Origin of the sequence: Asaia sp. SF2.1 (assembly GCF_000505765.1) — a bacterium.
Classification (GTDB): Bacteria; Pseudomonadota; Alphaproteobacteria; order Acetobacterales; family Acetobacteraceae; genus Asaia; species Asaia bogorensis.
In genome coordinates this window covers 1-57,671 of sequence record NZ_AYXS01000002.1, presented here as the reverse complement: position 1 = coordinate 57,671, position 57,671 = coordinate 1, and the positions used below count along the sequence as shown (strand labels likewise).

54 protein-coding genes, 1 other RNA gene and 2 pseudogenes (1 of these 57 running past the window's edge) are annotated in these 57,671 nt (G+C 59.3%); 27 read left to right on the top strand and 30 right to left on the bottom strand.

The features are described 5' to 3' along the window. The 4 genes from carA to P792_RS23100 all read left to right on the top strand — a co-directional run. Nucleotides 1-363 carry the final stretch of a glutamine-hydrolyzing carbamoyl-phosphate synthase small subunit gene (carA, locus tag P792_RS23115; RefSeq protein ID WP_023977637.1) on the top strand. It extends 990 nt beyond the left edge of the window, so the window shows 363 of its 1,353 coding nt (coding positions 991-1,353); the start codon falls outside the window, past its left edge; the stop codon is at nt 361-363. 3 nt (nt 364-366) lie between these two features. Further along, on the top strand, nt 367-3,621 hold the full coding sequence (gene carB / locus P792_RS23110; RefSeq protein ID WP_023977636.1) for a carbamoyl-phosphate synthase large subunit: 3,255 nt from the start codon (nt 367-369) through the stop codon (nt 3,619-3,621). A gap of 400 nt (nt 3,622-4,021) precedes the next feature. Beyond that, the gene (gene greA / locus P792_RS23105) at nt 4,022-4,495 is read left to right on the top strand and encodes a transcription elongation factor GreA (protein ID WP_031240013.1); all 474 of its coding nucleotides are present in this window, start codon (nt 4,022-4,024) and stop codon (nt 4,493-4,495) included. A gap of 72 nt (nt 4,496-4,567) precedes the next feature. Further along, nucleotides 4,568-5,779 (top strand): threonine ammonia-lyase, encoded by a 1,212-nt coding sequence (locus P792_RS23100; protein ID WP_023977634.1) that lies wholly within the window; start codon nt 4,568-4,570, stop codon nt 5,777-5,779. Between the two features lie 13 nt (nt 5,780-5,792). Here P792_RS23100 and P792_RS23095 read toward each other — a convergent pair whose 3' ends face one another. The 7 genes from P792_RS23095 to aroA all read right to left on the bottom strand — a co-directional run bounded on the left by P792_RS23095 (nt 5,793) and on the right by aroA (nt 18,656). Beyond that, complete coding sequence (locus P792_RS23095) at nt 5,793-6,695, bottom strand: hypothetical protein (protein WP_023977633.1); 903 nt, start codon at nt 6,693-6,695, stop codon at nt 5,793-5,795. A gap of 185 nt (nt 6,696-6,880) precedes the next feature. Beyond that, complete coding sequence (locus P792_RS23090; RefSeq protein ID WP_031240011.1) at nt 6,881-7,894, bottom strand: glycosyltransferase; 1,014 nt, start codon at nt 7,892-7,894, stop codon at nt 6,881-6,883. Between the two features lie 69 nt (nt 7,895-7,963). Then, entirely contained in the window at nt 7,964-10,915 is a 2,952-nt protein-coding gene (locus tag P792_RS23085; protein ID WP_023977631.1) for a glycosyltransferase, read from the bottom strand. A 20-nt stretch (nt 10,916-10,935) separates the two neighbouring features. After that, complete coding sequence (locus tag P792_RS23080; protein ID WP_023977630.1) at nt 10,936-14,292, bottom strand: glycosyltransferase; 3,357 nt, start codon at nt 14,290-14,292, stop codon at nt 10,936-10,938. 197 nt (nt 14,293-14,489) lie between these two features. Beyond that, nucleotides 14,490-16,184 (bottom strand): 30S ribosomal protein S1, encoded by a 1,695-nt coding sequence (rpsA, locus tag P792_RS23075; protein ID WP_023977629.1) that lies wholly within the window; start codon nt 16,182-16,184, stop codon nt 14,490-14,492. Between the two features lie 463 nt (nt 16,185-16,647). Next, nucleotides 16,648-17,313: a (d)CMP kinase gene (cmk, locus tag P792_RS23070; protein WP_023977628.1), complete on the bottom strand. Its 666-nt coding sequence runs from the start codon at nt 17,311-17,313 to the stop codon at nt 16,648-16,650. Beyond that, complete coding sequence (gene aroA / locus P792_RS23065) at nt 17,313-18,656, bottom strand: 3-phosphoshikimate 1-carboxyvinyltransferase (protein WP_023977627.1); 1,344 nt, start codon at nt 18,654-18,656, stop codon at nt 17,313-17,315. The genes cmk and aroA overlap by 1 nt, the downstream gene beginning before the upstream one ends. Nucleotides 18,657-18,838: 182 nt before the next feature. On the opposite strand from aroA, the gene P792_RS0117780 reads away from it, so the two are divergent. Together P792_RS0117780 and P792_RS0117775 are read left to right on the top strand one after the other, a co-directional pair. Continuing rightward, nucleotides 18,839-19,165, top strand: coding sequence for an FYDLN acid domain-containing protein (locus tag P792_RS0117780; RefSeq protein WP_031240006.1), 327 nt, complete (start codon nt 18,839-18,841; stop codon nt 19,163-19,165). Beyond that, a complete protein-coding gene (locus P792_RS0117775) occupies nt 19,162-19,740 on the top strand; it encodes a hypothetical protein (RefSeq protein WP_023977624.1) in 579 nt (192 codons plus the stop codon). The genes P792_RS0117780 and P792_RS0117775 overlap by 4 nt, the downstream gene beginning before the upstream one ends. 35 nt (nt 19,741-19,775) lie before the next feature. Here P792_RS0117775 and P792_RS23060 read toward each other — a convergent pair whose 3' ends face one another. From P792_RS23060 to P792_RS23025, 9 genes are all read right to left on the bottom strand, one after another. Then, nucleotides 19,776-21,665 carry a glycosyltransferase family 2 protein gene (locus P792_RS23060; RefSeq protein ID WP_084331023.1) on the bottom strand — a complete coding sequence of 630 codons (1,890 nt, stop codon included), beginning with the start codon at nt 21,663-21,665 and terminating at the stop codon, nt 19,776-19,778. Between the two features lie 30 nt (nt 21,666-21,695). Continuing rightward, a complete protein-coding gene (locus tag P792_RS23055; protein ID WP_081866685.1) occupies nt 21,696-22,454 on the bottom strand; it encodes an SDR family oxidoreductase in 759 nt (252 codons plus the stop codon). Further along, nucleotides 22,451-23,047 carry a recombination mediator RecR gene (gene recR / locus P792_RS23050; RefSeq protein WP_031240002.1) on the bottom strand — a complete coding sequence of 199 codons (597 nt, stop codon included), beginning with the start codon at nt 23,045-23,047 and terminating at the stop codon, nt 22,451-22,453. The genes P792_RS23055 and recR overlap by 4 nt, the downstream gene beginning before the upstream one ends. A 57-nt stretch (nt 23,048-23,104) precedes the next feature. Continuing rightward, nucleotides 23,105-23,428 carry a YbaB/EbfC family nucleoid-associated protein gene (locus P792_RS23045; protein WP_023977620.1) on the bottom strand — a complete coding sequence of 108 codons (324 nt, stop codon included), beginning with the start codon at nt 23,426-23,428 and terminating at the stop codon, nt 23,105-23,107. Between the two features lie 18 nt (nt 23,429-23,446). Continuing rightward, complete coding sequence (locus P792_RS23040) at nt 23,447-25,558, bottom strand: DNA polymerase III subunit gamma/tau (RefSeq protein WP_023977619.1); 2,112 nt, start codon at nt 25,556-25,558, stop codon at nt 23,447-23,449. 32 nt (nt 25,559-25,590) lie between these two features. After that, nucleotides 25,591-25,687, bottom strand: an RNA gene (ffs, locus tag P792_RS36375) — signal recognition particle sRNA small type. Nucleotides 25,688-25,744: 57 nt separating this feature from the next. Beyond that, the gene (gene ggt / locus P792_RS23035) at nt 25,745-27,559 is read right to left on the bottom strand and encodes a gamma-glutamyltransferase (protein WP_023977618.1); all 1,815 of its coding nucleotides are present in this window, start codon (nt 27,557-27,559) and stop codon (nt 25,745-25,747) included. Nucleotides 27,560-27,598: 39 nt separating this feature from the next. Next, nucleotides 27,599-28,390, bottom strand: coding sequence for a type I methionyl aminopeptidase (gene map, locus P792_RS23030; protein ID WP_031239998.1), 792 nt, complete (start codon nt 28,388-28,390; stop codon nt 27,599-27,601). Nucleotides 28,391-28,511: 121 nt separating this feature from the next. Then, a complete protein-coding gene (locus P792_RS23025) occupies nt 28,512-29,630 on the bottom strand; it encodes a D-alanyl-D-alanine carboxypeptidase family protein (RefSeq protein WP_023977616.1) in 1,119 nt (372 codons plus the stop codon). A gap of 256 nt (nt 29,631-29,886) precedes the next feature. Between P792_RS23025 and clpS the strand changes: the two genes are divergently transcribed. Both clpS and clpA read left to right on the top strand, forming a co-directional pair. Beyond that, nucleotides 29,887-30,315, top strand: coding sequence for an ATP-dependent Clp protease adapter ClpS (gene clpS, locus P792_RS23020; RefSeq protein ID WP_235075383.1), 429 nt, complete (start codon nt 29,887-29,889; stop codon nt 30,313-30,315). Nucleotides 30,316-30,430: 115 nt separating this feature from the next. Further along, entirely contained in the window at nt 30,431-32,767 is a 2,337-nt protein-coding gene (gene clpA, locus P792_RS23015; RefSeq protein ID WP_031239993.1) for an ATP-dependent Clp protease ATP-binding subunit ClpA, read from the top strand. Nucleotides 32,768-32,869: 102 nt separating this feature from the next. Here the strand turns inward: clpA and P792_RS39740 are convergent, their stop codons facing one another. The 5 genes from P792_RS39740 to P792_RS38190 form a co-directional block, all read right to left on the bottom strand. Then, the gene (locus P792_RS39740; protein WP_031239991.1) at nt 32,870-33,337 is read right to left on the bottom strand and encodes a DUF3465 domain-containing protein; all 468 of its coding nucleotides are present in this window, start codon (nt 33,335-33,337) and stop codon (nt 32,870-32,872) included. Nucleotides 33,338-33,342: 5 nt separating this feature from the next. Continuing rightward, nucleotides 33,343-33,555, bottom strand: coding sequence for a DUF2945 domain-containing protein (locus P792_RS23005; RefSeq protein ID WP_023977611.1), 213 nt, complete (start codon nt 33,553-33,555; stop codon nt 33,343-33,345). A 161-nt stretch (nt 33,556-33,716) separates the two neighbouring features. Beyond that, complete coding sequence (locus P792_RS23000; RefSeq protein WP_023977610.1) at nt 33,717-34,457, bottom strand: HAD family phosphatase; 741 nt, start codon at nt 34,455-34,457, stop codon at nt 33,717-33,719. Nucleotides 34,458-34,980: 523 nt separating this feature from the next. After that, a complete protein-coding gene (locus P792_RS22995; protein WP_023977609.1) occupies nt 34,981-35,685 on the bottom strand; it encodes an HAD family phosphatase in 705 nt (234 codons plus the stop codon). A gap of 307 nt (nt 35,686-35,992) precedes the next feature. Continuing rightward, complete coding sequence (locus P792_RS38190) at nt 35,993-36,262, bottom strand: DUF333 domain-containing protein (RefSeq protein WP_081866686.1); 270 nt, start codon at nt 36,260-36,262, stop codon at nt 35,993-35,995. Between the two features lie 1,054 nt (nt 36,263-37,316). Between P792_RS38190 and P792_RS22990 the strand changes: the two genes are divergently transcribed. Both P792_RS22990 and P792_RS22985 read left to right on the top strand, forming a co-directional pair. Then, the gene (locus tag P792_RS22990; RefSeq protein WP_023977607.1) at nt 37,317-38,108 is read left to right on the top strand and encodes an SDR family NAD(P)-dependent oxidoreductase; all 792 of its coding nucleotides are present in this window, start codon (nt 37,317-37,319) and stop codon (nt 38,106-38,108) included. A gap of 137 nt (nt 38,109-38,245) precedes the next feature. After that, nucleotides 38,246-39,046, top strand: coding sequence for an SDR family NAD(P)-dependent oxidoreductase (locus P792_RS22985; protein WP_023977606.1), 801 nt, complete (start codon nt 38,246-38,248; stop codon nt 39,044-39,046). Nucleotides 39,047-39,114: 68 nt separating this feature from the next. Here the strand turns inward: P792_RS22985 and P792_RS22980 are convergent, their stop codons facing one another. Beyond that, nucleotides 39,115-39,552, bottom strand: a complete 438-nt coding sequence (locus P792_RS22980; RefSeq protein ID WP_200863450.1) for a response regulator — start codon at nt 39,550-39,552, stop codon at nt 39,115-39,117. Between the two features lie 11 nt (nt 39,553-39,563). Continuing rightward, nucleotides 39,564-40,667 (bottom strand): histidine kinase dimerization/phosphoacceptor domain -containing protein, encoded by a 1,104-nt coding sequence (locus P792_RS22975; RefSeq protein ID WP_035439324.1) that lies wholly within the window; start codon nt 40,665-40,667, stop codon nt 39,564-39,566. Nucleotides 40,668-41,324: 657 nt separating this feature from the next. Here P792_RS22975 and P792_RS22970 point away from each other — a divergent pair. The 3 genes from P792_RS22970 (at nt 41,325) to P792_RS36895 (ending at nt 44,272) form a co-directional block, all read left to right on the top strand. After that, the gene (locus tag P792_RS22970) at nt 41,325-41,819 is read left to right on the top strand and encodes a lysozyme (RefSeq protein ID WP_023977603.1); all 495 of its coding nucleotides are present in this window, start codon (nt 41,325-41,327) and stop codon (nt 41,817-41,819) included. Nucleotides 41,820-42,799: 980 nt separating this feature from the next. Continuing rightward, nucleotides 42,800-43,201, top strand: a complete 402-nt coding sequence (locus P792_RS22965) for a type II toxin-antitoxin system HicB family antitoxin (RefSeq protein ID WP_023977601.1) — start codon at nt 42,800-42,802, stop codon at nt 43,199-43,201. Nucleotides 43,202-43,558: 357 nt separating this feature from the next. After that, a complete protein-coding gene (locus tag P792_RS36895) occupies nt 43,559-44,272 on the top strand; it encodes a hypothetical protein (RefSeq protein ID WP_152530122.1) in 714 nt (237 codons plus the stop codon). A 39-nt stretch (nt 44,273-44,311) separates the two neighbouring features. Here the strand turns inward: P792_RS36895 and P792_RS37285 are convergent, their stop codons facing one another. From P792_RS37285 to P792_RS36370, 7 genes and pseudogenes are all read right to left on the bottom strand, one after another. Next, nucleotides 44,312-45,343 (bottom strand): site-specific integrase, encoded by a 1,032-nt coding sequence (locus tag P792_RS37285; RefSeq protein WP_023977599.1) that lies wholly within the window; start codon nt 45,341-45,343, stop codon nt 44,312-44,314. Nucleotides 45,344-45,366: 23 nt separating this feature from the next. Next, nucleotides 45,367-45,492: pseudogene (locus P792_RS39580) on the bottom strand (helix-turn-helix domain-containing protein); the annotation flags it as partial. 70 nt (nt 45,493-45,562) lie between these two features. Then, nucleotides 45,563-46,084: a hypothetical protein gene (locus P792_RS22945; protein ID WP_152530121.1), complete on the bottom strand. Its 522-nt coding sequence runs from the start codon at nt 46,082-46,084 to the stop codon at nt 45,563-45,565. After that, nucleotides 46,081-46,299 (bottom strand): hypothetical protein, encoded by a 219-nt coding sequence (locus P792_RS22940; RefSeq protein WP_023977597.1) that lies wholly within the window; start codon nt 46,297-46,299, stop codon nt 46,081-46,083. The genes P792_RS22945 and P792_RS22940 overlap by 4 nt, the downstream gene beginning before the upstream one ends. After that, nucleotides 46,296-46,544 (bottom strand): hypothetical protein, encoded by a 249-nt coding sequence (locus P792_RS22935; RefSeq protein ID WP_023977596.1) that lies wholly within the window; start codon nt 46,542-46,544, stop codon nt 46,296-46,298. Before P792_RS22935 ends, P792_RS22940 begins: the two co-directional genes overlap by 4 nt. Then, a complete protein-coding gene (locus tag P792_RS22930) occupies nt 46,541-46,876 on the bottom strand; it encodes a hypothetical protein (RefSeq protein ID WP_023977595.1) in 336 nt (111 codons plus the stop codon). Before P792_RS22930 ends, P792_RS22935 begins: the two co-directional genes overlap by 4 nt. Nucleotides 46,877-47,132: 256 nt before the next feature. Further along, complete coding sequence (locus P792_RS36370; protein WP_161630800.1) at nt 47,133-47,510, bottom strand: helix-turn-helix transcriptional regulator; 378 nt, start codon at nt 47,508-47,510, stop codon at nt 47,133-47,135. A gap of 63 nt (nt 47,511-47,573) precedes the next feature. Between P792_RS36370 and P792_RS39575 the strand changes: the two genes are divergently transcribed. The 14 genes and pseudogenes from P792_RS39575 to P792_RS22865 all read left to right on the top strand — a co-directional run. Continuing rightward, nucleotides 47,574-47,921, top strand: a complete 348-nt coding sequence (locus P792_RS39575) for a helix-turn-helix transcriptional regulator (RefSeq protein ID WP_035439313.1) — start codon at nt 47,574-47,576, stop codon at nt 47,919-47,921. Next, nucleotides 47,918-48,073 carry a hypothetical protein gene (locus P792_RS37275; protein WP_155996799.1) on the top strand — a complete coding sequence of 52 codons (156 nt, stop codon included), beginning with the start codon at nt 47,918-47,920 and terminating at the stop codon, nt 48,071-48,073. Before P792_RS39575 ends, P792_RS37275 begins: the two co-directional genes overlap by 4 nt. Next, a complete protein-coding gene (locus tag P792_RS22920) occupies nt 48,070-48,519 on the top strand; it encodes a hypothetical protein (RefSeq protein ID WP_023977592.1) in 450 nt (149 codons plus the stop codon). Before P792_RS37275 ends, P792_RS22920 begins: the two co-directional genes overlap by 4 nt. A gap of 3 nt (nt 48,520-48,522) precedes the next feature. Further along, a complete protein-coding gene (locus P792_RS36890; RefSeq protein WP_152530120.1) occupies nt 48,523-48,852 on the top strand; it encodes a hypothetical protein in 330 nt (109 codons plus the stop codon). Beyond that, the gene (locus P792_RS22915; RefSeq protein WP_161630799.1) at nt 48,852-49,022 is read left to right on the top strand and encodes a helix-turn-helix domain-containing protein; all 171 of its coding nucleotides are present in this window, start codon (nt 48,852-48,854) and stop codon (nt 49,020-49,022) included. The genes P792_RS36890 and P792_RS22915 overlap by 1 nt, the downstream gene beginning before the upstream one ends. Before the next feature lies 1 nt (nt 49,023). Further along, entirely contained in the window at nt 49,024-50,049 is a 1,026-nt protein-coding gene (locus tag P792_RS22910) for a toprim domain-containing protein (RefSeq protein WP_023977590.1), read from the top strand. Beyond that, entirely contained in the window at nt 50,036-51,886 is a 1,851-nt protein-coding gene (locus tag P792_RS22905; protein ID WP_023977589.1) for a hypothetical protein, read from the top strand. The genes P792_RS22910 and P792_RS22905 overlap by 14 nt, the downstream gene beginning before the upstream one ends. A gap of 295 nt (nt 51,887-52,181) precedes the next feature. Next, on the top strand, nt 52,182-52,625 hold the full coding sequence (locus tag P792_RS22895) for a DUF6362 family protein (protein ID WP_023977587.1): 444 nt from the start codon (nt 52,182-52,184) through the stop codon (nt 52,623-52,625). A gap of 273 nt (nt 52,626-52,898) precedes the next feature. Beyond that, the gene (locus tag P792_RS22885; protein ID WP_152530119.1) at nt 52,899-53,435 is read left to right on the top strand and encodes a hypothetical protein; all 537 of its coding nucleotides are present in this window, start codon (nt 52,899-52,901) and stop codon (nt 53,433-53,435) included. Nucleotides 53,436-53,458: 23 nt separating this feature from the next. Continuing rightward, nucleotides 53,459-53,695, top strand: a pseudogene (locus tag P792_RS38185) (hypothetical protein); the annotation flags it as partial. Nucleotides 53,696-53,909: 214 nt separating this feature from the next. Next, nucleotides 53,910-54,260, top strand: coding sequence for a hypothetical protein (locus P792_RS38180; RefSeq protein ID WP_023977583.1), 351 nt, complete (start codon nt 53,910-53,912; stop codon nt 54,258-54,260). Nucleotide 54,261: 1 nt separating this feature from the next. Beyond that, nucleotides 54,262-55,962 carry a terminase large subunit gene (locus P792_RS22875; protein WP_023977582.1) on the top strand — a complete coding sequence of 567 codons (1,701 nt, stop codon included), beginning with the start codon at nt 54,262-54,264 and terminating at the stop codon, nt 55,960-55,962. Further along, nucleotides 55,959-57,284, top strand: a complete 1,326-nt coding sequence (locus P792_RS22870; RefSeq protein ID WP_023977581.1) for a phage portal protein — start codon at nt 55,959-55,961, stop codon at nt 57,282-57,284. The genes P792_RS22875 and P792_RS22870 overlap by 4 nt, the downstream gene beginning before the upstream one ends. After that, nucleotides 57,277-57,671 (top strand): HK97 family phage prohead protease (locus P792_RS22865; protein ID WP_023977580.1); only part of this gene is annotated, 395 nt, incomplete at its 3' end. The genes P792_RS22870 and P792_RS22865, both read left to right, overlap by 8 nt.

Below are 57,671 nucleotides of genomic sequence, written 5' to 3'. Positions count from 1 at the left end.
GATGCCAATATCCCGATCTTTGGCATCTGCCTCGGTCACCAGCTTCTGGCGCAGGCACTTGGAGCGAAGACCTTCAAGCTGGAGCGCGGCCATCGCGGCGCGAACCAGCCGGTCAAGGACCTTGCGTCGGGCCGCGTGGAGATCACGAGCCAGAATCACGGCTTTGCGGTGGATGACAAATCCCTGCCCGAGGACGTGATCATCACCCATACTAGCCTGTTCGATGGCTCGAATGAGGGTATCCGCAGCACGAAGCTCGATGCCTTCTCGGTTCAGTATCACCCCGAGGCCAGCCCCGGCCCGTCGGATTCATTCTATCTCTTCGAGCGTTTCGTCGCGCTCATGGACAAGAAGGCAGCCTGATCCATGCCGAAACGTACAGATATCTCGTCGATCCTCATTATCGGCGCTGGCCCTATCGTGATCGGTCAGGCCTGTGAATTCGATTACTCCGGCACGCAGGCCTGCAAGGCGCTGAAAGAGGAAGGCTATCGCGTCATCCTCATCAACTCCAACCCGGCCACCATCATGACCGATCCGGGTCTGGCCGATGCCACCTATGTCGAGCCGATCACCCCGGAATTCGTCGAGCGCATCATCCTCAAGGAAAAGCCTGACGCCGTTCTGCCGACAATGGGTGGTCAGACGGCGCTCAACGCCGCCATGGCGCTCGACAAGTCGGGCTTCCTTAAGAAGCATAATGTTGAGCTGATCGGCGCCAATGCTGAAGTCATCGACCGCGCCGAGGACCGTCAGAAATTCCGCGAGGCCATGGACGAAATCGGCGTAGAATCCCCGCGCAGCACCATCGCCCACACGCTCGAAGAAGCCCGCGCGGCGCTGGAATCAGTGGGCCTGCCCGCCATTATCCGCCCTTCCTTCACCATGGGCGGCGCCGGTGGCGGCATTGCCTATAACCGTGAGGAATTCGACCAGATCGTGGCTGGCGGTCTCGATGCCTCCCCCACAACCGAGGTTCTAATCGAGGAATCCGTGCTGGGCTGGAAGGAATTCGAGATGGAGGTCGTCCGCGACAAGGCAGATAACTGCATCATCGTCTGCTCCATCGAAAACATCGACCCGATGGGCGTGCATACGGGTGACTCCATCACCGTTGCCCCGGCCCTAACCCTGACCGACAAGGAATATCAGAAGCTCCGCGATATCTCGATCGCCTGTCTGCGCAAGATCGGTGTCGAAACCGGCGGGTCGAACGTGCAGTTCGGTATCAACCCCGATGATGGCCGTATTGTCGTCATCGAAATGAATCCGCGCGTGTCACGCTCCTCGGCGCTGGCCTCCAAGGCGACGGGTTTCCCCATTGCCAAGATCGCGGCGAAGCTGGCCGTGGGCTATACGCTGGACGAACTCGCCAACGATATTACCGGCACGACGCCTGCCAGCTTCGAGCCGACCATCGACTACGTTGTTGTGAAGATACCCCGCTTCACCTTCGAGAAATTCCCTGGTGCCCCCGCCCTGCTCTCGACCTCGATGAAGTCGGTGGGTGAAGCCATGTCGGTTGGCCGTTCCTTCGCCGAGGCCCTGCAGAAGGGTCTACGCTCGATGGAAACGGGGCTGACGGGACTCGATCCTGTCGAAGCACCGGGCGATGGCTCGCTTGATGCCTATCGCGCTGCACTTTCCGAGCCGCGCCCCGAGCGTATTCTCATGGCAGCACAGGCCATGCGCGCCGGACTTTCGCTTGAGGACATCAACGCCGCCTGCCGTTTCGAGCCGTGGTTCCTGCGCCAGCTTCATGACATCGTGGTGTCGGAAAACGAGATCGCCGCCAATGGCCTGCCGCAGGATGCCCGCAATCTGCGCCGCATCAAAGCGCAGGGCTTCTCCGACCGCCAGCTTGCCCGCCTGACGGGACAGAGCGTCGAGGAAGTGACGGCATTCCGCCTCCGGCTCGCTGTGACGCCCGCCTATAAGCGCATTGATACCTGCGCGGGCGAGTTCGCTTCTGACACGCCTTATCTCTACTCGACCTATGAAGGCGGGTTCGGTGTACCGGAATGCGAAAGCCGTCCGACAGACCGCAAGAAGATCGTCATCCTCGGTGGCGGTCCCAACCGCATCGGTCAGGGTATCGAATTCGATTATTGCTGCGTTCATGCCGCCTATGCGCTGCGTGAGGCCGGGTTCGAGACCATCATGGTCAACTGCAACCCCGAGACCGTCTCGACCGATTACGACACCTCGGATCGTCTCTATTTCGAGCCGCTGACCGATGAGGATGTGATCTCTCTCATCCGCACCGAGCAGGCTGGTGGCGAGATTCTGGGCTGCATCGTGCAATATGGTGGCCAGACCCCGCTGAAGCTGTCCCGTGCGCTGGAAGCCGCCGGCATCCCGTTGCTCGGCACCCCGGCTGACGCCATTGACCGTGCGGAGGACCGCGAGCGCTTCCAGGCCCTGCTGCGCAAGCTTGGCCTGCGCCAGCCCGAGAACGGCATCGCACGCACCCCGGGTGAGGCCGAGGCCGTGGCTGAAAAGGTTGGTTACCCTGTCGTGGTTCGTCCGTCCTATGTGCTGGGCGGCCGCGCGATGGAGATCGTTTACGACCCGGCGGGGCTGCAGCGTTACCTGCGCTCCACCCTTCTTCTGGCGGGTGCCGAAGTCGCCAATGGCCCGATCCTGCTCGATCGCTATCTGAACGACGCCATCGAAGCCGATGTGGACTGCATCTGCGACGGTCAGGATGTCTATGTTGCAGGCGTGATGGAGCATATCGAGGAAGCCGGGATCCATTCCGGTGACTCTGCCTGCTCGCTGCCGCCTTATACCCTCTCACCGGCTATCGTGACCGAGCTGAAAGCCCAGACCGAAGCCATGGCCCGTGAGCTTGGCATTGTGGGCCTGATGAACGTGCAATACGCCATCAAGGATCAGGAAGTCTTCGTGCTCGAGGTGAACCCTCGCGCCTCGCGTACGGTGCCCTTCGTTGCCAAGGCGACCGGCGTGCCGGTGGCCAAGATCGGGGCCTGCGTGATGGCAGGGGCCAAACTCTCGAGCTTCAAGCTCGATGGCGACGCCATCTCTCCGCACGTGGCTGTCAAGGAAGCTGTCTTCCCGTTCCATCGCTTTGCCGATACCGACACCATTCTTGGTCCGGAAATGCGCTCCACGGGTGAGGTTATCGGTCTCGACAGCAGCTTCGAGCGCGCTTTTGCGAAGTCGCAGCTTGGCGCCGGTGTGGTGCTGCCCCAGTCCGGTGCGGTGCTTCTTTCGGTGCGCGACGGTCACAAGACGCAGGTTCAGGCCCTTGGACGCAAGCTGATCGAAATGGGTTTCAGCATTCTCGCCACACGCGGCACGGCAGCCCGCCTTGAAGAGGCCGGTATTCCCGTCAAACGCGTGAACAAGGTGCTGGAAGGCCGCCCGAACTGCGTGGACGCCATCCGCTCGGGTGACGTGCAGCTGGTCATTAACACGGCGCAGGGCGCCCAGGCCGTGCGCGACAGCTTCGATATCCGTCGCTCCTCGCTGCTTGGCGGTGTGCCGCATTTCACCACCCTCGCCGGGGCGCGTGCGGCGATCTATGCCATTTCGGCCATCAAGGATGGCGGGCTGGATGTGGCGCCCCTTCAATCCTACTTCAAACGCGCTTTTTGAGACCACGAGGCTTTGTCCTTTTCCCCTACCCGGCTGTTTCAAGCCGGGTAGGGTGACGTGGCTCTGCCTCGCGCTGCGGAAAGGGGCTTGCCCCTTTCATCCCCGCTTTGAGGCCTTCGAGGCGGGATGCGACATCCTCAAGTCGCGGATTTTCGGAGGGCGGCCGCCTTTTGGCGCATTTCAGGGCAGAGCCCTGCTGCCTCCCCGAGATGATCAACTCTGTGCAAAACAGGCCCTCATTTCGAGGCTCGCCTTGAATTTACCCCCCGGAAGACCTAATTTATCTGATCAAATTGCGGGCGGGGATTGTCTCATGCCCATCCATGCCCCGTGCAGGGCCCTGGAACACTGTTGTTCCTAGGCGCTACGCGAGGGCTGAACTCGTTTTGGGGAATGCGCTGTGCAGAAGATTCCGATGACCGGTGAAGGTTTGACCCGTCTAGAAGATGAACTGCGTCGGCTGAAAAGCGAAGATCGTCCGGCCGTCATCCGCGCCATTGCCGAAGCACGCGCTCATGGCGATCTCTCGGAAAACGCCGAATATCATGCTGCACGCGATCGTCAGTCCTTCATCGAGGGGCGCGTTCTCGAACTCGAGGAACTGATTTCGACGGCTGAAGTCATCGACCCCTCGCAGCTCTCGGGTGACACCGTGAAATTCGGTGCTCATATCGAACTGGTCGATGAGGAAACGGACAAGGAGAGCAGCTATCAGATCGTGGGTGTCCACGAGGCTGATATCAAGCTGGGCCGCCTTTCTGTCTCCTCGCCGCTCGCCAAGGCGCTTATCGGCAAGTCGGTAGGTGACAGTGTGACCGTACCGACCCCGGGTGGCGACAAGAGCTACGAGATTCTGGCCGTCACTTTCAAATAAACGGATCAGCATCAGCACGGGCTGGCGTCTGGCGGTTTCGGACGGCCGGCCCCAAAGCAAGAAAAGAAGACCGTGTCCGAAAGCCTCACCCTCACCTTCGCCGATATCCTTGCCGCTCATGAGCGGATTGCCCCTCATATTGTGCGCACGCCCAGCATTCGCTGCGCGGCCCTGTGCAAGATGACGGGTGCCGATATCTGGCTGAAGCTCGAGAATCTGCAGGCTGTCGCCTCGTTCAAGGAGCGCGGTGCCGCCAACAAGCTGGCGCTGCTGAGCGACGAGGAGAAGAAACGCGGCGTGATTGCGGTCTCGGCAGGCAATCATTCTCAGGGCGTGGCCCGTCATGCCAGCCTGCTTGGCATTGACGCCACCATCGTCATGCCGCGCCATACGCCCTCGGCCAAGGTCGAGCGCACACGTGGCTGGGGCGCGCATGTCGTGACCGAGGGTGAGGATTTTGCCGAAGCCTCGATGGTGGCTGAGGCAATCCGCAAGGAGAACGGCCTCGTTCTGGTTCACCCGTTCAATGATGTAGCCATCATGGCGGGTCAGGGCACCTTCGCCATCGAATTGATCGAGGATAGCCCTGAGCTCGATTATCTGGTCCTGCCGATTGGCGGTGGCGGGTTGATCAGTGGTTCGGCCATCGCCTCGGCAGCGCTAAGCCCCAACACGAAGATCATCGGCGTGCAGGTCGAAAGTCATGCCTCACTCTCCGCCTTCCCCGAAGCGGCCGTACAGGCACGTGGTGGCTCCACCATTGCCGAAGGTATTGCGGTCATGCAGATCGGCAATACCTGCCTCGAGACGGTCAGCCCGCTTCTCGATCGTGTTCTGGTCGTCACTGAGCTTCAGGTGGAATCGGCCATTGCCCATCTGGCCGAACAGGCCAAGCAGGTCTCCGAGGGTGCTGGCGCGGCAGCTCTGGCGGCAGTGATGGCCTATCCCGAGCTCTTTAAGGACAAGCGGGTGGCCTTGCCGATTACGGGTGGCAATATTGGCACACGCATTTTCGCCAATACGCTACTCCGCGCCCTGCGCCGTGATGGCCGCCTGCTGTCGCTTACCCTTCAGATCCCTGATCGTCCCGGTGTGCTGGCTGATATCTCCACGCGCATCGGCAATGCTGGCGGCAATATCATCGAGGTCTCGCATCAGCGCCTCTTCGCCGCTCCTTCTGTGCAGACGGCGGAGCTGGAGATCATGATCGAAGCGCGCGATGGGGCTCATGCTGACCAGATCGAGGCCGATCTGCGCAGCCATTATCATCTGACGCGCGGCTGAACCTGCTGCCCGATTAGTGCGAGCGGGCCTCGGGCGAGAAATGGCTGGCCATCCAGTTCAGGCCATCTGACTGGTCGTAGTCGTCCGGGAGGGCATAAAGCGTTGCCAGAACGGCCCTGTCATAGGGAAGCATCTCCCCTGTCGGTCCCTCAAGGATCTCGCTCTGCGTGTATCTGAGCAGACTCCGGTCGTCGTAACCGTCGCGAAGATGCGGCGCCGCAAATGCAACGAGCGAGAGCAGATCACCCAGCATGCCCCAGGATTCATTTCTGAGGCGGTTGATATCGATGATGATCAGAACAATCGTCAGGTCCCGCCGGGTTGTCACATTCCCCAGAGCGCTATCCTCTACCGGCGCAGCATATCGAACCGGAAACCCCGATGGCATGATGATCGGCGGCATATCGCTCTTGTTGCGCATGGACGACGATGCCAGCCACCTGACAGCACGTGGTTTGAGAAACTGCCTGACCTCATCGCGGGTCGCTTCGACCTTGCTCTCCTGATATTCCTGCGCATTATCCAGACCGACGAACAGATCGGGGTTCAGTTTGTGTATTCCGGCAGCCAGCGCATCGGACTGGTCGGTAAAGAAGACAAAAAGCTGCTTCGCCCTGCAATCACGCGACAGAGACAGCCCCAGACTACTCCCTGTATTTTTGAGGTGAGAGAACAGCATTTTATCGAACTGCTCCTGCACGCCATGAATATCGACGCATACCTGCTGATGCCATCGTGGCAGCGTGTCGAACTGACGTTCCCCCAGTTCGAAAATCAGATGATCCTCAAGAGCGTCATGGGTCATGCCATGCACGGTCAGATGCTCCTGACAAAAAGCAGGATTTCCGGCCGACAGCCCCGTCAACCCGACAACAGCCAGGATAGCAAAGCGACGTGACAGGATAGCAGTACGCATGACCTCTCCCGAAGAACGGACGTGACAAACTGTATCATCCGTCTCGAGCAAGAAAAGACGCTGGCATACTGCAGTGCGATCACATATCGATTATTTCAACAGAGCGAGCGGGCATCTCTCATCGTTCCATCCGACCTGCTTCGAAATGAACAGGCCGGATCGATCACCCGCCATTGCGCAGGACTTCAGCCCTGCACGAAGCCCTCACGCTTCAGTACCGCAATGGCCGCGCGGATACGATGGCCATAGGTATGTTCCTCCATCGTGCGCGCCTGAGCACGGCGCGCCATCTCGATGCAGAGCGGCGTGTCGTTGATATAGCGGGCCACCAGACGATCAAAATCGATCTTGTTCGAGAAGGTCGGAATCTCATCGGCCGTGAAGTAGCGGCGCAGTTCATAGGTATCCTCATGGAATACCTGGAAAGCACCTGCAGCAGCGGCCTCGAAGGTACGCGGACCGGGCGTCGAGGGTGAAATCATGAAGCGCTTGTTTTCGAAATGGAGCGAGCGGCCCAGATTGAGCACAAGCTTGGAGCGACGATACAACTCGATAAGCTGTGCCTTCTCGATGCGCGCATCCGAGAAACCGATACCAAACTCACCCCAGCCTGGACCAATGATCTTGATATTCAGGTTGCGGAGCGTGGGCATCAGGTTGCGCACAATATCCTTGCGGCTCGTGAAGGCCACACCGCAGAAAAGGACATCGATCGATTTTTCCACATCCGCCTCGATCGGCGCATAATGCAGCTTGCGGCTGGCTGCGAGCGGCAGATGATAGACACGCTCGCGCTGATAGAAATTGTGCCCCCAGCGGTCGCAGGAGAAGATGACATCGAAGTCATCCGTGATGCGATAATTGGCGTCCTGCTCGTAGGGGTCTTCTGTTGCCCAGAAAACGGTCGTCGCCCCGATCTTCTTGGCCTCGCGACAGACCTCACCGAAATAGGTGCTCTCGGGGAGATAGGAGCCTATAGCAAAGACGATGGTCGGCTGAATACGCTCCACTGCTGCTGCGGCACCGCTGATATGCACGGCGACAACATTTTCCTCGCCAAAGCACTCGGCCCAACCATCCATGATGGATTCACGTATCTGCGCATTGGCCTGCGACTCATAGCGTCCGCCACTGCAAACGAGAACACGCTGCGTCTTGCCAGCAGCCTTGGATCCCGCGTTTTTCTTCTCTGCTGACATGGTCTTACCGTCCATTCCTCGTTTCGGGCCGGGGGGCGTCCCCCGCACCCATTATCAGACGCGGCAGCCTCAGGGCGCCACACTCGCTTCGATAATCGTCTCCAACGCGTGACTGAATCGCGCCGGGCTGCAATCACGTTCCACGGCCCGCAAAGCCCCGGAGCGGATCATTTTCCATTTTTCGCCATTTTCGTAGAGCTCTGCGAGGGCGAAGGCGAAGGCGAGCGGATCCTCACTCGAGGCACTGATCAGCTCGGCGCCGTCGGCCCAGCCCATCTGACTGGCAAGCAGACGCGTAGCCATGACAGGCAGGCCATACGAGGCTGCTTCATGCACCTTGTACGGAAGGCCACCAGCATATCGGGTCGGCGCCACGAAAACCCTGTGCGACGCGTAGAGGGGCCTCAGGTCATCCACGGGGCCAAGCCAGTTCACCCGCCTCGCACAACGCAGTGCCGACACATCAAGCGCCGGATTGACGAAACCGGCGACCGTGAGCCGCACATCGTCGGGGAGATGTTCGTCCATTTCGGGCAGCACATCATTGATCAGCCAGAAAAGGCTGTCGAAATTGGGCGCATCCTTATCATGCAGAGCGCCGACGAACAGAATGTCACGCCGGTCCTCGAAACCGCGTGGATCCGGGCGCGTCGTCAAGGCATGGCCTAAAATCGACACGTTCTCATATCCGGCGTCCCGCACCAGGGCCGCATCATGCTCCGAAACGACCACAATGCGTTGGCAGTAATGCGCTGCCTCAAGCTCGCGCGACACCATCTCGCCCAGAGGCAGGAGCTTTTCCTTTGGCGGGTGGAAGCGCGCTTTGGCAATCGCTCTCGGTGCCGCAATCACCTCGGTATCGAGCACGACGCTGTCAACGGGCAGATGGCGGCTCTGTTCGGTAAGCACGGGAAGAAGACGTGTCAGATTATGGGTGCGCCCAATCCAAATAACATCATAATAGCCCGCTCGTTCCTCGATAAATGCATTGAGATCGCCGAGATCACTATGCGCCATGAGTTCCACATCATCCGGGAAGTTGGTCGCCAGATCGAGATGGCTCGCAGGTCTCGGCAACACCGGGAACACCGTGACCTGCAAGCCAAGACGGCTCATGGCCCAGACCAGATCATTGGAGCGGACATATCCCGAGCCCAGCGAACGCAGGGGGATACGATCCTCAATGAACAGGACGCGACACCGGGCACCACGATGGGAACGGGCCAGAACGGCATTACGCACATGGGCAGGAAGCTGCTGCCTCAGATATTCCTGATGCTGCTTGCCAAAGATGCGATGATTGATCTGGATCTGCGCATGCGAGCCCGCATTGCCAGCACTGCCGAATTCGAGATGCTCGACCACGACACCGGGATCGTAGACGATGCGCTTGCCAGAGCGCACGATACGCAGGCAGAAGTCGGTGTCCTCGAAATAGGCGGGACGATAGATCGTGTCATAGCCGTTGAGGGCGCGGGCGATTGCGCTGCGGACCATAAGAAAGGCCGCCGAGCAGTAATCGACATCGCGAACGAAATTCGCCTCAGGGATCGTGGGATTGTCCTGGCGGCGGTAGCCATAGGTCGCACCGTCGCGCCAGATGATCGACCCGGCTTCCTGGAGCCACATATTGCTGCGGATCAGCTTGGCACCGACAGCCGCAATGTCCTCTGACACATGCAGCCGCGAAAGCGCATTGCTGATCGCGTGGGGATACAGACGCAGATCGTTGTTGAGATAGAGCAGAACCGGCGCACGCACCTCGGCCAGTGCTGCGTTGCACCCGTCGAGATACCCGATGTTGTAGCGATAGCGCATGATTTTGGCACCACGCACGACGTGCTCGATCCGGGTCGTCTCGTCGCTCGATGCCGAATCAACCAGAATAAGCTGGATTGCGCCGGGATAATTCGCCCGCAGCGATGCCAGCGCCTGCATGGTCAGCGCATATTTATCGTGCAGCACCATGATGACAGAGAGCTCGGGCTCGCCCTCAAAATGGAAATCCGGGGCGTGACGGGTGATGATACGCTGCTGCAATGCGGCTTCGGCTTCGAAGAGCCTGCGTGTCTGCTCCTCGGTCGGCGGCGCAACGTCACTCTGCTCACCATATCTCAGGCGCTGGGCCACCCAGCATGAGTAGACGCTGTCATAAAGCCCGGCATCGAGTAATGCCCGTATCTCAGGCTTTTCGCCAAAGACGCGCAGGTTGATACCCTCGGCCGGGCGGCGGCCTTCCCTCGCCCCGAACCTGACAAAATGCTCATAGCCATTACGAAACGAGCCGTTATCGATACTCGGCGCCACATCGGCATGGACCCGCAGATAATACAGGTCGTCGAAGAAAGCCTGGGGGTTGAACTGTCGCGGCGTCAGATTGGTCAGATAGTGATGCAGGGCCGATACATAACGTCCGGCACTGATCTCCCGATCAACCTCAGGATAACGCTCACGATACCAGACCGGATCGAAATACCAGGACACGCGATGATGGTCTGCAATCGCGGGTGTGTCGAAAGCGAGAGCCGCGAACAGGCCACGCGTTGCGCCAGTCTCAACCGGGGCCTCGACCGCAAGCCGCGCAACAGCCTCCGGATCGACAAACCAGTGGCTGGCAAGCCCGTCCACATCACCGATCTCGAGGAAATGATCATATCCATTGATATAGAAGCCACTCGACAGTGATGCGTCGAGCAGACTGCCATTGCGTGCCCGGTAATAGGTCTCGGAAAACAGCCAATGCGGCGCATGGGTTGCAAAACCCTCCGCGCAATAATGGTCAAAGCCAGAGGCCAGCTCACCGCGACAGATTTCGGCATAGATCTCGGGATAGGCCTGACGATACCAGCCCTCATCGAAATAGCGATTAGGAGAAAACCCGAAGGATTTCCCGATCGTTTCGTAATGCTCGGTCGCGTCACGCAAGCCGTTGGTGGCGATTTCCTCAGCCGCCTCGGGATGAAGACCGAGATACCAGTCTTCATCAACCTGACGCCATTTGGGGATGCGCTCATGCTGCATGAGAAGATCTTTCCCGCGTGTCAGAGAGCAGGCTCGGACGCGTGGCGTGCCTCGATGCTGTCATTGACCTGGGCTACAACAGCCTCGGTGACATCCCTGTGCTCGACGGAGGTGACGATACCATCGGCCACATTGACCACCACATCCAGCGGCTTCACCCCCACCATTTCACCGATCGTATTCACCAGACACAGACGATAGCTGCCAGCCAGTTCCGCAGCATAGCCCGAGGCGACCGAGAGCCAGCCCTCGAAGCCGACGCAGAGCGGTGCATCGGCAAAGATCGTCTTCACGTCGTGACGCAGGAAGCGGTTGAGCGCGAAGAAGAACACGTCATTCTCTGCTTCACCAACGAGAGCGACCGACATGGTCCCGGCGCGCTCCACCTGGCGCAAGAAGCCCCAGCCACGGATGAACAGATTGCCATCTTCGGTCAGCAGAGGCGCCGGGTCACCAATGAGGCCGCTCAGTGAATCGATATAGTGCTGGAAATCGTTCGGCGCACGATGCGTGGTCATCTCACGATTGAGGCGGCTCAGCTTGATGCCGCGCAGATGCCCATCCGCATGAGAAACGCGTGTGAAATCAGCCATGATCTGGTCGTTGGACGGGCGCTCGACCTGGATCTCGTTGATCTTGCCATCCTTGACCGCAATCTCGACCGAGGTGACCATGAAAGCGCCGGACCCGTTGACGATATTGACCAGCGCCACACGGAAGCGTCCTTCACACCATTTGCCGCGCAGGGCAGCCTGACCGGCGAAACCCGAGCGACGCGGTGCGTTGGGGTAAATCGATACGACATCCCCACGCGCCTCGCGAGAGCAGGGCAGGAAGATCATCGGGGTGTCATCATCACCAATCAGGACGGCATACATCGACCCTGCGGAGCTGACGCCCGGCAGAACATGCCAGCCGCGAATATGGAATTCATACGAACCGGCAAAATCCTCCGGCTCGTTATCGGCCAGAACGAAATGGCAGACGTCGTCGATGTAATATTCAGCGCCCTGGATCGAGTACCAGTCCGTAACGGTCTCGGGCAGTTCCACTGACAGATCGCGAATGGTTGGCGGATCGAAGATATGACGCGGCGGGGCCTGATGACGCCACGACGCATGGGGCAGCAGATGAACCTGCCCGGCATCGATCTGCATCTCAGCCGTGCCAAGCTCGCGAACCGGGGCCGCTTCACGATAGACGTCACGCATGTCGTCAGCATAGGTTTCGGCCTGGGTCCAGAGCGCGGGCGAGATATTGCCCATGATCTTGCGGCGGATACCCTCGCAGGAGCGGAGCAGTTCGAGGCGCTCGAGCACCATGTTGGCGCGACCGATCGGCACCTTGAATCCGTTGACGCCATCCTTCACGCGGTCGCCCAGAGCACCGACATCGGTGACGATGGGAATGAGACCGTTCTGCCAGGCCTCCGAGAGCGAGATGCAATAGGTTTCGGGCCAGATCGACAGGTTGAGCGCAACATCGGCCACCTGCAATGCGGCAATATCACCCGCCGTATAACGACCATACACCTTCACGTTCGGGCGCGGCTTGCCGTTGATCACCGCGTCATATTCCGGATGGATATAACCGAAGATATGGAACTCGAAATGATCGGGATGGGCAATCTCGATCAGATTGAGAATGGTATCGGCGCCCTTGGTGCGCAGGAAGTTGCCGACAATCGCGACCCTGAGCGGACGTTCACCCAGCGGTTCATACGCCTTGGGCACGATGGGGATCGTGTTCTCGGGGGAAGGGATACCAAGGATCAGGCTGCTTTTCTGATTCAGGATCGGATAGATCTCATGCGTCAGGTTGCGCGAGTGTTCGGTTCCGAACAGGATGAGATCGACCGAGTGAAGCATCTTGGCGATAAAGGCCCGACGGGTCTGCTCACCGCCATATTCGATGTTCTCGGCGACCTTCAGAATGATGTCGCTGGCCACAACCGACTTCACCTCATCCTCGACGTAACGAAGATCCTGGTTCAGCAGGTTATAACGCGACGAGATCAGCCAGAAATCATGAGCCGAGAACACCACGCCCGCGCCGCAGGCCTTGGCGATGATCGGCAGCGACAGGGCGTGATGGCCCAGATGCTGGAAATGCACGATATCGAAATTATACTGGCTGATGGCATTGGAAAACGCCATTTCTTCCGGACCATCGCACATGGCGTCCATCCAGCCCACTTCCGGCACGTCGTAACGCTCGACTTCCTGCCCGTTTGCCGTGGTCAGGCGGCAATGCGTGCCGCGACGGAGCCAGTAGAAGAACTCGATTTCACGACCCAGCATCGAGCACAGGGTCTGCTGATAGACCTCGACGCCGCCCCAGGCTGCTTCATGGATGGTGGAGTGCGTGCACATCAGAACGCGCAGACGGCGACGGCGCGGGGCAATCTCGCTGCCCGGCTTTGTCCGCCCGAAATTCGCCTTCGTGACCTCAGCCATGAAGCGGAGGCGATGTTCGTAGAGATGCCCCTCCTGCACGGAGGTCTGGGCTGCCACCGCAGCCTTGCGGCGCAGTTCGCGATCATTCAGCAACGCTGCGACCGCACTCACCACGCCATCGACATCGCGTGCAAGGAACGTACCCTCGACCTCGGCAAAGTACTTAGTGTCCATGCTTTCGGGTGCTTCGACAACCTGCGCAGCACCGGCAAGACCAAGCTCATAAAAACGCGGTCCCGGAGCCGTTGCCTGGCTCACGTCACCGTGGCTGGCATAGTCGCGGAACATGGTCAGCGTCACGGCGCTGGCATTGGCGAAGTCGATGAAAGCCTCGTGGCTCACCGGGCGCTGAATGGCCAGTTCCGCCAGATCAGCAGGGAGCGGCGGCAGATACTCATTGCCGGGGCAGATCAGCTTGAGGCGGGCCTGCGGAAAGGCTGCGATGATCCGGCGCAGCGTCTCGACGCGGTTGGGCCACATCGTCCCTGCGAAGAAGATATCGTAATCGAGCGCCTCGGCATCCTTGACGTCGCGATGATGGATCGTGCGGCTGGCACCGAGCGGCAGATAGAACCCCTTGCCACGATAATGCTCGGCACAGGACGGATCGTTGGTGAAGACGTAATCGAAAAGATGGGAGTTCTCGACATTGAAATCCCGCATGAAGGGGTCTTCAAACGTCCAGAGGATCATCGTCTTGAAAGCAGGACGGATGCGCCGCATGAGCTGCGTATTGATACGCTGGCCGTCAATACAAATAAGCGTGTCATGCTCGCCTGACGCAGCCGCAGCGGCCAGGGTCATGTTATCAGCAAGCAAGATCTGGTCATGGCCGAACAATGCCCGTGCAGCACGCTCGACCGCGAGGGTCAGGTACGAATTCGGGTTATGGGTGTAGTTCGTATTGTAGATAACAGCCATGAAATCCCCACCTGCACATCTCGTCAATAAACGGGGCAATCCCCGTCCATCCATTGATCTGCCTTTAACCTAATCGCCGGTCGGGAAAAAGTGTTCGCGAGTGAATTTATAATTAAGTTGAGTGTCAGTTTAACAAGAAAAAATAAAAGGGCTGCCGAAGCAGCCCTTTCATAGTGTTTCTGCGTTTTGACGACAGATTACACTTCGGTATTACGACGACGAATAGCAGCGCCGAGGATGTCACCGAGCGATGCACCGCTATCGGACGAACCGTATTCGTTGATGGCTGCCTTGTCTTCCTCGACCTCACGGCCGCGGATGGTCAGGGCCAGCTTGCGCGAAGCGCGATCAACGGACACAACCTTCGCATCGACCTTCTCGCCAACCGCGAAGCGCTCAGGGCGCTGCTCGGCCTTGTCACGAGCCAGTTCGGCGCGGCGGATGAAGCCGGTCAGGACGTCGTCCACCTTCACTTCGATGCCGTTGGTCTGAACCGACGTCACGAGGCAGGTCACGATGTCGCCCTTGTGGACGCGCGACAGGGTATCGGCTGCAGGGTCTTCCTGAAGCTGCTTGATACCGAGCGAGATGCGCTCCTTCTCAGGATCCACATCGAGCACCTTGGCCTGAACGACCTGACCCTTCTCGAACTTCGCCATGGCTGCTTCGCCGGCTTCGTCCCAGGAAAGATCAGACATGTGCACCATGCCGTCGATGTCGGCAGAGAGACCCACGAACAGACCGAATTCGGTGATGTTGCGGATTTCGCCTTCGATGGTCGAACCGACCTTGTGCTCTTCGGCGAACTGCTCCCACGGGTTGCGCTGAACCTGCTTCAGGCCGAGCGAGATACGACGCTTGGCGCTATCCACGTCGAGAACCATGACGTCGACTTCCTGCGAGGTCGCGACAAGCTTGCCCGGATGGACGTTCTTCTTCGTCCAGGACATCTCGGAAACGTGTACCAGACCTTCAACGCCGGGCTCGAGTTCAACGAATGCACCGTAGTCGGTGATGTTCGTGACGCGACCGGAGTAGCGGGCACCCGGCGGATACTTGATCGCCACGTTCTCCCACGGATCAGCCTCAAGCTGCTTCATGCCCAGCGAGATACGCTGCGTGTCGGAGTTGAAGCGGATGACTTGAACGCGAACCGGCATGCCGATCTGCAGGGCTTCGGACGGGTGGTTGATACGCTTCCAGGCAATGTCGGTGACATGCAGGAGGCCATCGACGCCGCCGAGGTCAACGAACGCACCGTAATCGGTGATGTTCTTGACGACGCCATCAAGGATCATGCCTTCCTTCAGGCCCTGGATCAGCTCGGAGCGCTGCTCTGCACGGGTCTCTTCAAGAACGGCACGACGCGAGACAACGATGTTGCCACGAGCGCGATCCATCTTGAGGATCTGGAAAGGCTGGGGCTGGCCCATGAGCGGAGCAACATCGCGCACGGGGCGGATATCGACCTGGCTGCCCGGAAGGAACGCCATGGCGCCGCCGAGATCAACCGTGAAGCCGCCCTTGACGCGACCATAGATCGTGCCGTTGACGCGCTGGTTGTTCGCGAATGCACGCTCGAGCGAGGTCCATGCCTCCTCACGACGGGCCTTCTCGCGCGACAGCACGATGGAGCCGTCACGGTCTTCGTAGCGCTCGACATAAAGCTCGATCACGTCGCCCGGACGCACGTCAGGCGCGGTGCCCGGCGGTCCGAATTCCTTGAGCGAGACGCGACCTTCGCTCTTGAGGCCGACATCGACAATCGCATACTCGTCCGTCAGACGGATAACGCGACCGGTGACAACCGAGCCGTCAAAGCCCGTGTCCTGGCCGAGGGTCTCGTCGAGAAGAGCAGCAAAGTCTTCGACGGTGTTGGTGGCTGAAGCCATGTGTTTTCGTAATCCTGGGCCGATCGTGAAGACCGGGCCAATGTCTGCGCCCGACATCTTGGCCGGACGGCTTGCTCGATGATCCTGGGCCACCCATGAGCCTTCAGGGAAAGATCGCCCGCAAGGCGCGGGAGAACGGATAGCGCAGGTGGCGTTACGCTGCCCGTGGTCAGACACCCGCAGCGGGGTGCTTGTCAACAAAAACCTGTATTTCCGGGCCGAAATCGGGTGCGAGCTCTCGACTCCGTCTCAGATCGCAAGTGCCGCCGATCATGCCGTTCAGTCATGCGCCGCGTATGAAGTCGAACACCTGTAGGCACAGGGGTGCTTTCGCGCTGCAGGACGCCCCGGCGATGGTATGAGTGCGATGACGGTGCAAGAAAGCGATCCGTGCACAGAAGGCGTCCGATGCGTCCCTACCCGTCATCTATCTGCCGGGAACAGGGTCGAAGGACAAAGCCCCCTACCCGCCCCGGCCAGATTGCAGGCTTCCGGCGCAGGCCGGAAAACGAGACCTGACGATCGACAGGGCGTGGGCCAGAACAGCCCCGGCATCCATGTCATCTGTTTCAATCAGAACGGCATCATCAGCCTGACGGAGCGGAGAAACCGGGCGCTCCGCATCCTTCTGGTCGCGTGCGCTGATTTCTGCCGTCAGGGCAGAAAGCGCGCTTTCATCACGGGCGCCTGTCCCATGAAGCTGCTGGTAGCGACGCAGGGCACGGACCCCGGCGCTGGCAGTGACAAAAAACTTGAGGTCGGCATCGGGGAAAACCACCGTGCCAATATCGCGCCCATCAATCACCGCACCGCTGGCTGTCGCAAACTCGCGCTGACGCCGAAGCAGGGCGGAGCGTACAGGGGGCTGTGTGGCTACCGAACTTGCGCCGCGATCGATTTCCGGCACACGCAGGTCATCACGCAGCAGATCTTCGGGCTGGAGCGCCTGCGCCGTCTGCTCGCCGCTATCGGCAGCCGGGTCCAGTCCCTTGAGGATCATCTGACGGGCGACAGCGCGATAAAGCAGCCCTGTATCCAGATGAGGCAGCCTCAGTGCCGCAGCAAGCGCTTTGGCCAACGTCCCCTTGCCCGCCGCAGCCGGGCCATCAACAGCAATGATAAGGCGCATCAGAGCGCAGCCCCCAGAGCCGTCATAAGCGACACGAAGCCGGGGAAACTCGTATTGATGAAGCCGGTGTCATCCACCATCACGGGCTTCTCCGCAGCAAGGCCGAACACGATGGCACTCATGGCCAGACGATGGTCCATACGTGTCTCCACCAGACCGCCCCCCAGCCCTTCAGCGCCACCGCGTCCCTCGATGATCATGTCATCACCCTCGACACGTACCGTTGCGCCATTGGCCTTGAGCAGCGCCACAGTGGCAGAAAGGCGGTCGCTCTCCTTCACGCGCAGTTCTTCAAGACCGCGCAGGCGCGATGTGCCGGTGGCAAACGCACAGGCCACAGCCAGCACGGGATATTCATCGATCATGGAGGGCGCGCGATTGGCCGGCACGTCGATACCTTGCAGGGCAGAGGCACGCACCACGAGATCACCGACGGGCTCGCCACCCTCGATGCGCTCATTCTCGATCTCGAGCGATGCGCCCATCTCACGCAATGTGGTGAACAGACCGGTGCGCAAGGGGTTCAGCCCGATACCGGGCAGTCGGACTTCCGAGCCGGGAACGAGGCAGGCCGCCACGATGGGGAACGCCGCAGATGACGGATCAGCCGGCACGACAACATCGCGGGCAGCAAGACGTGCAGGTCCCTGCAGGGTGATGATACGACCACCTGTCGGGGTCAGCCCTACCTCAACCTCGACGCCGAAATGGCGCAGCATGTTCTCGGTGTGATCGCGCGTCGCCACGGGCTCCTCCACCTTGGTCCTGCCCGTTGCATTGAGCCCGGCCAGCAGAATAGCGGATTTCACCTGCGCTGAGGCAACCGGCAGGCGATAGGCAATCGATGCAGCCTCACCCGTGCCGATGATGGCCATCGGAAGCTTTTCGCCATGTCTGGTGGCAAAACAGGCCCCGTTGGCCGAGAGCGGCTGCGTAACGCGGCGCATGGGACGACTGCGCAGGCTGGCATCGCCCGTCATGAAGCTGGTGATGGCGTGGCTGGACAGGATACCTGACAAGAGGCGGGCGGCCGTGCCGGAATTGCCCATATCAAGCACGTCGTCCGGCTCATTCAGCGCACCGACCCCCTTGCCCTCGATGACCCAGCGATCCGTCTCTCGGGTGATTGTGGCACCGAGGGCGCGCATGGCATCGGCCGTGCGCAGCACATCCTCACCTTCCAGCAGGCCGGTTACGATAGTACGCCCACTGGCAAGAGACGCCAGCATCAGGGCGCGATGGCTGATCGACTTGTCGCCGGGCACACGAATCGAACCCCGAAGCGGGCCAGGATTGCGCGCTACGGAAAGAGGAATGACGGGGGCGGAGGGATGATGTTCCATGATAGCGTTCATTCCGATGCGAGCCCCCTTCCTGTCAATTGCTGAGACCGGTTTCACGTCAGGTTTTGACATCAAAATCCCCGATGGCATTTGACATTGCGGGCACAAGCTGGCATGGCCCCGTGCTTCGCGGCACAAGCCGTTTCCCTTTTCAACCGGTTCAGGATCGACAGGTAGTCATCATGGCAAAACCAGAACTCGGTCTGAAACGCGTCTGCGTCTCCTGCGGCACACGTTTCTACGACCTGAATCGCGCTCCCGCGATTTGCCCCAAATGCGGCGCAGAACAGCCCAGCGATCTGCCCCAGCCCAAGCGCGGTGGCGACATCCCCGCGGATCAGACCAAGAATGATCCCAAGAGCGACGAGGATGACATTGATGTCGATCTCGACGCCGATGAAGATGGCGATGACGATGTGATGGAAGACGCATCGGATCTCGATGATGACGATGATGATCTCGGTTCCGAGATCGAAGTCACCACCGACAACGACGATAACGAAAATTGATCTCCCTGGGAAAAGCCGGTCTGACCGGCTTTTTTCTTTTGTGCATGGCCCCTTCCTTCTCCTACGCCGAGGCGGCCGATCAACTGGGCCGCGCCCTTCGTGCCGAGCCCAGCGCCACAAAAGTGCTGCAAGACTATTGCAGGCGTCTCGCGCCTGGCGTGGCAATCACGGCCATTCCGCTACCTACTGACAATCTGCCGCCGCCCGCGCCCTTCAGGACCCATTTTTCGCTGAGTGCGCATGAGCATATTCGGCTGCGCCATGTCAGCCTGCGCTGCGGGACCCATGTGCTCTCGGATGCCTGGAACTGGTATGTGCCTGAGCGTCTTGAACCCGCAATGAACACGCTGCTCGACACCACCACCCTGCCTTTTGGCCATGTGGTGGCAGCGTTGCATTTCAAACGGGAGGCGTTGCGGAGCGAACGCGACAACCTTCCGCCGGATATCCTGCTGCGCAACACCGCCATGCTCACACGGGGGGCTGACGGCCTCCCCTTTTCACTGGTGGTGGAGAACTATCTAGCCTCGGGTTTTGCAGGGCTTGTGTCGCCTGCTCGCCAGTCCCACCCCTGAGCCGTGCCCGGTCGCGGTCTGGCCCGTCGCTTCCCTTACGAAACGCCGCGCATATCGCGCCACTGGGCAACCAGAGCGCACCATCGCTCCCGTGTTTCGACATCGATACGATCATCTTCCTTCATGATGGCCGCACTTTGCTCCACATAATCCCGTGATTGCTCTGCAAAGCGTCTCTCAATCTCCTCGTGGGCTTTGGCGACGCCAGGCAGACGGGAGAGACGCCGGATACCCCTGCGCACATCCTCGGCGAGAGGCAGAGCCGGCTTGGGGCCGCCAGCGTCGAAACGTGTGGTGAAGAGGTTGAAGATACCAGGATTATTGTAGCGGAAGTGCTTGATCTTGAGCACACCATTACCGTCGTTCTCACCGCGGGCGAATTTCCACACATATTCCTCGAGCGAGCGAACATGATAGTGGCAGATCATCGCATTGACGGTGGGGCGAACGGCAAAATTGATATCGTGTTCGCCCAAATCACCATCACGATGACGCTCCCCGTCAATGGTCAGGAACGGGATGACGCGCCTGTTCTTTCCATCCGGGTGGTGGGCCGAGGCGCCACAGAAAAGACCGGTGCGGAATACCGATTTGATAAGCGGATGGCGCTCGGTCTCAACAAAACGTTCAGAAGAGAGGCCAGGTGCCCAGGTCAGGTGACCATTCGAATTGAACACGCGCCATGAGATGGCAACCGCCTCGGCGCCCTCATGCTCACGGGCCTCGAGAAGCGGCGGCAGGCTGTAATCCACATGGGCACCGGGCAGCACCATTTCATCGAGATCAAGCACAAGGCACCACCGATAATCGAGCAATTCCGGCACGATGGTCAGGGCGTGATAATAGGCTTTATCCTGCATGTTGATCCGCGCAGGAGCGGCCCCGGTATTGTCAATCCAGACGATCTCACCCGCATCGGCCAGGCGCTGCAACATCACCTCTGAACCGTCGGTCAGATCATTCGTGTAGATAAAGAATTGCTCGACACCGATGCGACGATGATGGGCAATCCATTCCAGCAGATAAAGCCCTTCATCACGCGCCGTCGCCAGAACAGCCAGCTTGTGGTTCGGGACGACCGCACGACGTGCTTCACCCAGCAGCCTAGAGCCGAGGTGATAGGCACTGCCCGGACCACGCTGGTCATGCAGGCCCAGAAAATCATAGCTCTCATCGGCCTTCAGGCAGGCGCGGATGCGACCGTTTTTCCATTCGTGCAGATCCTGCAGGGCGCTGGCGATCCATTTTCCGCCTGGCAAGGCAGCCAGAAGGCGCAAGGCATCACGTGTAGCAGGGTCAACGGCCCGGGCAAGATCGGTGGTGAATAACGCCACAAAAGCCTTCAGGACATCCGGCCGCAAAATGGTCAGCAGGATATCGAAAAGGGCAGGCAGGAAGCACACGGGAGCCGAAAGCAGCGCATGCAAAGCCGCCACAGCATCGTGACGCGCATGAAGCATGATGCCGAACTGCTCGGCGAAGTCGCCCAATAATACCGGCGTCGGCTTTCTGACGGACTCGAACTCGAAAAGCTCCCAATCCGATATGGTCGGCCGGTTGTCGTGGATCAGACCCGTATTGATTTCAGCCGTGAGAAATTCGGGTCTCCCGAATTTCTTGAGCGCATGACGACCTGCCTGCATGTCGATCACGGACAGCGCCATAAAGGCAGGGCACCAAGCTTTGGTATCACCACTGGAAAGCGCCTCGGGCCAAGCCCCATCACTCGCAACCAGTAGAGCGAATTCCGGCATGAAGGACCAGGTGATCAGCAGCGTCTCGCCTGTCAGGGCGGACGGGGCCTTGTGCGACAGCCTGTGATCACGACTATTCAGGTCCAGATAGGTTTGATGATGTGTCCGGACCCGGGATACTGTGAAACCGAAGCGCTCTCCATCAGCCATACGGCAGGTCGGTGAAGTCATGGGGAGTTATGCGCCTCTTATATTCTGATGTTATGGGCGCCACTGTAAATGCTGCCCACCATCGAGCGCAATCATCTGGCCCGTGACTGAAGGCATTCGCAATAAAGCTATCGCGGCTGTGACAATTTCCTGCGGATCAGCGCCAATACCGAGAGGCGCATTCTGACACATCCTGTCGAAATGATCCTGTGACTGCCCTGCCGCCGGAAGGACCGGTCCCGGCCCAATGGCATTGACCCGTATGCGCGGCGCCAGAGCAAGCGCCATGGTCTGGGTGAGGGTCCAGAGCCCTGCCTTGGAGAGGGTGTAACTGATGAAATGTGGCGTCAGGTTCCAGACACGCTGATCCAGCAGGTTGAGCACCATCCCTCGCGCCGTCTCAGGCAAGAGACGCGCGAATTCCTGCATCAGCACGAACGGCGCTCGCAGATTGGTTTCCATATGCCGGTCCCACGAACTGCGCGTGACGTCGGACCACTCATCCCGCTCGAAAGCAGAGGCGTTATTGATCAGGACACCCAGAGGCCCGAGCGCTTTCGTGGCATCGCCGATCAACCGGGCCGTTTGCGCCTCATCCGTGAGATCGGCCTCCAGAACACATCCCGTTACGTCAAGTGTGGCCAGCAGGGCTCGCGCCTCATCCGCATGAGAGCGGCAGTGAATGGCAACCGAGAATCCCTCCATTGCCAGCGCCTCGACCAGCGCCCGACCAATGCGCCGCACCCCACCTGTGATCAATGCCGCCCGGGGCATACCCGATGGGAGAGATATCGCAGAGGTCGTTTTCATTGCGCGGGACGCCGGGCGGAGAGCGCCGCAGCCAATGTGCCGTCATCCAGCACATCGAGCGCACCACCGATCGGCACGCCGTGACCGACGCGTGTAACGGTCACATCAAAGGCAGCGAGCTTCTCCTGCAACCAGTGCGCCGTGCTCGCTCCCTCGACTGTAGCCCCCAGCGCAAGGATAACCTCACGCACCTGACCCGATTCCACCCGCGCCAGCAGCGACGCCGTGTTGAGATCCTCAGGACCGGTGCCGGATAACGCCGAGAGCACGCCGCCAAGCACCTGATAGGTGCCGGGATGCAGCCTCGAGCGCTCAAGCGCCCAGAGATCGCCCACTGTCTCGACCACACAGATCAGTCCCTTGTCCCGCGCCGGATCGGCACAGATGCTGCAAGGATCGCTGCTGTCGAGCGAGCCGCAAATGGAACAGCTGCGCACGGAATGGGCTGCGGCCTCCATGGCCTGGGCCAGTGGAAGAAGCCTGGTCTGCGGGGAACGCAGGAGCACAAGGGCGGCCCTGCGCGCCGATCGCGGCCCCAATCCGGGCAGACGGGATAGAAGCTGGATCAGCCTCTCGACATCGCCACCACCCATCATGGCTGTGCGCTCCTGCTCAGTACAACCGGTATGACGGTTTCAGGTCTCTAAGGTTCAGAAAGGAAACTTCATGCCAGCCGGCAGATCGATCCCGCCAGTGACCTTGCGCATTTCCTCGGCATTGGCTGCCTCGACCTTGCTGCGGGCATCGGCAAAAGCCGCGATGATCAGATCCTGAAGCATCTCGACTTCATTCGGGTCCGCCAGCTTCGGATCGATACGCAGGCCACGCATGTCACCCTTGCCGCTGAGGGTTACGCTTACGAGCCCGGCGCCCGAGGAGCCCTCGACCGTGAGCGCATTGAGCGTGTTCTGCACCTCTTCCATGCGCGACTGCATCTGTGAGGCCTGCTTCATCAGTCCTGCGAGATTTTTCATGATGTCTTGTCCTTGAGGTCAGAAAGAAGAGCTGCCACCGAAATCGTGCCAGTCATCGTCATCCATCAGATCGGCATCGAGGGGCGCAAAGTCCAGATCGGGCACGGCAGGTTCTGCCGTCCAGCTCTCCGGCTCTTCAAGCTCTTCGGGGGGAAGCCCGTATTCGTCGAGCGAGAGATCCTTTGGCTCGCCAACACGGGCATCGGGAAACACGTCGAGTATGGCACGCAGCAGCGGGTGCGCATGCAGTTCCTCGCGGCGCAGGGCCACGATCTCTGCACCCTGCTCATCCAGTGTCGGCTCGCCTTCTTCATCCGAGGCTTCGACTTGCCACTGCCCCGGATAGGCTTTTTCAAGCAGGGATTGCAGACGGGTTTCAATACGCGGTGGCGTTCCACGGGCCATGCGTATGGCCACACGCGGCGGCTCGAAGCGCACGAGATGCGCCGAATGGCGCAGCATGCCATGCAACATGGCTTCGGACTGGCGTGCGACAAAAGCGACCATCTCACGCCATGAACGCAGGGGCAGCAGGAGAGCATCTGCCTCCTCACCCTGCGGCGCTGGCTGTACCGGGGTCAGAACAGGCGCGGGGACAGCCACGGCACTGGAGACAGGGTCGTAAGCCACACCCCCATTAGCCACCAAACGCAAGGCCGCCCTGGGGCGGTCATCACCACCCTGATTGCCCGAAATTCCCTGCGAACTGCTCGCCTGTGCGGAAACCAATCCGGCGCCATGACTGGTCATACTTCCCGAGGAACCTGTCAGACTTTCCCTGTCCATATCACCGGCGGGGCGGTCCTCGGATTGCATCTGCATGACCATGCGTGCCACGCGATCCGGCGTCGGCAGGGTGCTGGCATAGCACAGACGTATGAGCACCATCTCCGCCGCAGCACGTCGATCAGGGGCTTGCTCGACCTCCTGAATACCCTTGAGCAGGATCTGCCAGGCGCGACCGAGTTCAGCATTGGGCAGGCGATCGGCCAGAGAGGCCCCGCGATCACGCTCGGCCTCCGGCAATTCGCGGCTGTGACGCAGCGACGGGATGGCCTTGAGACGCGAGATCACATGGATCAGATCAAGCAGATCGGCGAGGAGGATGCCAAGGTCAGCCCCCTGCGCATAGGCCTGACCACTTATGGCAAGGGCCTCTTCGGCCTTGCCCTGCATCAGGATCTCAAACAGGTCGAACACGAGCTGACGATCGGCCAGCCCCAGCATGGCGCTGACCATGGGGGCCTCAATGCGCTCGGCCCCCTCGCCCTCACCTTGCGCAATCGCCTGATCGAGCAGAGACAGCCCATCACGCACAGAGCCATCGGCAGCGCGTGCGATCAGGGAGAGCGCCTCTTCCGAAAACGCGACCGACTCCTTCTCCGCAATGCCCGCGAAATGCTGCATGAGCATCTCCTGCGGCACGCGGCGCAGATCGAATCGCTGGCAGCGCGACAGCACGGTCACCGGCACCTTGCGCAGTTCGGTCGTCGCAAAAATGAAGGTTACCTGCTCGGGCGGTTCCTCGAGGGTTTTCAGCAACGCATTGAAGGCGTTGCGTGAGAGCATATGGACCTCATCGATGATGAAGACCTTCATGCGCCCCTGCATCGGGCGGAAACGTGTCGCCTCGATGATCTCGCGTATATCGTCCACGCCCGTCCGTGATGCGGCGTCCATCTCGAGCACATCGGGATGACGATCGGCGAGAATGGCCGTGCAATTGGCGCAGACACCGCAAGGATCAGCGGTCGGGCCACCCTGCCCATCGACGCCAATGCAGTTGAGCGCACGGGCGATGATACGCGCCGTTGTGGTCTTGCCCACGCCGCGCACGCCGGTGAGCATGAAGGCATGAGCAACGCGGCCCAGCTGGAAGGCACGGCGCAGGATACGCACCGTAGCATCCTGCCCGATCAGGTCATCGAAATGCTGGGGGCGATATTTGCGGGCGAGAACACGATAGGGCCCGCTGCGCTCGTTTTTATCCCGCGCGGGTGCCGCGGACGCTGCCGGTGCAGGAGCAGCCGCTTCAACGGGGCTTTCCTGCGGCGCATCGAAAAATCCGCCAGCCTCAACCGGGGGCAGCGGAATATCGTCATCGTGGGAGGGGGTATCTGAAGGCGTCATGACTCGTGCGACGAGACCGGCTGCTTCAGAGGGTGGGAGGCCGAACACATGACCCGAACAAAACTCACTGCGGCTGCTTCCTTCCGGACCTGACCGGGTTCGCAAGCCGTCCGTCCAAGGCCGACCTCCCGGTGCAGGGTTAACACCATTCTGCCTCTCATGCGCAAGAGGTAGGATCAGGATTTTTTACAATCCGCTTGCGCCGCCACCTTCATGGCGTCGATCCCAGCCCCCATAAAGCTTGCCGCTTGCAGGCGCCGCAACCGATGGACGCCCGAACAGAATTCCCTCGGCGACACCCCAGGGGCGATGCGGCGACAGCGCGTATCCCTCGATCTGAAGCTGCTGCATCACATCAGGGCTGAGTGCTCGCGGTTCGAGCTCGATTGCCGAGGGCTTCCACTGTTCATGAATGCGCGGCAGATCCACGGCCTGCTGGATGTCCAGCCCGCCATCGATCACCCCGAGCACGACAGACAGGATGATGGTGGGGATGCGTGAACCGCCGGGGCTGCCGATCACCATGAAAGGCTTGCCCTCATGCGTGATGATCGTGGGGGCCATGGATGACAGAGGGGTCTTGCCCGGTGCGATGGCATTGGCCTCGGACCCGACAATGCCAAACATGTTGGCACTGCCCGGCTTAGCGGCAAAATCATCCATCTCGTCATTCAGGAAGAAGCCGGTATCCCCACCGATAACACCCGCGCCGAACCAGCCATTGAGCGTGTAGGTGGCGGAAATGGCAAAGCCTGAGCGGTCAGCTACAGAGAACTGCGTTGTTTCATGCTTTTCGTGATCTTCGGCAGGCTGGGCCTGCATGACGCCCGGCAGGGGAGCGCCCGCGACCAGCGCATCGGAATTCAGAGCGTGATCGAGCGGAATTCCCTGACGAATGGCGGCCGCATAGGCCGGGTCGATCAGATGGGCGACAGGGTTCTTCACGAAGTCCGGATCGCCCAGATCGCGGCGGTCGGAATAGGCATGGCGCATGGCCTCTACCTGACGCTGAACGCCAGCCACCGTGCGCAGGCCAAGCTGCTTCATGTCATAGCCAGACAGAATGTCGAGCATTTCGCACAGGGCCACGCCACCACCGCTGGGAGGCGGGGCTGTATCGATATCATAGCCACGATAGCTGCAATGAATCGGTTCCAGCTCACGCGTGTGATAGGCAGCAAAATCGGCGAGGCTCAGAATCCCCCCATTCTGCTTGCTGGCGGCTACGACGCGCTGGGCAATATCTCCCTTATAAAACACGTCCGGCCCCTGGCTCGCGATGCTCCGCAACGTGCGGGCAAGCTCTGTCTGCACCAGTCGATCGCCCGGCTGAAGCGGTGTACCGTCGGGCCGAAGAAAGATCTTCGATGCATGCGGATCCTTCTGGAAGGCCGCGGTGCTGGTGTGCAGCAGATCGGCATCGCCCTGCCCGATCACAAAGCCCTTCTCCGCCAGCTCGATGGCCGGCGCCATGACCTGAGCACGGCTGAGCTTGCCCCAGCGACGCTGGATCTCGTCCAGCCCGGCAACTGTGCCCGGCACGCCGATTGCCCGCCATCCTTCGATGGAGGCCTTGGGGTCAACCTTGCCCTGTGCGTCCTGATACATCGTGGCCGTGGCAGCGAGCGGCGCGTGCTCACGGAAGTCGATGAACGTCGTCTTGCCGTCTGGCAGGCGCAGGGTCATAAAGCCACCGCCGCCGATATTGCCGGCGGCCGGATAGACAACCGCAAGCGCATACCCCACCGCAACGGCAGCATCAGCCGCATTGCCACCCGACGCCAGAATACGACGCCCGGCCTCCGACGCCAGATGCTGGGCCGATACGACCATGCCGCGCGTTCCGACAACCGGCTTTGCGGGCTTTAGCGCCGGGTTGACCGTGCCGAAGGCCAGCGGGTCATAGGGCATGGCCGCTGGCGCAGCCTGGGCGAGACTCGAGACAGAAATGCTGGCGAGGAGGAGCGGCAGGGCCGCAACCCGGGTGCAGACACGCTTCACGTAAATCGTTCCTTGCAGATCAGACAGAAGCCTTTGGCTTCAGACGTAAGGCGGCTTGGTAAAGCCGGCAGGCGAGAGCGTGAAAATCTCGCATCCCTCACTCGTTACGGCAAGCATATGTTCGAACTGTGCGGAAAGGGAACGATCACGGGTCACGGCTGTCCAGCCGTCTTCGAGCGTCTTGGTGCCTTCCTTGCCCAGATTGAGCATGGGTTCGATCGTGAACACCATGCCTTCTCTCAGCTTCAGCCCCTTGCCAGGCTTGCCGTAATGCACAACCTGCGGCTCGGCATGGAATTCACGCCCGATGCCATGCCCGCAGAAATCGCGCACGACCGAAAGTCGCTGCCCCTCGGCGAAGCTCTGGATGGCGTGCCCGATATCACCAAGCGTCTTGCCCGGCGCAACTTCCGCAATGCCAAGCATCAGTGCCTTGTAGGTTGCATCAACCAGATTGACAGCTTTGCGGGGCACGTTCCCCACCAGATACATGCGCGACGTATCGCCATACCAGCCATCGATGATGGAGGTGACATCAATATTGACGATATCGCCATCCTTGAGGCAGCGCTCGCCAGGGATGCCATGACAGACGACATGGTTGATCGAGATGCAGCAGGATTTCGGGAAACCACGGTAGTTCAGTGGTGCAGGAACCGCCCCATGATCGAGCGTGTATTCGTGGATCAGACGATTGAGATCATCGGTCTTGGCGCCGGGCACGACATAGGGTGTGATCATGTCGAGTGTGGCGGCAGCGAGTTGACCCGCTTTTCTCAGGCCAACAAAATCGTCCTCAGTGTAAATCGTGATCCCGTGGTCGTGCGCCATACTGTCCATACCCTGCTGTTGCTCCCGCTCATGTTGTCTACTTCACGGATGATGCAGAGAAAATGCGCTGCCGGGGCATGAGGAGCAAGGCCGGATCGTCGTTTTTTATCGCCTGACTGGATCAACCCTTCTGGTGGCGGCTCGTCTTCCGGGTCGAGACAACATGACGCGACGTAGCCATACGCAGCTTTGCAGACGCGACTGTGTGGTGCTTGGCACCATGCGCAAGGGGCTGATAGCGGCGCGGGCCAGTCGGCGCCTCGGCCACTTCGAGAACAGCAGCGGACCCGGCAGAGAGATGCCCGTGACGGCGCGTGTTGCGTGCCAGAACAACCGGGGGATGCAGCGGGGCCATGGGGGCCACACCTTCCGCCGCAAAACCCTGATCGAGGATGTTCGCCATCATCGCGTTGCGCTGGGGATTGGAGCGCGCGCCCAGCACCACGCCCACAAGACGTACATTGCTGCGCTGGGCGGATGTGATCAGATTATGCCCTGCCAGATCCGTATAACCGGTCTTCATCCCGTCCGCACCCGCATAGGTTTTGAGCATCGGGTTATGGTTCGGGATCATGCGCCCATGGAAAGCGAACATGGGCGTTGAGAAGTAGTGGTAATATTCGGGAAAATCCTGAACCAGATGCTGTGCCAGCATGGAAAGGTCGCGCGCCGTCGTCACCTGATCGGGGTCAGGCAGACCCGAAGCATTGCGGAACGTCGTATTCGACATACCCAGTGCGCGCGCCTGCTGCGTCATCATGTTTGCAAAACGGACTTCGTCGCCTCCGCCCAGCAATTCACCGAGCGCGCAGGCAGCGTCGTTGGCTGATTTGGTGACGAGGCCGAGAATCGCCTGCTGCACGACGAAATGCGTGCCGGGAACCAGGCCGAGCTTCGAAGGCGCCTGAATGGAAGCGTGGATAGAGACCGGAACCGGGGTATCAGCCGCGATTTCGCCCGCACGCATGGCGCGAAACGCCATATACAGGGTCATGAGCTTGGTCAGAGAGGCCGGATAACGCTGAAGGTCGGGATCGACCTGCGAGAGCACAGCGCCGCTATTCACGTCCACAACATAGGAACTGACATGGCCCGCATACTGAGCATGTGCCGGCGCCGAGACCGCGACAGTGCCCAGCCCCAGTCCTGCGCCGAGCAGCGCGCGGGTGAACACCGACCATTTGCGCGCCTTGCCCGCCCGGGTGACCTTGATCAGGTTCGTCTTGGTAGCGGACTGCATGCAGTAGGTCACTCGTGCCCCCGGGAATCTGGCGTTAATTCGTATCATAGACTGACACATTTCAAACCGTCCACGATGATCTGCCACAATTGAGGGAAAAATAAGGTAAAGGGCGCTTAATAACCGCAATTGACGCCCAAGAACGTATTTCAACCCTCATTCGGGCATCAGAAACCCGTTTTTCATCGCATCGATACGCCCGCAGAGAGCCAGCAAAACACACGATTGATCTTTGCGAACGCCCTGTCGATCCCATATGGTCTGGATCATGCCGTACCGCACAGAAGTTTCAGGAACCCGGTTAGCCGACGCCTCGGTGACCCCCGCCCCTACCCTGCCTCATTTGGCGGGCGAGGACGATCCACCGCGCAAGGATGGCAATAACGACGAGTCGCATATCAGCGTCGTCATCCAGGCACGCCCCGAAACGCGGCGTCCGGCGATGTACAAGGTCCTCATGCTGAATGACGACTACACGCCAATGGAATTCGTCGTGCACGTTCTGGAACGCTTTTTCTCCAAATCGCGCGAGGAGGCGACCAACATCATGCTCAACGTCCATAAAAAAGGCGTGGGCGTCTGCGGGGTCTTCACCTTTGAGGTGGCAGAGAGCAAGGTAACCCAGGTGATGGATCTGGCACGACAGAACCAGCACCCGCTGCAATGCATGATCGAGAAAGCCTGAATCGAAATTATTCGGCCTTGCCGGGGAAACGGCAGGAGAGACCCTTTTACAAACCCATTATTTGCCTACATCCTGTCATGCTGACCCGTCACGCCTGACCTCAAGGAGCGCCCCCATGTTGTCTCGTATGCTCGAACAGACGCTCCATCGCGCTCTCACCCTCGCCGGTGAGCGACGCCACGAATACGCAACCCTCGAACATCTGCTGCTGGCTCTGACCGAAGACACGGACTCGGTGACGGTCTTCAAGGCCTGCGGAATCGACCTTGAGAAGCTCCGTGCCGATCTGACCGAGTTTCTCGACAAGGATCTGGCGGGCCTTGCTTCCGACCGCCCCACCGAGCCCAAGCCGACAGCGGCTTTCCAGCGTGTCATTCAGCGGGCGGCCATCCATGTGCAGTCGACGGGCCGCGATGAGGTGACGGGCGCCAATGTGCTGGTTGCGCTCTTTGCCGAACGCGAAAGCCATGCCGTCTATTTCCTGCAGTTGCAGGACATGACCCGGCTCGATGCTGTCAATTTCATCTCTCACGGCATTGCCAAGGCACCCGACAAGTCCAGCCGCCGCACCCCGACCGGTTCGCGCGACAAGGAGGAAGGGGAACGTGAGGAGAAGCAGGGCAAGGCCACCAAGCCGCAGGAAGCGCTTGCCGCCTATTGCGTCGATCTCAACAAGCGTGCCGAGGAAGGCAAGATTGACCCGCTGATTGGGCGTGACGGTGAGGTTGAGCGGACGATCCAGATCCTGTGCCGCCGGACCAAGAACAATCCTCTCTATGTGGGTGATCCGGGCGTGGGCAAGACCGCTATTGCCGAAGGGCTTGCCAAGCGCATCGTCGAGGGCGATGTGCCAGAGGTGTTGCTCGATGCAACGATCTTCTCGCTCGATATGGGCGCGCTGCTTGCTGGCACCCGCTATCGCGGTGATTTCGAGGAGCGTCTCAAGGCGGTAGTGACAGAGCTGGACCAGACGCCGGGCGCCATCCTCTTCATCGATGAAATCCACACTGTGATTGGTGCTGGTGCGACGTCGGGTGGGGCAATGGATGCGTCCAACCTGCTCAAGCCCGCACTGGCAGCCGGTACGCTGCGTTGCATCGGCTCGACCACCTACAAGGAATACCGTCAGCACTTCGAAAAAGACCGTGCGCTGGTGCGCCGGTTCCAGAAAATCGACGTGCCCGAGCCCTCGATCAGCGATACGATCAAGATCCTGCGCGGACTCAAAGGCAATTACGAGCGCCATCACAAGGTCCGTTACACCGATGACGCCCTGAAGGCAGCCGTCGAGCTCTCGGCCAAATACATGCATGACCGCAAGCTGCCGGATAAGGCAATCGACATCATCGATGAAGCCGGTGCGTCGCGTATGCTCCTGCCCGAAAGCAAGCGCCGCAAGACAGTCACGCTCAAGGATATCGAAGAGATCGTGGCCAAGATCGCACGTATCCCGCCCAAATCGGTCTCAACCGATGACCGCGAAACACTTCGCCTCCTGTCCCGTGATCTAAAGAACATGGTGTTCGGTCAGGATACGGCGATCGAAGCCCTCAGCTCCGCCATCAAGCTGGCCCGTGCCGGTCTGCGTGATCCTGAGAAGCCTATCGGAAACTACCTGTTTTCCGGACCGACTGGCGTGGGCAAGACCGAAGTAGCGAAGCAGCTTGCCGCCTCGCTGGGTGTCGAACTGATCCGCTTCGACATGTCGGAATATATGGAGCGTCACTCCATTTCACGCCTGATCGGTGCGCCGCCGGGTTATGTGGGTTTCGATCAGGGCGGTTTGCTGACCGATGCGATCGACCAGCATCCGCATGCGGTGCTTCTGCTCGATGAAATCGAGAAGGCGCATCCCGAACTCTATAATATCCTTCTTCAGGTCATGGATCATGGCCGTCTGACCGACCATAACGGCAAGACCATCGACTTCCGTAATGTCATCCTGATCATGACGACCAATGCGGGCGCGGCCGATCTGAGCAAGGAAGCTGTCGGGTTTGGCCGAACGGATCGTGTGGGTGAGGATGAAGACGCCATCAAGCGCCTGTTCACCCCGGAATTCCGCAACCGCCTGGATGCGATCATTCCGTTCGCCAATCTCACACCCGAGACTGTCGGCCGAGTGGTTGAGAAGTTCGTGCTGCAGCTTGAAGCCCAACTGGCGGATCGCCATGTGACGATCGAGATCAGTTCCGCGGCCAAGGAATGGCTGGCTGAACGCGGCTATGACCGCCATTACGGCGCACGTCCGTTGGGGCGCGTCATTCAGGACACGATCAAGAAGCCCCTCGCGGAGGAGCTATTGTTCGGTGCCTTGGCGAATGGCGGTGCGGTGCGCATCGGTCTCAAGGACAACGCGCTGCACTTCGACTTCCTTGAGGCTACTCCAGCCACACCGAAGAATGGCGAAGAAGATTCCGACGAGAAGTCGGAAGCGACCAGCGATAACTGACCGCAGCCCCCTTACCTCGGTATCCCGCCGAACAAGTGGCAAAGAAACAACAAGCTCACATGAGCCCAAAAGAAAAAGCGGTGGGAAAACCCCACCGCTTTTTTATTCGTAGCGTGTACCGTTCACGACGACATAGCCGGGCGTTGCCCAGTGTCGGCCTGTGCCGTGATGCGTCCAGTCAATGCCCTGACTGCGCGCAGAGTCGAAATAGTAACGGCCCACGACCTCGACCTGATCGCCCGGCTTGACCCATGGCCATGCGGGTGCGTTCATGCGGTCAAGATCAGACACGATGCGAATGGCCTGCCCAGGCGCCAGTTGCATGATGAAGTAGCCATGGACACCGCTGCGCGTATGACGCGACCGCGTGGTGACCGACATGACCTTTCCGCAGACGTGTTCAGGCAGGTCGACACGCGTCGGACCTGTTTGCAGAAAACCAGACTGATCTGTTTGGAATTTCGCGTTATCACACTGGCCGTCTGCTGCCTGCGCAATGGCGGGAGCCACAGCGAAAGCCAGAGCGGCAAGCGCAGCACCTCTCCAGCGCCGAAACGATTGAACCTGCATCTGCGTCACTTTTTGTGCAGTGTGTCTGGCTTGTGCGCGGCCTTCGCGCCAGTCTTGTCACTCTCCACCACAATTTTGGGATTGTCCTTGGACGCTTTCACCTCGTTGCTTTTGATCTTCATCGGCTTTGTAACCGTCTTGACCACATGGCCCTCGGTCTCGCCGTTGCTCGTCTTCCAGGTGACGTCATCACCCTTCTTGAAGTCCTTCGCTGACATGATGCCTGTCCTTGCTTGGCCCGGCGGGCGGTTGGAAAAGAAAATCCTGTGCAAGCCGAACGCAGGGCTAGGCACGAATGTTGCCTGCCTTGCCAACCGAACAGACACAAAAAAAGCCGCCCCGAGGGACGGCTTTTGCACGAATGGACTAGTATCAGGCTTCAAGCAGCAATTGCCTTGGCACCGGATTGCACATCCAGGATCTGCTTGAGGATCAGCGGGAATTCAGAAAGATGCCCGATGCGGAGCAGTCCAGGCCAGCTGGGAGCAGGCTTGCTGAGGTCGCGCAGCAGCACACAAGCCATACCGGCGCGACGAGCGGCTTCAGCACCCGTGTCCGAATCCTCGAGTACGATGCAATTCTCAGGATGCACGCCTTCCATTTCAGCTGCGTGCAAATAGAGATCGGGGCGCGGCTTTGGCATGTCGAGATCACGACCCGAATGGATCCGCTCATCTTCAAGCAGTTCATCAAGCCCTGTGCTTGAGAACTTTGCTTCCATTTCAGCACCTGAAGAGTTCGAGCCAATACGGATGGGGAGGCCCAGATCATGCACGCTCTGCAGCATGTCATGGGCGCCATCGATGGTTTCTGCTTCGGTTTCCATCATTTTGACGATGCGGTCCTGCATCATCATATCCCAGTTCTCGGGCATTACAGTGCCGGTCTCACGGCCGATGCGCTCACCGATCTTCACAAGTTCACCACCCGTGAAAATCTTGTGGGCCTCGTCATTGGAAATGTTCCAGCCATAATGGCGGGCTTCTTCAGCCATCTTGGCGGTCGACAGATGTTCGCCGTCAACCAGTACGCCATCACAATCGAAAATGACGAGTTTCAGTGAGCCATCTTCGCGAAGGGCTGCGGGGATATCGGTAGCATTAGCGGAAGCTACGGTCATGATATTGTCCTCTCTCGGTTTGTGCGGGCACCGACCGGCGCTCTCTGCACACAGGGTTTGGGCAATCACGAAATCGTGTGTATGACCCTAAAATAGGCATGGAAACGAGAAATGCAAGGAAAAACGTCAAAATATGTCTTGATGAGCAGGGAAATTCTGGATTCCGCCAATGCAGCGCACATAACCGGAGCAAAGTCATTCTTCACATATTTAACGTTACACGTGCTATTTCCGGCTATCCTACTGAAGACATGACAGAAACATGACAGGCACCACGCGCACGAAACATATTATGAGTTTCTGCTTACTCAATACTATGTAAGCCTGATTTCCATTTGAGGAGATGGCGGGTGATATTGTAAAACCCTGCGGGTGTTCACCCGCCTCCGGTAATCGCGGGCATGTGATGAACAGCGCTGAACGGGCTCACCAGTTTTCTGATTACAGCATGAAGTTTTTGTAGCCTGAGCGTTATCTTGGAGGCTACGCAATTATTGCTCCGCCTGACACGCAGGTCCGAACCCTATCGGGCGTAGCGCATGAGATAATCCCGGGCGACATCGAGGCTCTCTACAATGGCGAGAGCGTTGGCCCGTGCGAAATCGTCCGGTTCGGCCAGATCCGGCACCATGATAACGCGCATACCCGCTGCAACGGCAGCCCTGACGCCGACTGTTGAATCATCGAGCGCGAGACAAAGCTCGGCAGTCACGCCAATACGGGCAGCGGCAAGCGTATAGGGTTCGGAGTCCGGCTTGGCGTGGGTTACATCGTCACGCGTCACAATGGCGTCGAAACGCTCTGACATGGCAAGAGCAGCGAGATGCGCTGTGGCGCGCGCATGACTTGAGGACGTGGCAATCGCTCGCGGGATATTTCTGGCGTCAAGCAGATCGAGAAGACTGAGGGCGCCCGGCTTTAACTGCAAGCGCCCCTCACCGACCATTTCCGAAAGGCACGTCTCCTGCAGAGCGAAGAACTTCGCCGCTTGCCCTGCCACGCCACATTGCTCCGTAACAAGCTCAAAACACTTGTCTTCTGAAAGACCGATCATGGCTCGTGCGAGAGATATTGGCAGAGATAATCCGCATTGTCGCGCCGCCCTCATGGAAGCCTCTATGCCGAGGGACTCACTGTCGAACAAAAGACCGTCCATGTCGAAAATCACCCCGCGTACCGACATCTGCGGGCTGGCGATCAGGGTTTCAGGCAGGACTTTAATGACCATCTCACGTCTCTTTCGCAGCAAATCCAGTGCCGCGACCCCCAGAGAATTTTCTCTTCGACAAGAGACTGGCCAGAAGCAACGGCATCCCTCTGCTCTGAGGCAGACGGTTGAGCAGATTGTATGAACCTGTCGATACAACCCGGTTGAGTCTTAACGGTGTCGCACACTCGCTGTTTGCATGATGCGCCTAACCCCTCGTTCACAACAGCGCTACCACGCTGACGTGTTTCAGAATCTCGAGGATTCGACGTCTCGCCAGCCCCAGTGAAACCGCCGCTCCCCGTCATCGGCTGCGCGAACTAAGCGCTCAATGATGCGCCGCGCGGTAGAGCACCCACTCCTCGACCACGCGTCCATAAGCCAGATGGCAATAACCCACCTCGCCGTCTTGCTCGTGCCGGATCTCAAGCTTACCGCCCTGCTCCTTGCAATAGACCGAGGCGGGGTTGGCCATGTAGGCACCCTTCGCCGGTCTCTGGTCCTGCGAACATCCTGCAAGCAATGGTGTCAGGCACACTGAGGACAATGCGATGACGCAGAAAAAGCACCGGCTCTTTAGTTGATGCAATCTGATCATGAAATGCGTCCTTTCACACAACTATCTATATGCAGCCTCTAGTGATGAACCATGTCAGGAGAGAGGTCGAGTGCGGCACATGTTATGCACCGATGCCTCCTCGTGAGACCGGAGTCCCACATCGACCCAGGATCGATACAGAGTACCGCAAAACGCTCGACGCGATTTGGTGCGCCAAGAGGATAACGAGCGGGATTCCGGTCGCAGCGTTCACGGCCGAGCGCCGTCACCCGCACCGTTGCCACCGAGTGCGCCTGACCTTACCCACTGATCAGCTGAACAAACCCGCTCGGAGGTGTCGCACCATGTTGTGCCACATACTGATGCATGGTCTCGCAGGTCGAAGCCAGTGATACGCAAAGCACGTGCTCGGCAGCAATATCCGCCTCCTACATCTGTCATGACGAGCAAGAGAAAATGCCGGAGCGGCGGAAGATCGGGGTGCAATCCATTGCCCTGCCCCCCCTTCCTCCAGCACACGAGCGAGAGCGAACGCCTCAAGAAAATTGCAGTCTCAGGTTTGGCTTTGGCTCTCAGCGCAATCCTGCCGGACTGCTTCCCATACCAAATTTTCGTCTTTTTTGCATCGTCAGCACTACGAGTGTCATACCGAGGATCAATAGTATAAGGTCGATCCCGGAGTATATTTTTTGTAGTCGAAAGGCGTAATTGCTCTGATGAAGCTGCCGGGTACAGACGAAAACTCTGGCAGATTTGCGATCACCTGGAATGCGTGGGGCGCAGGATACCGTGGAGGAAACTTTATCGACAGGCCCGGCGGAAGAGGGAGCATGAATGCATGTCGCCCGCTCGGATCGTAGCACGCTCAGTCTCATATCCCTTATGGTCACCCGACCATCACCGTAAGCACCTCCAATCGGGACGCCGACCGGCGATCGCACCACCCGGCGGCTCAGCCTCACCGTAGCGTGTTCGATGTCACTCAAACTTGTGCGCCGCTCCCTCTTCCTCCCGTTTCTGATCCCTCGTTCAGTATGCCGCCTACGGGTCGCCTCACAGGGAGGCGACGCAGGATCTCACAAGGACAATCGGAATGGATCTGGGTCTCAAGGATAAAGTTGCCGTCATCACAGGCGGTAGTGTCGGTATAGGCCTTGCTGTGGCGGAAGGTCTGGCCCGTGAGGGTGCTCACATCGTCATGGTGGCACGCGACAAGGAGCGACTGACAGAAGCAGCATCGAAGCTTGCGGCGAGCTTTGGTGTGCGCTGCCTACCTGTTGCTGCCGATGTAGCCACGAGCGAGGGTATCGAAAGCGTCGTTCGTGAGACTGAAGCCGCTTTTGGTGGTGCGGATATCCTCATCAACAATGCCGGGACGGGCTCGAACGAGACCATTATGGAAGCCTCTGACGAGAAGTGGCAGTTCTACTGGGATCTGCACGTCATGGCGGCCATTCGCCTGGCACGCGGCCTTGTGCCTGGCATGAAGAAGCGTGGCGGTGGCGCCATCATTCACAATGCCTCCATCTGTGCAGCTCAGCCGCTGTGGTACGAGCCGATCTACAACGTCACCAAAGCAGCCTTGATGATGTTCTCGAAAACCCTCTCGACAGAGGTGATCAAGGACAACATCCGCGTGAACTGCGTCAATCCAGGCCTGATCCTGACGCCTGACTGGATCAAGACCGCCAAGCAACTAACCAGCGAGAGCGGTGGCGACTGGGAAGCCTATCTGCAGGGGGTTGCCGACGAACATGCCCCTATCAAGCGCTTTGGATCACCCGAGGAACTGGCCAACTTCTTTGTGTTCCTGTGCTCCGACAAGGCTTCCTACAGCGTGGGGTCATCCTATTTCGTTGATGGCGGGATGCTTAAAACCCTTTGATGCATAGCAATGCGAAAGCGCTGCTATACTGCTAGTTATGAGGAACCGACCCGCGCCTATGCCGCTAAGGGCAAGGCAGGGTCTATCGGCGCATCCCGATCGAAAGGCCGGGATACGACCATGAAGGATGACAACCAATGAGTGAGACGAAACGTTTCGCTGGCAAGACAGCTCTCGTGACCGGTGCCGCTGGCAATATCGGGCTTGCCGTGGCGCGCCGACTGGCGAAAGAAGGCAGCCACGTCGTGCTGCTCGATCTCGATCAGGGCAAACTCGACGAAGCGGCGAAGCAGTTCGCCGAGCATGGCGTGAAGGTCAAGACGGTGGTTTGTGACGTCACGAACTACGCCAGCGTCGAGGAAGCCATCGACTACGCTGAGAAGAACGTCGGTCCGATCGACCTGCTGTTCAATAATGCCGGGTATCAGGGCGCCTTCGCTCCGATTCATGAGTACCCCGTTGAAGACTTCCAACGCGTCGTCGATATCGATCTGGTTGGGGCGTTTCACGTGCTGCGTGCCGTATCGCGCCGCATGGTTGCTCGCCGTTCGGGCAGCATTGTGAACACAGCCAGCATGGCAGGCCTGCAGGGCCCTCCAAACATGGGCGCCTATGGCTCATCGAAATTCGGCGTAGTTGGCCTGACCCAGGTCGCCTCAAAGGATCTCGCGCCTCATAACATCCGGGTCAATGGCATTGCCCCAGCGCTGATGGGGCCGGGCTTCATGTGGGACCGCCAGACTGAGCTGCAAGCGGCCACGAATACGCAGTATTTTTCGACCGATCCGGAGACAGTCAAGAAGGAGATGGTTGCTGGTGTTCCCATGCGTCGTCTTGGCGATATCGAGGAAATCCCTGGCACCGTGGCTTTCCTGCTGAGTGAGGATGCAAGTTACATCACAGGCGTCACCATGCCGATCTCGGGCGGTATCCTCTAACGCCCAGCCGCTCGGTCAGGGTGCACGGCGCCAGGCGCTACTGCCCCTGATCTGGCGCGGTTCACGCCTCAGGCGCAGCTTGCCCAGCGTTCGCGAAGATGCTCAGAGGTTGCGAGGCTTGATGGGCGCGGCACTGAGGGTGGTGGATCGAACACCCCTTCGGACAGGTAACGCAATGCGTTCACTACGCCTGCATGAGAAAATGGCTTGGCGATCACACCATGGGCCCCCGAAAAATCCTCGGGGATTTTTGAGACGTTTGCGGTCAGGAAAACGATCAGGGCTTCCGGCCATCTCCCGCGGATATGCGCACAGACCTCGAACCCGTTCGATCCCCCAGCGAGATGAAGGTCAACCAGTGCGAGCTGCGGACTAACGTGATCCGGCAGCGCTTCGACCTCCTGCAGCGACGCAACAGCTCCCACCACCTCGTGACCACTGTCACGAATCAGCGCTTCCATATCCATAGCAATGATCATCTCGTCCTCAACAATGAGAACGTCCATGGGAGTTGCCATCAGAATGTATCGCTTTTTGGGAAGGTGATCGTGACGCAAGTCCCAGGACCGTTGTCACTCCATGTGGCCTGAGCTTGGGCCTGACGTGAAAGACGGGTGATCAGGGCCGCACCTATGCTCTTGGTTCGCTTGACTGAGGGCATGCCCGGACCGTCATCACAGATACGGATTGTGCCGAGCCTGTTTTCCTCCCCGGCGAACAGACTGAGCACGCCTGCCCGACCATCCGCAAAACCGTGCTTGATGGCATTTGTCAGGATCTCGTTGAGGATGAGACCAAGGGCGGAGGCATGGGCTGAATCGACCATCAGCGGCCGCACCTTCAACAGTAGACGTATATCTGCGCGGCCACTCGACCCGACGACGTCGCGTGCAAGGTTTTCAACAAAACCGCCAATGTCGAACGCGGCGATATCCTCTGACTGATAAAGCTGACGATGGACCACAGCAAGCGCATCGACACGTTCGAGCATGCTGTCGAGTTTGGCAACGATCGCCGGATCATCAATCGTGCGCGCTTGCAGGCGCAGAAGCGACCCGATCATGGTCAGGTTGTTCTTCACACGATGGTCGACTTCGTGAAGGAGGATGGTCTTCGCCTCAAGGGCATCTCGCAAATCCGCCGTTCGGCGCTCAACTTCACGCTCGACCAGTATTTTCTGCTGGTTGATGATGTGCTGCGCTTGCACGCGCTCTGTCACATCGAGTTGGGAAGCGAAGAAAAAGCGGATATCACCTTTTGCGTCACGTACGGGAGAGAGATAGAGCGCATTCCAGAAGGTTGATCCATCCTTCCGATAATTCAACAGGTCCACATCGATATCATGCCCTTCCTCGATGGCCGCCCGAACCCGGGCGACGGCCTCAGGATCAGTATCAGGCCCCTGCAGAAAGCGACAATTCCTGCCCATGATCTCGGCGCGGTCATATCCCGTCAGTTCCTGGAAAGCGACATTGCAGAAAACAATCGGATTATCGGCCTGACCCGGGTCCGTAATTACCATAGGCATGCGGGTGGCTCGTACAGCAGCCGCAAAAGGATCACCACGCCCCTGTTCGTAATCAAGCTCGTCCGTCAAATGCCAGTCGTCGCGCTGCTTCACATTTTCTCCCCCGGGTGAATGCCCGAGAGGCATCACTTCGGGCTAAAACGAAACCTTGCGGAGAGGGTTTCACGAATTCCCGTGTTCCCCAGGCGGGTGGGGAACGAGCCAAACGTGCACGCTCATGACTTGGCTGAGGCCAGACTATCGCTCAGGAACGGGAATCCTCTTTCGCCAATGCGCCAGCAGGCAGTAGGGGCTTCCATACTTGCAAGACAAAGATCCCATCATTCCCATGAATCGGGCTCATTAAAAATATACCGAATAACTTTATAGATTTATATTAGAGCGTAAATTCGTAATATTCATTTTTATCCGAAAATATGATATGGATATATCCATTCTGAGGGTATCTGCAGTTCAGATCATAGTCGCGTTCCCCCACCCTCAGAGCTCGACAGGGCCGACGCTAGAGCACGGCAACACAGCCCAAAAACACGCGCTATCTTCATTCCTGCCAAGTGGGGAAGAACGCTGAAAGCGTGTCCTGAAGCGATCATCATGCGCCGAACAGCTCCACGCAGATTTGGCGGAAAGCAGGTTTCCAGCTGAGACGGGACCGGCAGATACGCCTTTGGGAAAAGGTCTAAGCCGCGGCACGTGGCTCACCGTCGTCGCGCATCAGTTGTCGATAAATCGCAAGAAAAGAGAAAGGTAATGGATGATTCAATCAGGATCGCCACGGCGCTTTTACGCCGTGATGATGTCGAGGGGCTGCGTCTTGCGCCCTATCTTTGCCCTGCGGGGTACTGGACGATTGGCATTGGCAACCGGTTTCTCGCTGATGGCAGTCCGGTTACAGCAAGAACACCCCCGCTGACAGAAAACGACGCACTGAACCTACTGCAGAGCACTTTGACTGACCTGCGCAAGAAGCTGCGTGACTCCATTTCCGTCCCTCTAACGCCAAATCAGGAAGGAGCGCTTCTGTCTTGGCAATTCAATATTGGTAGCGCGGCAATGTATCGCTCAACTTTGCGCCGCCTGCTCAATCAGGGCCAATACAACGCGGCAGGTGAGCAACTACTACGCTGGGATAAAGCCAGCGTGAAGGGCCAGATGGTCGCCCTACCCGGGCTCAGAAAGCGCCGCCAACTCGAGCGTGCCGTCTATTTCGGACAAGCTGTAACAGGCACGTCGCGCAGTATCTGATTATTTTCCGACAACGTTCTCCAGGACAATCCGAGCATGAATATCGATTGGCAACAATTCTACACTGCAATCATGCCAATAATTCCCGTCAGCCTGGCGTCAGACCTCACAGTGCTTGGCACCTTCATAGTGGCATCCTGCGCGGTCGCAGCCCGTTTCTGGCCGCGCCCGGCTGAGGGCTCCAGATGGATGGGCCTCTATAATATCGTCAATCGCCTCGCCATGAACAGCAGGCATGCGGCCAATGCCGACGACACACAGCCGCCCAAGCGGTAGCGTCATCCCACTCTGTCCCTCTAGCGCGCAGGACCGGGGCAACCCACTTACGGTCCTTAGTCATTACGGGTTTTAACTGCCAGTTTGCCATGTACGATCTGGTTCGCCCCCTTCATTGAAAGCAGAGCGCTTGGTTCAGGCTTTACAGAGCAGACGTTGGGTAACGTTGTTCACGCGGCGATAGGCGATATCGAGCCGTTCCTCCAGCGGAAGCCGCAGATGCGGCGCGAATGACGCACCATAATTGCACTGCGAATGCTCTCACTGCCCCAAATCCGCCGCCAAACACAGCGGGCATCGTGGCCAATTGAGCGTCAAACGCGGAGCAGGACAAAATCGCAAGCGTCACGACATAAACGAGGGAGGTATACGCCTAGGGGATCAGTTCAAATCAAGTCCGATCCTGTCTCTTCCATACTGCGTGATCGTGGGCCTCAGCGAAGTTTTCTGAAAGGGCGATACATCCTGTATATGCTGCTTTCCCACTCATGAGTACCGTGTGTATGAGTTCTCGATTCCTAGTGAGGAATTGGTCTGTAGGCTGAAAAAGTAGGATGGGCAGAAATGAAAGGCAGGGTCTACACATCACATATCATGCCACGAGTATCATGGGGGCTTGATCACGTCCTCTTATCTTAGGAAGGATCTCGGCACGAGCCACAACCACGCAAGCAGGCCAGCCTCAGATAGCACAGGCACAGAGAATGCCATTGATATATCCTATTGTCATAGAAACAGGCTCGGAAACTCGGGCATTCAGCGTAATTGTACCTGACCTTCCCGGCTGTTTCTCGGCAGGCGACACATTCGACGAGTCAGTCAACTGCGCGGCCGAGGCCATTACCTCGTGGATAGAGGAAGCCATCGAGAACGGGCAAAACGTGCCATTCCCCTCGTCTCTCGATCAGCTACGCGCCGGGAGCGAATGGATAGGGCCAGACTGGATCTGGGGATTTGTTGCCGTCAACCCGGCGCTGTTCGACGAGTCAGTAGAGCGCATCAAGATCACCCTGCCCCGTCGTATTCTGGCCCGCCTGGACAGGCGCGCCAGAAAGGAAAACGAGACACGCTCGGGCATGATTGCGAAACTCGCTTTGACCGTCTGATCGGTTCTCAGTGACGTTGATATGGTCGGGTTGCGTGAGGGTGGTCCGACTGCCATTGCTAAGAGGCAACCCATTTCCCATCCGATGGATCGAGGGAAACGATGGGACTTACTGTCATATTTTTCTGGGAAATCATGGTGCTGCTAGCGAGGATTGAACTCGCGACCTCTCCCTTACCAAAATACCGGAGTGCCTGAAAATAAACAGTTTCTGGTCACCTCAGGGTGCACGGAATGAGGAAATTACGCTCGTCATTTAGCGATATCTCGTCCACTGGCCGAGCATCCGCTTCCCCGCTATCTTAACGCTTCCAGTCTGAATTCCTTAGACAGCGCATTATCCGCGGGGCTTCAATTGATGGCAGACACTGCCGCTGTGCTGGTCGACTGTTTCTCTGTCGTCCACATGCATCTTCCTCTTGCAACTCCCGATGCCTGTGTCGCCGCACGTGCAGCCATAAGAGCAGCAGAAATCCAGGCAAAAGCGACGCGTTATGCCGGCGGCTTGACACTGATTTCGGGCATTGCCGCGTTGTTTGCTGGTCTTTTAGCAGTGGCAGCTGCAGTGGCTGATCAGGTTAACCAGCGACGAGCCGAGCGGCGCCGTCGTCAGGCATACTTCAGGAGGATGCTGAATCTTTTTGATCAGACTGAAGGAGATTTACTTTCTCTAAAAAACTTATTTTCAGATAACAAATCATTGCCAGCGATAGGAGAACGCATTTTTGGATGGTTTTTAGTCAATTCCGGCAGAGAGAATGAATACGCTCACATTATGGATTTGATGGATGTTTTATCAAAAAACAACTGGGAAGAGATGTCTTTATTTTCAGAACAAATAATGGGGGATCTTTTCGATCTCAGTGAGAATTTAAAAAAAACTATATATAATTTATCTATCATAAGAGATAATACCAAGTGTGAAGAAATTACTCCAGGAGCAACGGCAACAGTTACTTTTCGACCTTGGGCTGTGCAGAATGCCGCATGCGCTGGCATCAAGCTCGTAGAAACAATAGAGTCCTTGCTGAAATTCATCAGAAGCGAACTTGCCCGCGAACTGAAACTGTGAACACTCCGCCTACACACAACTGTCTTTTATAGACCGTATCTATCCCGACAGCGCGTCCGCCGCCCGCCTAAGCCAGTCTGGGCTGTGGTGGCCGTAGACGCGCTCGATCATATCGACGCTGTTTCCCAGGAACTTGGCGACCATTTCGAACGGGACGCCTTTCATGACCATCCAGGTGGCGCAGGTGTGGCGCAGCGTGTGAGGGGTGACGTTCTTTAGGCCCGCGGCGCTGGCTCTGTCGCGGAAAGCGTGGCGGATGCTGGCAACGGCCTTGCCGTGATACTCGATCACGCTGTCACTCGTCCGGATCGTGGCAGCCTCCCACATGGCGGCACGCAGCTCGGGAATTATGGGCACGATTGACCGGCGCTTGTTGCCGCTGCCCGTGCCGTAATTGATCGTGCTGCGCTCAAAATCGACCTGTTGCCATTGCAGCTCCAGAATCGCGCTCGTTCTTGCGCCCGTATAGAGCGCGAGCTGGATGAAAAGGCGCAGGTGCAGCGTCTCGGCTGCGTCCAGAAGCCGCCGCGCCTCGCCCTGCGTCAGCCATCGCTCTCTTGGTGGCGGAGCAGGCGGCGCTTCGACCCGCGGTGCCCGCTCTATCCAGCGTTCATCGACTGCCCAGCGCAAGGCGGCGCGCAGGGTTACAACCTCCCTGATAATCGTGCCATCGCTCAGTGGTTTGCCGCGGCCAGTGGCCCCTCGCCTTCCCTGAGCACGCCGTGCGGCGGCATAATTGCGGCTCGATCTCGTCGTGATCTGGTCTGGTGTCATATCGCCCAGATGTTCCGTGAGCGCCGCACAAGCATAGCGGATTGACGCAATGCTCCGCACCCTCCCCTCTCGATCCTGCACATATCCAGCCAGAATTTCGCCAATCGTGGGGCTCTTGGGCGGTTCAGGCGTATCCAGCCCCGTGAGAAACTGCCTTAGCGCGCGCTTTGCCTCTTCGCGGTTTGCTGTCCCAAGCGAAAGGCGTTTACTCTGGTGCCCGTCCCACCACTGGACATAGAACTTACCGGCCCGCTCACAGAGGCTATAGGTCGGGGTGTCGGTCTTACGTCGTGACACTGCATGCTCTTTTCGTATTCGATGATGGCGCTCGGTTCGATCCGGTAGCGGGAGCCCACCTGAACAGCCCTGAGAAGACCGCGCCTGATGATGCTCAGCACTGTTGATGAGGAAACCGACCATCGCTCGGCCAGCTCGGACACCCGCATCAAACGCCCCGGCAGGACAGCACCTGGATAGGGCACATCGTCGGACTGCGCGCCGACATACGGGAATAGCTCAGCCTCGATAATTTTCGGTTCCTCCCTTTCGTGCCTCCGGCTCTGCCGTCCGGACACTGGCAGACTCACCCTCCCCCGACCTGCGAAAGCGCAGGCGCGTTGTCTGGTCGTTCAGGCTGATATCGACCAGCGGACAGGCCGCCCTGATCCTGTCGATCTCTTCGCTATTCATGAACTGCACCCGGTGACGGATGCCCTGTTGCGGGTATGTCTCGATATCCCCCGATCGCCAGAGGCAGCGCCACTGGCCTGACGTCGCGGCGAACTCGGCAAGCAGGCAATAGCGCGGCTGGCGCGCGATCCAGAACTCGACCAGCTCGGCCGGAATGGCATGAACGAACGCGCGCCAGGCGCGTGGGCGGTGCGGCAGCAGTGACAACAGGCCCGGATCGAGCGGGTCGATTGTCGGCTTGTCGCGCCTGATAACGGGCAGCTCAATGGCGCACTGGCTTTCGCGGTAACGGGTTTCGCGCATGGCGTAAGTCCGTTCCGACGCAGCGGCGCGGTTGGGGCGCATCATATGATCCTGCTCCCGGCTGTTGTGAGGAAAACCAGCAAGCCTTTGTCCGCGCCCGGATAGACCGTCGCGAGATGCGTGCGGTTGCGGTAAACCGGCACCGAAACCCGCAGGCTGCGGCACCGCCTCGATGCTGCGCGCTCGGCCTCGGCATAGGTGGGAAAGCGCTCGATTGTGCGGCGCTTTTCGTTGCGAATGGCAAAGAGCTGCTGGGTCATCCGTGCCGTCCGATCAGATGATGCAGCCGGTCGGCGGCCTGACGCTGGATGATTTCCAGAATGGTGGAACTCATGAACTGCCATCCGGGCCGACGGCCGGGCATGACGAAGGCCGTATCGGCTGAGAGATCGGCCATCAGTTCGAGCCGATCCTCTGGCGTCAGCGCATATCTGTTGCACGTCGCCTCGATCTCGGCGGCGGCAGCGCGATAGGCGCGGCGCTTGTCGCTGGCGCGATTGCTCACTGGATCGCCCTCCTGTGGAATGCGGTCACGGCAAGGGCACGCAGGGCGCTCACCTGAGCAGCGTATGGCGGTGGCGCGATCGGTTCGGCATGGTGCCCAAATAGAGCCTGCAATTCTGTCGAAAGGGCCGCGGCGGCGTGCTTCCACGGTGCGGCGCATTGCGGCGGTCGGCCATCATCGGCGCGCGTGGCGGCGTAGCGCCAGCGGCGGAACAGGTCGAGGGCGTGCGCCTGCTCGGGTTGGGATAGCGGGGTAATGGCGATCCAGAACGCACGCTCTGTCATGACGGTGAACGTTGGACCGATATCGGCGGGGCGATTGACCGGGCGCATGTCACACCTCCCAGCGCATGAGAAACGGGCATGATCGTTCACGTCGAAACTGCCCGCTTTTTACCTGCGGCGTCTGGCTTATCTGGGAAATCCGGTCAGCATCGTAGGCCAACCTGCCAGCAACATGACAAGGAACTGGCAAGAGGTTCTGAAGAGCTAGGGTACTTTCGTGCATGAAGGCGCTCCATCATGGTGTGATAGAGTTATTTTCGTATGACGAAAGTTTCAAAGTCAAGTTTAATTTCGTAAGACGAAACTACTTTTTCCTCATGGCTCGTCCGGCAAGGATCCAAGCAGCAAATGCCTCGTCGTCGAGCTCGTTCGCAAGCTCGGAAACCGCCTTAAATCGCTCTGATTTTTCGGCATCTTCTGGTGAAAAAAGTAGGTCTTCAGGCTTTGCGCCTAGTAATTCGGCAACTCTTGCAAACTGTGACATCGTCATCGGTGCCTTTCCATTCAACCATTTTGAAATGGAAGGCTCGGACATGTCTAGATGTTCTGCCAAATCCCTCTGCTTCAAGCCTTTAACCTTGAGCCAAGATTTCAAAAAACGAAGCGTATGACGGTTCGCCGCGATTTCATCGGGAGAGAGTTTCTTGTCAGCCATGCGTCGAGAATGACAGTCTTTTTCCAAACACTGGATTCCGTGACACGAAACTTTCTTGACACGAAACTTTCGTGTTACTAAATATTCTCCATGTCACTTGCCCATCTCCTTGACCGAGCAAATCTCCGACAGAACCAGATCGCGAACTTGATCGGGGTTAGCCAGGCGACCGTATCTCAATGGTTTAATGGCAAACGAAGGATACCCTCTGACAAACTGCGCCCAGTTGCTCGGCTTTTGGGTGCAAGTCTTGACGAACTGGTACCCGAAGAAACGGGTAGCGAAGACATTATTCCTGCGTCTCCCTCCCTGACACCTCAGCCTGATGACAGGTTGCCTCACACCCATACTGCACTGCCTATCGAGTCAGACGAGATCCCTACGGCAAGCGACCAGCCCAAACGAAAGCTGCAAGTAGCCGAGAGATACGAGCCATGAAAATTCGTCATGCCCTGCACGCTATTGAGCTTGCGCCCTTCTGTCACCCGGAGGGTATCCGAGTCACGGAGAGCCCCAATGGCGCACGGCTACAATATGCAAATATTCTGGAGACGCGGCTTGCGCGTGCCATGCTGGGAATCGCGTCATGAAGATCGCGAGAATCAAGACGGCGACCCAGACGGCTATCAGCGTGATTGGCGATGTGGAATCAGCTGCATCATATACGCGCGTCGGTAAGTCGCAGATTTCGGAATATCAGAATCGTCATTCGCCCCTGATCGTACCGGTCGACGTTGCCGTCGATCTGGATATTTCTGCGCAACAGCCCCTCATTCTCGCCGCCATGGCCACCATCGAGGGTTATGCGCTGCTCCCGATCGCGTTCGGCGAGGGATGCGCGGCAACAGCCATGAGCGACGTCGCGGCCTCGGCCAGTGGCACGATGACCGCAGCCATCAGGGCGATGGCAGATGGCAGGATCGACCGGACCGAGGCTGCCGACCTGTCGCAGCGTCTGGGCGACCTCATACGCCACTCGACCGATGCGCTACAGAAAATGCAGGCACTCGCCTTTCGCACCGATGGGGAGCGTTGAGCCATGCCCCGCCCCGCCATCATGACGCCAGAACGCGAAGCCGCCACCGTGCTCATGCGCCGCATGAGGGCGCAGCGCGGCGGAGCGGAAAAGATCGCTGCAAAGCTCTCTCTCGATCCATGCACGGTCAAGGGGTGCGAGCTTCTACCGGCCTGTCATCTCAGGCGTTTCGTTGCCTGTTTTGGCAATCATCCACCGAGCCACAAGAGTGCGCGATCGCTACAGCCTGAGCCAGTCGAGCGGATCGACCGCAAATGCCTGTGTTGCGGGGCGTGGTTTACCGCAAAAGGGCGCTGGCTGCGCCTGTGCCAGCCCTGCCGGGAGCGCTGCTGATGGCCCGGCCCGCGCTCGATCGGGGTCGCATCGACCCCGCCATAGCGGCGCTGCGTCAGCGTGGTGCAAGCGCATCGCGCATCGCCCGCGCGCTGGGCATATCGGAACGCACGGTGCGCTATGCGCTGCGCCGTCTGGCCGTGCCATCGCCTGAGAGAAAGGCGGCATGACATGACCATGCAGATCGGCGCGGCCGAACTCTCAACCCTGCTGACCCAGCGTATCGATCAGCTGGTGCGCGAGCTGTTGCCGTTCGGCCAGCGCATGGGCGCAGATTGGCGGTGCGACTCCCTGTCGGGTGGCAAGGGCACCGCGTTTTCCGTGCATCTGACCGGCAGGAATCCGGGTGGTTGGGTCGATCATCGCTCGGGTGAGTTTGGCGATCCGCTCGATCTGGTGGCGGCGTGCCTGACAGGCGGAAACACGAAAGAGGCGTATCGCTGGGCGCATAGCTGGCTCGGGCTGGGCGATCTCGGCCCCGTCGCCATACGACAGGCGCATCTGGCGGCGGAGAAGATCCAGCGCGACGCGGCAAAGGACGAGCAGGACGGGCGCAAAAAGGCGCTGGCTATGTGGCTCAATGCCGAGCCCGTCACCGAGGGTTCGCCGGTGCTCGCCTATATCCGCAATCGCGGCATCGACGTCGCCCCGCTCGGGCGTTTCACGCGCTCGATACGCTTTGCCCCCGCCCATTACTGCAATGAGGTGCAGCGCAAGCTGCCCGCCATGCTGGCCGCCTTCACCGATGCCACGGGCGCGCATGTCGCCACGCATCAGACATGGCTTGCCCAGGATAGCGAGGGCCGATGGGTCAAGGCGCGGCTCGATGTCGCCAAGAAAATTCGCGGGGCCTATGCGGGCGCTGCCGTACGCCTGCGCAAGGGCGAGACCGGCGAGACGCTGGCCAAGGCCCGCCCGGATGAAATCGTGCTGATCGGCGAAGGCATCGAGACCTGTCTTTCGGTGGCCGTGTGCTGCCCCGAATTTCGCGTGCTCGCAGCCGGTAGCCTGAGCAACATGGCGGCCATCTGGCTGCCGGACCAGGTGCGCAGGGTCACGCTTCTTGCCGATCGGGATGAACACGAAGCCGCGAAGCGCGGCCTCGATCGGGCGATCGACTTTCACCTTTCCAAAGGTCGCGAGGTGCGGGTCGCAAAACCCCCTCGCGGGAAGGATTTCAACGATGCAATCCAATGATATCCGCGATGCGGTACTGCGCGCCGACCGGGCGTTTCAGGTTATCGACGGGGGCCGCCTGGATGGCGAGCGCAAGGGCGGCGGCGAGCCGCCAGCCGCGCCAGAAGAAAACGAGCCTTGTCCCGTGACGGCGCTGGGCCATCTTGATGGCTCCTACTTCTTTCTCGACCGCGTGGGACAGCTGCGCGTGCTGACCGCAAGGCAGGTCGGCTCGCGCCATGATCTGCTCGGCCTGTTTGCCGGGAATGACGGGTGGCTGCGCGCCAATTTTCCGAAGAAAGCGCAGTGCAAGAGCAAGGACCAGGACGGGCAGGAAGTCACCGAGGAAAAGGTGGTGGATTTCCGCATCAATTCGGTGGCCAGCTTCTTACAGGCTGAATGCGCCGAGGCCGGTCTTTTCGGGTCTCATATCATGATCCGCAAGCCGGGTGTGTGGCCTGCCGAAAACGGTTTTCCGGTGGTCCATTGCGGCGACACCGTGATGATAGGCGACCGGCTGGAAAAAGCGGGAACACGCACCGGGAATCAGGTATGGGCCGCTGCCCCGCCCTCACCTCGCCCCGCACGGCCCTGCGGCCCGGAGGAAGGGCGCTATTTACTTGAGCAGATCCGCAGGCTCTGGAATTTTCGCACGCCGGGCGGTGAGATCGCGGTGCTCGGGTTGCTGGCCTGCGCCTATTACGGGGCCTCGATCCCGTGGCGGCCTGCCGGGTTTCTGATCGGCGGGGCCGGGTCGGGCAAATCGTCGCTGTTGCGCGTGTTGCAGGCGGCGTCGCCTTTGCATGTGTTCGTCAATGACACGTCGAAAGCCGGACTGGAGCAGAGGCTCGACGGGCGCGCGATGCCCGCTTTCATCGATGAGGCTTCCGATCGCGAGGATCAGCGCGGTGCGCGTGCGCTTCTGGATCTCGTGCTCTCATCGACGGGCGGCGAAGGCACCAAAGGCGTGCGCGGCGGCAAGGATGGCGTGGCCCGGAGTATCGAGGTCGTCGGCTCGATCATCATGGCCTCGATCAACCCGCCTGACATGCAGGCGCAGCATCTGGGACGCTTCACGATTATCGACCTCGCCAAGGCCGAGGAAGGGGCCGACCATTCGACCGAGCATCGTGACCTCGCCACCTGGGCGCGCGAGCACGGGGCGGCGCTTTGGGGGCGAGCCCTTGCCGGATGGGAGCGCCATCGCGCCGCGCTGGCAATCTTCCGGGCGGCGCTTCTTGAAAGCGGTTGTCAGCCCCGTGAAATGGACCAGCTCGGCACTATTCTTGCCGGGTGGTGGGTCATGACAGAGGATACAATCCCTGACGAACGTGGCGCTCAAATAGGAATTGGCGCTTTATCAGAATTTGTACGTGACGCCGAGGACGTTACGACGCAAGATGCACCAACACGCATGATCAATCACCTGTTGACGCAGCTTGTCATGGTGCAGAGATCGACCGAAAGGAAATCTATAGCTGACCTTATCGAGCGCCTTCTTGAAAACGACAGCGGAGAGAGGCCGGATCTCGACCCGCTCTCGCGCTCTGTTGCCGATGAAGTGCTCGGGCAATACGGCATCCGGGTTATCAGGCCAAACGAGATCAAGGCGCGCAACGGCGTGGCGTATCCTCGCGAGGCCGATGGTGCCGGGCTCTGGTTTTCCCAAGGGAATGCCATGCTGACCCGGCTATTCGATGATACACCGTTCGCCGGTCAACGCTGGCTCTATGAGCTGCGACGTCTTGAATCGGCCCGCAGCCCCAAACGCAAGGTCAAGATCGGCTCGATGACTCCCGCCCGCTGCGTGTGGGTTACGGCGGCGGAATTGGGCTTCGGAGTAGGTGAAGATGACTAAGTCACTGAAAATGCTACATAATCCCGTAGCCAATGGTAGCCAGCCGGTAGCCATAAAAGAGCAATAAAAACAACGCTGTAGCTCCCGCAGCCGCCGTAGCCACTCCCTGCACCTGTATAGACGCATTTCCCACGAAGGGAGACGTGTCTCTTGTGTCTTGAATACTGGCTACCGTGGCTACCGTGGCTACCATTAATATAACTTACTGATAAATATATATAATCCTGTAGCCAATCCCGTAGCCCGGTAGCCGAGCCGGTAGCCAATGGGCTTTGGTGGCTTGAAAGAGGATGGCATGACCCCTGATTACGTCCTTTTCGATCACTCCCGCGATATTGCCGATCAGATTGCGGAGTGGCTTGCTGAGGCAGCGGACACGCTCGCAGCCCTTCCCGCCACGGGCACCAGGCCGAGCACGCATTGCGTCAAGTGGCCGGACGTCGTGTTCGACCCGGAGGATCTGGACTGGTTCCGCGAACTCGAAGCCTTCATGCCGCCGCCGACTGCCGAGCAGATCAGGCGTATGGATATCGCGCTGGGCTGGCTTTCCCTGATTGATGCTTCGCAGATCAGGCTGCGCAGGGTCATCAACATGCGGTTGATTGTTCATCCGGTGTCGGGCCGAAACCGCTGGGGCTGGGAGAAGATCGCAACAAAAATGGGTATTTCCGAACCAACCGCAAAAAGATGGCATCGGTTGGGTTGTGAAGCCATTGGTAAAAAAATCATGACCCGTTGATTTTTAATGTTGCTTTTGTCGGTTTTTGCAGTATTTCAAATGTCATTCTCGCGAGACGCTTACCCATTCGGGCAGGCGTCTTTTTTTATGCTTGATCAAACTGGGATAGGTGTTGCACAAATTTCACCTGTTGACAGGCGGGCACACGACCACAGGGTCTACTCTGAACAAGCAGCGATTTACAGGGTAAATATCTTCAAATAACATTCTGCTTCGTCACAGTGCGTACATGATTTGAAGTTTCCTCCCCCTTTGCAGAGAAGTGCGAATTATTTGATGCTGATCTCAGACATTTATAATTCATCCAAAAAAATTAGCGCGGAAGAAGTCCAGATCATCTTCGATACAAGCCGCATCAAGATTGAACGAGCCTCCGTATCGTCATCAGTCAATGGGAAAATTTCAGGTCACGTTAGTGACGGTTACGGCTCTGTTTCCGGCACGGTGAAGACGCTTCGTTCTTATTCCTTTGTTGCAAATGGGAAGACTTATCGAACGCAAGAGATCAGCGCATATTTGGACATAAATGAAGAAGATGTTCTTTTGTGCGTCCATATGAGTTCGCCGAACTCAGACGGTACATTTTTCGTACTTGGTTTTAAAAATTTATCAAACGGCACTTTTTACGCGCTGGACTTAGCTTCGCTTCGAAATGGTCTCGCGATTGAACATGCTAAAAACGTCTTTCTCTGTTTCTTCCTGATTGGCTTTTTATCAGTAGGCCTAAGCTTAAAGGTCTTGAGAAGATTCGAAGGAAACATACCCTTAATCCAGCAGGAACTTCTCTTGATTTCCTCTGCGTCTGCTTAAAGAATGACTCTTAGGGAAAATCTGTGTCTAAAAGAGGATATCCTCAACTCAGTGTGCTTGGCACATCTCTAAAAACCCCAAGTCCTCGCATCGCAGGCCTCCCGCAAAAAAACGCGGCCTCTTTCTATACTTCCTCTGGATGGCGTTGTCTTATCTCCCGCCTTTTGGCTGAGCGTGGGCGACTCTGCGAGGTCTGCGGCCGTACCGGCTGCCGGATCTTCGGCGATCATATCCATGAACTGAAAGACGGCGGTGCGCCGCTCGATCCGAACAATGTCCGGCTGCTCTGTGGCTCCTGCCATAGTGCCAAAACCGCCCGCGTCCGGGCCATCCGGACCCGCGAAACCCCGCCCCGCCGACCCCGAGGGGCGGGTCGAAAGTCCGGCCGGATCCTACCCCCGCAACCGCGCAAGGCTCAGCGGCAGATTTTCCGGTCTATCAAGGAAATCAAGTTATCAAGGAAAGGGACCAGTAATGGCTCACGGTGGCGCACGTCCTGGCGCCGGACGCAAAAAGGGCAGCCGGAACAGGAAGCAGGTGGACTGGAATGGCCCGCTCGTGGTCGATCCCGCCGCACTTGCGCCCGGCCTCGATGCCCTGAGCGGCATGAGCCCGCAGGATCTGGCAACCTGCTCGCCGCTCGCGTTCCTCACGCATATCTACCGCAATCGCGGCCTGGCCGCCGCCATCCGCGCCGACGCCGCCAAGGCCGCCCTTCCCTACGCTCATGCCCGTCTCGCGACCCCGCGCGAGGATCAACCCGCCCTGCCCGGCCTCGATAGCGGCTGGGGCGACGATTTGCCCCCGATGAACAGAAGGAACTGACATGCTGGATCTGAGCCGGAAGGACTGGGAGGCGCGTTTGCGTGCCGGCCAGTCCCTCCTGCCGGATCTGGAGCCGGTCAATTCCGATCTCGCCGCGCGGGCCGTGCGCTGCTTCGACCGGCTGCGCATTCCTGACGTGCCCGGCACGCCAGCCATGGCGCAAGCCTGCGGCGACTGGTTCCGCGAGATCGTCTCGGCCCTGTTCGGCGCACTCGATCCCGACACAGGTGTGCGTGCCATCCAGGAGCTTTTCCTCCTGGTGCCGAAAAAGAACAGCAAGACCACGAACGGCGCGGGCCTGATGCTGACGGCCGTGATCGTGAATGAACGCCCCAACGCCGAATTCCTGATCGTCGCGCCCACCAAGGAAATCGCCGATCTCGCCTTCAGCCAGGCGCTGGGCATGGTGCAGAACGACCGCACGCTGATGCGCTGCTTTCAGGTGCAGCAGCATCTCAAGCGCCTCAGATTTCATGCGACAGGCGCGACCCTGCAGGTCAAGGCGTTCAGCCCGGACGTCATGACCGGCGTGAAGCCTGCAGGCGTGCTGGTGGATGAGCAGCACGTCATCGCCATGCGCAACGATGCGGGCAGCGTCATGCGCCAGATACGCGGCGGCATGATCTCGCAACCCGAGGCGTTCCTCGCCATCATCACCACCCAGAGCGACGGGCCGCCTCGGGGCGTGTTCGCGCAGGATCTGATCCGCGCCCGCGAGATACGCGACGGCAAACGCTTCCAGCCCGTTCTGCCGGTGCTGTACGAATTGCCGCCCGATATCCAGCAGCCCTCGAAACTACCCGGCGAGGCCGCGCCCTGGGAAGATCCCGCCTACTGGCCGATGGTGCTGCCCAATCTCGGCCGGTCGATCACGCTGGACCGCCTGAAGCGCGAGTATGAGGACGCCCGCGAGAAAGGCGTGGGCGAGCTGGCCAGCTGGGCGTCGCAGCATCTCAATGTCGAGATCGGCCTTGCCCTGCGCTCCGATCGCTGGGTCGGTGCCGATTACTGGCAAGGCGCAGGCGATGACACGCTGACCCTCAAGGCCCTGATCGAACGCAGCGAGGTGATCGTGGCAGGCATCGACGGCGGCGGGCTCGACGACCTGCTGTCGCTGGCAGTTCTTGGGCGCGACACCATCACGGGCCAATGGCTACACTGGCAGAAAAGCTGGGTGTTCGAGGGCGTGCTCGCGCTTCGCAAGCGCGAGGCCAGCCAGCTGCGCGACTTCGAGACACAGGGCGATCTGGTCATCACCGCTGAGCCAGGCACCGATATCGAGCAGCTGGTGGCGGTCCTCGGCACAATCGACCGGAGCAACAAGCTCGCGATCGTGGGGCTCGACCCGATGGGCGTGGGCGCCATTGTCGATGCGCTGGCCCAGATCGGCATCGCGCATGAGCGCGTGGTCGGCATCTCGCAGGGCTGGACGCTCTCAGGTGCCATCAAGACCGCCGAGCGCAAGCTGGCAGATGGCACGCTCTGCCACGGTGCTCGGCCGATCATGGCCTGGGCCGTCTCGAACGCGAAGGTGGAGCCGAGAGGCAATGCCATCATCATCACCAAACAGGCGGCGGGTTATCTCAAGATCGACCCGCTGATGGCGCTGCTCAATGCCGTCACGCTGATGAGCCGCAACCCCGAGCCGCCCGGTGGCGGCCGGATGGATGACTTTCTTTCAACCGGGATCATTGCCGTATGAGCATCGCCACAAGACTGCGCGGCATGGCCTGGAAGGCCGCAAGTGCGGCGTTCCAGTCCGTCACGGGCGTATCCCTCACCGATCTGCGCCTCGGCGCTTTCATGGCGGGCGGCCCGAGCATTGCGGGCCAGAGCGTGTCGGTCGATACCGCGCTGCAGCTCGACACGGTCTGGGCCTGTATCCGGCTCCTGTCCGAAACCATCGGCTCCATGCCGCTCAAGCTGCACGAACAGCAAGGTGACGGGCAATCGTCCCTGGCCCGCGATCACCCGCTTTACCGGGTGCTGGCCCGCGCGCCGAATGCCGATATGACGCCCATCGAGTTCTGGTCGTGCATGGCCGCGTGCTGCCTCGCCTGGGGCAATGGCTTCGCCCAGATCATGCGGCGCGGTGACGGTCAGATCGTGGCACTCAATCCGTTACGCCCCGACCGCATGACCGTGCAGCGCGATCCCAGCACCGGGGCACTGGTCTATCGCTACAGCTATCAGGGCAGGACGTTGGTGCTCAGTGAGGGCGACGTGTTCCACATCAAGGGCTTTTGTTTCGACGGGCTCATGGGCATCTCGCCCATCACGGCGGGTCGGCAATCCATAGGGGCCGCGATCGCCGCCGAAGAAACAGCGGGGCGCATGTTCCGCAACGGGCTGCTCTCGCAGACCTATATCTCGGCCCCGACCTATCTGAGTGCGCCGCAGAAGGAACAGGCCAAGGCGATCCTCGGCGAGTATTCGGGCGCGATCAATGCGGGCAAGACGCCTCTGCTCGAGGGCGGGTGGAAGGTCGAGAGCATCGGGCTCAAAGCCGAGGATCTGCAGCTGCTGCAAACCCGTCAGCTGGGCGTTGCGACACTTTGCCGGTGGTTCGGGGTGCAGCCGGTCATGATCGGAGCCATGGAGAAATCCACCGCCTGGGGCACCGGGCTGGAGCAGATGAATCTCTGGTTCCTGCAATATGGTCTCATGCCCTGGCTGCAACGCATCGAGCAGGCCGTTGCGCGCTGCCTGCTCTCGCCCATCGAGCGTGACCGGTATTTCGCCCGCTTCAATGTCGATGCGCTGTTGCGCGGCGATAGCACGGCGCGCGCCAGTTACATGCAAACCGCGCTGCGCTCGGGCTGGATGACCGTCAACGAGGCCCGCGCAAATGACAACCTTGCCCCCATGCCGGGCGGCGATGTGCTCATGGTGCAGGCGCAGATGATCCCGCTTGCCGATATCGGCAAGCCCCGCAACCTGACCGGCACAGGCGGGCAAGATCCGCCTGCCAGCCACCGACTGCCCGGCACGCAATCCGGCATCACGGGAGATGACAATGAATGACTATCTGGCCGCTGCTTTCGAGTGGAAGTTTGCACCCGACGCGAAAGAGGGCAGCTTCGAGGGCTATGGCAGCGTGTTCGGCCATCAGGACGCGCACGGCGATATCGTCCTGCCCGGTGCCTTTGCCGAGACCCTGGCCGAGCGCAAGGCGCAGGGGCGCAACATTCCGATGCACGTCATGCACGGCATCCTTGGCGGTGACGGCCTGCCGGTCGGCGTGTGGGACGATGCCAGCGAGGACAGCCACGGCCTGCATCTGCGCGGGCGTCTGTCGGGCATGGATACCGATTACGGGCGCAGGCTTTACGGCCTGGTCAAGGATGGCGCGCTCGGCGGCCTCTCCATCGGGTTTTCCGTGCGCAAGGACGGCGCAACCTTCGGCACCGA

Excerpts from the sequence above, each read along its gene's own strand:
- carB (WP_023977636.1), top strand. The coding sequence starts at position 367 with ATGCCGAAACGTACAGATATCTCGTCGATCCTCATTATCGGCGCTGGC.
- P792_RS23095 (WP_023977633.1), bottom strand. The coding sequence starts at position 6,695 with ATGCGTACTGCTATCCTGTCACGTCGCTTTGCTATCCTGGCTGTTGTC.
- P792_RS23090 (WP_031240011.1), bottom strand. The coding sequence starts at position 7,894 with ATGTCAGCAGAGAAGAAAAACGCGGGATCCAAGGCTGCTGGCAAGACG.
- P792_RS23085 (WP_023977631.1), bottom strand. The coding sequence starts at position 10,915 with ATGCAGCATGAGCGCATCCCCAAATGGCGTCAGGTTGATGAAGACTGG.
- P792_RS23080 (WP_023977630.1), bottom strand. The coding sequence starts at position 14,292 with ATGGCTGTTATCTACAATACGAACTACACCCATAACCCGAATTCGTAC.
- rpsA (WP_023977629.1), bottom strand. The coding sequence starts at position 16,184 with ATGGCTTCAGCCACCAACACCGTCGAAGACTTTGCTGCTCTTCTCGAC.
- cmk (WP_023977628.1), bottom strand. The coding sequence starts at position 17,313 with ATGCGCCTTATCATTGCTGTTGATGGCCCGGCTGCGGCGGGCAAGGGG.
- aroA (WP_023977627.1), bottom strand. The coding sequence starts at position 18,656 with ATGGAACATCATCCCTCCGCCCCCGTCATTCCTCTTTCCGTAGCGCGC.
- P792_RS0117780 (WP_031240006.1), top strand. The coding sequence starts at position 18,839 with ATGGCAAAACCAGAACTCGGTCTGAAACGCGTCTGCGTCTCCTGCGGC.
- P792_RS23060 (WP_084331023.1), bottom strand. The coding sequence starts at position 21,665 with ATGACTTCACCGACCTGCCGTATGGCTGATGGAGAGCGCTTCGGTTTC.
- P792_RS23055 (WP_081866685.1), bottom strand. The coding sequence starts at position 22,454 with ATGAAAACGACCTCTGCGATATCTCTCCCATCGGGTATGCCCCGGGCG.
- recR (WP_031240002.1), bottom strand. The coding sequence starts at position 23,047 with ATGGGTGGTGGCGATGTCGAGAGGCTGATCCAGCTTCTATCCCGTCTG.
- P792_RS23045 (WP_023977620.1), bottom strand. The coding sequence starts at position 23,428 with ATGAAAAATCTCGCAGGACTGATGAAGCAGGCCTCACAGATGCAGTCG.
- P792_RS23040 (WP_023977619.1), bottom strand. The coding sequence starts at position 25,558 with ATGACGCCTTCAGATACCCCCTCCCACGATGACGATATTCCGCTGCCC.
- map (WP_031239998.1), bottom strand. The coding sequence starts at position 28,390 with ATGGCGCACGACCACGGGATCACGATTTACACTGAGGACGATTTTGTT.
- P792_RS23025 (WP_023977616.1), bottom strand. The coding sequence starts at position 29,630 with ATGCAGTCCGCTACCAAGACGAACCTGATCAAGGTCACCCGGGCGGGC.
- clpS (WP_235075383.1), top strand. The coding sequence starts at position 29,887 with ATGGTCTGGATCATGCCGTACCGCACAGAAGTTTCAGGAACCCGGTTA.
- clpA (WP_031239993.1), top strand. The coding sequence starts at position 30,431 with ATGTTGTCTCGTATGCTCGAACAGACGCTCCATCGCGCTCTCACCCTC.
- P792_RS39740 (WP_031239991.1), bottom strand. The coding sequence starts at position 33,337 with ATGCAGGTTCAATCGTTTCGGCGCTGGAGAGGTGCTGCGCTTGCCGCT.
- P792_RS23005 (WP_023977611.1), bottom strand. The coding sequence starts at position 33,555 with ATGTCAGCGAAGGACTTCAAGAAGGGTGATGACGTCACCTGGAAGACG.
- P792_RS23000 (WP_023977610.1), bottom strand. The coding sequence starts at position 34,457 with ATGACCGTAGCTTCCGCTAATGCTACCGATATCCCCGCAGCCCTTCGC.
- P792_RS22995 (WP_023977609.1), bottom strand. The coding sequence starts at position 35,685 with ATGGTCATTAAAGTCCTGCCTGAAACCCTGATCGCCAGCCCGCAGATG.
- P792_RS38190 (WP_081866686.1), bottom strand. The coding sequence starts at position 36,262 with ATGATCAGATTGCATCAACTAAAGAGCCGGTGCTTTTTCTGCGTCATC.
- P792_RS22990 (WP_023977607.1), top strand. The coding sequence starts at position 37,317 with ATGGATCTGGGTCTCAAGGATAAAGTTGCCGTCATCACAGGCGGTAGT.
- P792_RS22985 (WP_023977606.1), top strand. The coding sequence starts at position 38,246 with ATGAGTGAGACGAAACGTTTCGCTGGCAAGACAGCTCTCGTGACCGGT.
- P792_RS22980 (WP_200863450.1), bottom strand. The coding sequence starts at position 39,552 with ATGGACGTTCTCATTGTTGAGGACGAGATGATCATTGCTATGGATATG.
- P792_RS22970 (WP_023977603.1), top strand. The coding sequence starts at position 41,325 with ATGGATGATTCAATCAGGATCGCCACGGCGCTTTTACGCCGTGATGAT.
- P792_RS22965 (WP_023977601.1), top strand. The coding sequence starts at position 42,800 with ATGCCATTGATATATCCTATTGTCATAGAAACAGGCTCGGAAACTCGG.
- P792_RS36895 (WP_152530122.1), top strand. The coding sequence starts at position 43,559 with ATGGCAGACACTGCCGCTGTGCTGGTCGACTGTTTCTCTGTCGTCCAC.
- P792_RS22945 (WP_152530121.1), bottom strand. The coding sequence starts at position 46,084 with ATGATGCGCCCCAACCGCGCCGCTGCGTCGGAACGGACTTACGCCATG.
- P792_RS22940 (WP_023977597.1), bottom strand. The coding sequence starts at position 46,299 with ATGACCCAGCAGCTCTTTGCCATTCGCAACGAAAAGCGCCGCACAATC.
- P792_RS22930 (WP_023977595.1), bottom strand. The coding sequence starts at position 46,876 with ATGCGCCCGGTCAATCGCCCCGCCGATATCGGTCCAACGTTCACCGTC.
- P792_RS39575 (WP_035439313.1), top strand. The coding sequence starts at position 47,574 with ATGTCACTTGCCCATCTCCTTGACCGAGCAAATCTCCGACAGAACCAG.
- P792_RS37275 (WP_155996799.1), top strand. The coding sequence starts at position 47,918 with ATGAAAATTCGTCATGCCCTGCACGCTATTGAGCTTGCGCCCTTCTGT.
- P792_RS22920 (WP_023977592.1), top strand. The coding sequence starts at position 48,070 with ATGAAGATCGCGAGAATCAAGACGGCGACCCAGACGGCTATCAGCGTG.
- P792_RS36890 (WP_152530120.1), top strand. The coding sequence starts at position 48,523 with ATGCCCCGCCCCGCCATCATGACGCCAGAACGCGAAGCCGCCACCGTG.
- P792_RS22915 (WP_161630799.1), top strand. The coding sequence starts at position 48,852 with ATGGCCCGGCCCGCGCTCGATCGGGGTCGCATCGACCCCGCCATAGCG.
- P792_RS22910 (WP_023977590.1), top strand. The coding sequence starts at position 49,024 with ATGACCATGCAGATCGGCGCGGCCGAACTCTCAACCCTGCTGACCCAG.
- P792_RS22905 (WP_023977589.1), top strand. The coding sequence starts at position 50,036 with ATGCAATCCAATGATATCCGCGATGCGGTACTGCGCGCCGACCGGGCG.
- P792_RS22895 (WP_023977587.1), top strand. The coding sequence starts at position 52,182 with ATGACCCCTGATTACGTCCTTTTCGATCACTCCCGCGATATTGCCGAT.
- P792_RS38180 (WP_023977583.1), top strand. The coding sequence starts at position 53,910 with ATGGCTCACGGTGGCGCACGTCCTGGCGCCGGACGCAAAAAGGGCAGC.
- P792_RS22875 (WP_023977582.1), top strand. The coding sequence starts at position 54,262 with ATGCTGGATCTGAGCCGGAAGGACTGGGAGGCGCGTTTGCGTGCCGGC.
- P792_RS22870 (WP_023977581.1), top strand. The coding sequence starts at position 55,959 with ATGAGCATCGCCACAAGACTGCGCGGCATGGCCTGGAAGGCCGCAAGT.